The 56,647-nt window shown below is 42.6% G+C and carries 66 protein-coding genes and 2 riboswitches (1 of these 68 cut by a window edge); of the genes, 60 read left to right on the forward strand and 6 right to left on the reverse strand.

The window, feature by feature from the left end:
- Positions 1-68: 68 nt before the first annotated feature.
- A complete protein-coding gene (locus tag LNN34_RS03560; RefSeq protein WP_059336647.1) occupies positions 69-941 on the reverse strand; it encodes a DUF1002 domain-containing protein in 873 nt (290 codons plus the stop codon).
- Between the two features lie 257 nt (positions 942-1,198).
- Here LNN34_RS03560 and LNN34_RS03565 point away from each other — a divergent pair, with 257 nt between their 5' ends.
- From LNN34_RS03565 to ribT, 9 genes are all read left to right on the forward strand, one after another.
- Positions 1,199-1,630, forward strand: a complete 432-nt coding sequence (locus LNN34_RS03565) for a peptidylprolyl isomerase (protein WP_044156728.1) — start codon at positions 1,199-1,201, stop codon at positions 1,628-1,630.
- A 371-nt stretch (positions 1,631-2,001) separates the two neighbouring features.
- Complete coding sequence (locus tag LNN34_RS03570) at positions 2,002-2,208, forward strand: zinc ribbon domain-containing protein (RefSeq protein WP_010334793.1); 207 nt, start codon at positions 2,002-2,004, stop codon at positions 2,206-2,208.
- A gap of 155 nt (positions 2,209-2,363) precedes the next feature.
- A complete protein-coding gene (gene sipS, locus LNN34_RS03575; RefSeq protein ID WP_059336646.1) occupies positions 2,364-2,918 on the forward strand; it encodes a signal peptidase I sipS in 555 nt (184 codons plus the stop codon).
- 236 nt (positions 2,919-3,154) lie between these two features.
- On the forward strand, positions 3,155-3,499 hold the full coding sequence (locus LNN34_RS03580) for a hypothetical protein (protein WP_059336645.1): 345 nt from the start codon (positions 3,155-3,157) through the stop codon (positions 3,497-3,499).
- Positions 3,500-3,618: 119 nt separating this feature from the next.
- Positions 3,619-3,764, forward strand: a riboswitch (FMN riboswitch).
- 131 nt (positions 3,765-3,895) lie between these two features.
- A complete protein-coding gene (ribD, locus tag LNN34_RS03585) occupies positions 3,896-4,981 on the forward strand; it encodes a bifunctional diaminohydroxyphosphoribosylaminopyrimidine deaminase/5-amino-6-(5-phosphoribosylamino)uracil reductase RibD (protein ID WP_059336644.1) in 1,086 nt (361 codons plus the stop codon).
- Positions 4,982-4,991: 10 nt separating this feature from the next.
- Complete coding sequence (gene ribE, locus LNN34_RS03590) at positions 4,992-5,639, forward strand: riboflavin synthase subunit alpha (protein ID WP_044154843.1); 648 nt, start codon at positions 4,992-4,994, stop codon at positions 5,637-5,639.
- Between the two features lie 14 nt (positions 5,640-5,653).
- A complete protein-coding gene (locus LNN34_RS03595; protein ID WP_229042746.1) occupies positions 5,654-6,850 on the forward strand; it encodes a bifunctional 3,4-dihydroxy-2-butanone-4-phosphate synthase/GTP cyclohydrolase II in 1,197 nt (398 codons plus the stop codon).
- A 32-nt stretch (positions 6,851-6,882) separates the two neighbouring features.
- On the forward strand, positions 6,883-7,347 hold the full coding sequence (ribH, locus tag LNN34_RS03600; protein ID WP_024121911.1) for a 6,7-dimethyl-8-ribityllumazine synthase: 465 nt from the start codon (positions 6,883-6,885) through the stop codon (positions 7,345-7,347).
- 111 nt (positions 7,348-7,458) lie between these two features.
- Positions 7,459-7,833, forward strand: coding sequence for a GNAT family N-acetyltransferase RibT (gene ribT, locus LNN34_RS03605; RefSeq protein ID WP_003223910.1), 375 nt, complete (start codon positions 7,459-7,461; stop codon positions 7,831-7,833).
- Positions 7,834-7,846: 13 nt separating this feature from the next.
- Here ribT and LNN34_RS03610 read toward each other — a convergent pair whose 3' ends face one another.
- Positions 7,847-8,371 carry a DUF309 domain-containing protein gene (locus tag LNN34_RS03610; protein ID WP_044154865.1) on the reverse strand — a complete coding sequence of 175 codons (525 nt, stop codon included), beginning with the start codon at positions 8,369-8,371 and terminating at the stop codon, positions 7,847-7,849.
- Between the two features lie 87 nt (positions 8,372-8,458).
- Positions 8,459-8,548 carry a YjcZ family sporulation protein gene (locus tag LNN34_RS03615; RefSeq protein ID WP_024121909.1) on the reverse strand — a complete coding sequence of 30 codons (90 nt, stop codon included), beginning with the start codon at positions 8,546-8,548 and terminating at the stop codon, positions 8,459-8,461.
- A 214-nt stretch (positions 8,549-8,762) separates the two neighbouring features.
- Between LNN34_RS03615 and scpA the strand changes: the two genes are divergently transcribed.
- From scpA to aroD, 15 genes are all read left to right on the forward strand, one after another.
- Positions 8,763-9,518 (forward strand): segregation/condensation protein A, encoded by a 756-nt coding sequence (gene scpA, locus LNN34_RS03620; protein ID WP_024121908.1) that lies wholly within the window; start codon positions 8,763-8,765, stop codon positions 9,516-9,518.
- Positions 9,508-10,101 carry an SMC-Scp complex subunit ScpB gene (scpB, locus tag LNN34_RS03625; RefSeq protein WP_044154877.1) on the forward strand — a complete coding sequence of 198 codons (594 nt, stop codon included), beginning with the start codon at positions 9,508-9,510 and terminating at the stop codon, positions 10,099-10,101. Before scpA ends, scpB begins: the two co-directional genes overlap by 11 nt.
- Before the next feature lie 57 nt (positions 10,102-10,158).
- Positions 10,159-10,698: a YpuI family protein gene (locus LNN34_RS03630; protein WP_059336642.1), complete on the forward strand. Its 540-nt coding sequence runs from the start codon at positions 10,159-10,161 to the stop codon at positions 10,696-10,698.
- A gap of 120 nt (positions 10,699-10,818) precedes the next feature.
- Positions 10,819-11,967: a D-alanyl-D-alanine carboxypeptidase family protein gene (locus LNN34_RS03635; RefSeq protein ID WP_059293674.1), complete on the forward strand. Its 1,149-nt coding sequence runs from the start codon at positions 10,819-10,821 to the stop codon at positions 11,965-11,967.
- The gene (spmA, locus tag LNN34_RS03640; protein ID WP_044154898.1) at positions 11,955-12,545 is read left to right on the forward strand and encodes a spore maturation protein SpmA; all 591 of its coding nucleotides are present in this window, start codon (positions 11,955-11,957) and stop codon (positions 12,543-12,545) included. The genes LNN34_RS03635 and spmA overlap by 13 nt, the downstream gene beginning before the upstream one ends.
- A 4-nt stretch (positions 12,546-12,549) precedes the next feature.
- On the forward strand, positions 12,550-13,086 hold the full coding sequence (gene spmB, locus LNN34_RS03645) for a spore maturation protein SpmB (protein WP_044154903.1): 537 nt from the start codon (positions 12,550-12,552) through the stop codon (positions 13,084-13,086).
- Between the two features lie 92 nt (positions 13,087-13,178).
- Positions 13,179-13,913, forward strand: coding sequence for a 23S rRNA pseudouridine(2605) synthase RluB (gene rluB / locus LNN34_RS03650; protein WP_044154911.1), 735 nt, complete (start codon positions 13,179-13,181; stop codon positions 13,911-13,913).
- A gap of 93 nt (positions 13,914-14,006) precedes the next feature.
- Positions 14,007-14,546: a thiol-disulfide oxidoreductase ResA gene (gene resA / locus LNN34_RS03655; RefSeq protein WP_044154915.1), complete on the forward strand. Its 540-nt coding sequence runs from the start codon at positions 14,007-14,009 to the stop codon at positions 14,544-14,546.
- Complete coding sequence (resB, locus tag LNN34_RS03660; RefSeq protein WP_059336640.1) at positions 14,543-16,171, forward strand: cytochrome c biogenesis protein ResB; 1,629 nt, start codon at positions 14,543-14,545, stop codon at positions 16,169-16,171. The genes resA and resB overlap by 4 nt, the downstream gene beginning before the upstream one ends.
- A 19-nt stretch (positions 16,172-16,190) precedes the next feature.
- The gene (gene ccsB / locus LNN34_RS03665; protein ID WP_059293677.1) at positions 16,191-17,366 is read left to right on the forward strand and encodes a c-type cytochrome biogenesis protein CcsB; all 1,176 of its coding nucleotides are present in this window, start codon (positions 16,191-16,193) and stop codon (positions 17,364-17,366) included.
- A gap of 82 nt (positions 17,367-17,448) precedes the next feature.
- Positions 17,449-18,171, forward strand: coding sequence for a DNA-binding response regulator ResD (gene resD / locus LNN34_RS03670; protein ID WP_010334777.1), 723 nt, complete (start codon positions 17,449-17,451; stop codon positions 18,169-18,171).
- Complete coding sequence (gene resE, locus LNN34_RS03675) at positions 18,168-19,934, forward strand: sensor histidine kinase ResE (protein WP_024121899.1); 1,767 nt, start codon at positions 18,168-18,170, stop codon at positions 19,932-19,934. Before resD ends, resE begins: the two co-directional genes overlap by 4 nt.
- 203 nt (positions 19,935-20,137) lie before the next feature.
- Entirely contained in the window at positions 20,138-20,722 is a 585-nt protein-coding gene (gene sigX / locus LNN34_RS03680) for an RNA polymerase sigma factor SigX (RefSeq protein ID WP_024121898.1), read from the forward strand.
- Positions 20,658-21,767, forward strand: a complete 1,110-nt coding sequence (locus LNN34_RS03685) for a sigma-X negative effector (protein WP_229042752.1) — start codon at positions 20,658-20,660, stop codon at positions 21,765-21,767. Before sigX ends, LNN34_RS03685 begins: the two co-directional genes overlap by 65 nt.
- Before the next feature lie 112 nt (positions 21,768-21,879).
- Positions 21,880-22,641 carry a type I 3-dehydroquinate dehydratase gene (aroD, locus tag LNN34_RS03690; RefSeq protein ID WP_101860352.1) on the forward strand — a complete coding sequence of 254 codons (762 nt, stop codon included), beginning with the start codon at positions 21,880-21,882 and terminating at the stop codon, positions 22,639-22,641.
- Positions 22,642-22,699: 58 nt separating this feature from the next.
- On the opposite strand, the gene serA is transcribed toward aroD, so the two are convergent.
- Positions 22,700-24,277, reverse strand: a complete 1,578-nt coding sequence (serA, locus tag LNN34_RS03695) for a phosphoglycerate dehydrogenase (protein ID WP_101860353.1) — start codon at positions 24,275-24,277, stop codon at positions 22,700-22,702.
- Positions 24,278-24,483: 206 nt separating this feature from the next.
- Positions 24,484-24,618: riboswitch (FMN riboswitch) on the forward strand.
- Positions 24,619-24,774: 156 nt separating this feature from the next.
- Here serA and fmnP point away from each other — a divergent pair.
- Complete coding sequence (fmnP, locus tag LNN34_RS03700) at positions 24,775-25,347, forward strand: riboflavin transporter FmnP (RefSeq protein ID WP_024121894.1); 573 nt, start codon at positions 24,775-24,777, stop codon at positions 25,345-25,347.
- Between the two features lie 39 nt (positions 25,348-25,386).
- On the opposite strand, the gene LNN34_RS03705 is transcribed toward fmnP, so the two are convergent.
- The gene (locus LNN34_RS03705; protein WP_003225461.1) at positions 25,387-25,635 is read right to left on the reverse strand and encodes a ferredoxin; all 249 of its coding nucleotides are present in this window, start codon (positions 25,633-25,635) and stop codon (positions 25,387-25,389) included.
- 265 nt (positions 25,636-25,900) lie between these two features.
- Between LNN34_RS03705 and LNN34_RS03710 the strand changes: the two genes are divergently transcribed.
- From LNN34_RS03710 to fni, 17 genes are all read left to right on the forward strand, one after another.
- A complete protein-coding gene (locus LNN34_RS03710; RefSeq protein WP_213418747.1) occupies positions 25,901-26,959 on the forward strand; it encodes a helix-turn-helix domain-containing protein in 1,059 nt (352 codons plus the stop codon).
- The gene (locus LNN34_RS03715) at positions 26,952-28,442 is read left to right on the forward strand and encodes a RecQ family ATP-dependent DNA helicase (protein WP_095713197.1); all 1,491 of its coding nucleotides are present in this window, start codon (positions 26,952-26,954) and stop codon (positions 28,440-28,442) included. Before LNN34_RS03710 ends, LNN34_RS03715 begins: the two co-directional genes overlap by 8 nt.
- Before the next feature lie 14 nt (positions 28,443-28,456).
- Positions 28,457-29,038, forward strand: coding sequence for a CPBP family intramembrane glutamic endopeptidase (locus LNN34_RS03720; protein ID WP_283912421.1), 582 nt, complete (start codon positions 28,457-28,459; stop codon positions 29,036-29,038).
- Complete coding sequence (locus LNN34_RS03725; RefSeq protein WP_095713196.1) at positions 29,022-29,762, forward strand: LysM peptidoglycan-binding domain-containing protein; 741 nt, start codon at positions 29,022-29,024, stop codon at positions 29,760-29,762. Before LNN34_RS03720 ends, LNN34_RS03725 begins: the two co-directional genes overlap by 17 nt.
- Positions 29,763-29,826: 64 nt before the next feature.
- Positions 29,827-30,270: a YpbF family protein gene (locus LNN34_RS03730; protein ID WP_024121889.1), complete on the forward strand. Its 444-nt coding sequence runs from the start codon at positions 29,827-29,829 to the stop codon at positions 30,268-30,270.
- An 85-nt stretch (positions 30,271-30,355) separates the two neighbouring features.
- The gene (locus tag LNN34_RS03735; protein ID WP_044154977.1) at positions 30,356-31,135 is read left to right on the forward strand and encodes a metallophosphoesterase; all 780 of its coding nucleotides are present in this window, start codon (positions 30,356-30,358) and stop codon (positions 31,133-31,135) included.
- 151 nt (positions 31,136-31,286) lie between these two features.
- Positions 31,287-31,871, forward strand: coding sequence for a genetic competence negative regulator (locus LNN34_RS03740; protein WP_010334765.1), 585 nt, complete (start codon positions 31,287-31,289; stop codon positions 31,869-31,871).
- A 156-nt stretch (positions 31,872-32,027) separates the two neighbouring features.
- Entirely contained in the window at positions 32,028-33,302 is a 1,275-nt protein-coding gene (gene gudB / locus LNN34_RS03745; RefSeq protein ID WP_044154979.1) for an NAD-specific glutamate dehydrogenase, read from the forward strand.
- A gap of 108 nt (positions 33,303-33,410) precedes the next feature.
- Entirely contained in the window at positions 33,411-34,385 is a 975-nt protein-coding gene (locus LNN34_RS03750) for a YpdA family putative bacillithiol disulfide reductase (protein WP_044154980.1), read from the forward strand.
- A gap of 120 nt (positions 34,386-34,505) precedes the next feature.
- Positions 34,506-35,162: a glutamic-type intramembrane protease PrsW gene (prsW, locus tag LNN34_RS03755; protein ID WP_044154984.1), complete on the forward strand. Its 657-nt coding sequence runs from the start codon at positions 34,506-34,508 to the stop codon at positions 35,160-35,162.
- Between the two features lie 143 nt (positions 35,163-35,305).
- Positions 35,306-36,220 carry a spore cortex-lytic enzyme gene (sleB, locus tag LNN34_RS03760; protein ID WP_044154987.1) on the forward strand — a complete coding sequence of 305 codons (915 nt, stop codon included), beginning with the start codon at positions 35,306-35,308 and terminating at the stop codon, positions 36,218-36,220.
- A 36-nt stretch (positions 36,221-36,256) separates the two neighbouring features.
- Positions 36,257-37,609, forward strand: coding sequence for a germination protein YpeB (gene ypeB, locus LNN34_RS03765; RefSeq protein WP_024121883.1), 1,353 nt, complete (start codon positions 36,257-36,259; stop codon positions 37,607-37,609).
- A gap of 92 nt (positions 37,610-37,701) precedes the next feature.
- Positions 37,702-38,358, forward strand: coding sequence for a flagellar brake protein (locus LNN34_RS03770; protein WP_229042754.1), 657 nt, complete (start codon positions 37,702-37,704; stop codon positions 38,356-38,358).
- Positions 38,359-38,402: 44 nt separating this feature from the next.
- Complete coding sequence (locus LNN34_RS03775; RefSeq protein WP_044154999.1) at positions 38,403-38,579, forward strand: YpfB family protein; 177 nt, start codon at positions 38,403-38,405, stop codon at positions 38,577-38,579.
- Positions 38,580-38,657: 78 nt separating this feature from the next.
- Complete coding sequence (cmk, locus tag LNN34_RS03780) at positions 38,658-39,332, forward strand: (d)CMP kinase (RefSeq protein WP_044155003.1); 675 nt, start codon at positions 38,658-38,660, stop codon at positions 39,330-39,332.
- A gap of 236 nt (positions 39,333-39,568) precedes the next feature.
- Positions 39,569-40,717, forward strand: a complete 1,149-nt coding sequence (gene rpsA, locus LNN34_RS03785) for a 30S ribosomal protein S1 (RefSeq protein WP_229042755.1) — start codon at positions 39,569-39,571, stop codon at positions 40,715-40,717.
- 12 nt (positions 40,718-40,729) lie between these two features.
- Positions 40,730-41,779 carry a type 2 isopentenyl-diphosphate Delta-isomerase gene (gene fni, locus LNN34_RS03790; RefSeq protein WP_059293687.1) on the forward strand — a complete coding sequence of 350 codons (1,050 nt, stop codon included), beginning with the start codon at positions 40,730-40,732 and terminating at the stop codon, positions 41,777-41,779.
- Between the two features lie 49 nt (positions 41,780-41,828).
- Here fni and LNN34_RS03795 read toward each other — a convergent pair whose 3' ends face one another.
- Entirely contained in the window at positions 41,829-41,960 is a 132-nt protein-coding gene (locus tag LNN34_RS03795; protein WP_010334754.1) for a YpzI family protein, read from the reverse strand.
- Positions 41,961-42,037: 77 nt separating this feature from the next.
- Here LNN34_RS03795 and LNN34_RS03800 point away from each other — a divergent pair, with 77 nt between their 5' ends.
- The 18 genes from LNN34_RS03800 to aroB all read left to right on the forward strand — a co-directional run.
- Positions 42,038-42,640, forward strand: coding sequence for a hypothetical protein (locus tag LNN34_RS03800; protein ID WP_229042757.1), 603 nt, complete (start codon positions 42,038-42,040; stop codon positions 42,638-42,640).
- Entirely contained in the window at positions 42,637-43,530 is an 894-nt protein-coding gene (locus LNN34_RS03805) for a YIEGIA family protein (RefSeq protein ID WP_044155014.1), read from the forward strand. Before LNN34_RS03800 ends, LNN34_RS03805 begins: the two co-directional genes overlap by 4 nt.
- A complete protein-coding gene (locus tag LNN34_RS03810; protein WP_024121875.1) occupies positions 43,527-43,721 on the forward strand; it encodes a capping complex subunit for YIEGIA in 195 nt (64 codons plus the stop codon). Before LNN34_RS03805 ends, LNN34_RS03810 begins: the two co-directional genes overlap by 4 nt.
- A gap of 153 nt (positions 43,722-43,874) precedes the next feature.
- On the forward strand, positions 43,875-45,185 hold the full coding sequence (gene der, locus LNN34_RS03815; protein WP_010334750.1) for a ribosome biogenesis GTPase Der: 1,311 nt from the start codon (positions 43,875-43,877) through the stop codon (positions 45,183-45,185).
- Between the two features lie 16 nt (positions 45,186-45,201).
- Positions 45,202-46,239 carry an NAD(P)H-dependent glycerol-3-phosphate dehydrogenase gene (locus tag LNN34_RS03820; protein ID WP_229042758.1) on the forward strand — a complete coding sequence of 346 codons (1,038 nt, stop codon included), beginning with the start codon at positions 45,202-45,204 and terminating at the stop codon, positions 46,237-46,239.
- A gap of 336 nt (positions 46,240-46,575) precedes the next feature.
- The gene (locus LNN34_RS03825) at positions 46,576-46,779 is read left to right on the forward strand and encodes a DUF2768 domain-containing protein (RefSeq protein ID WP_024121873.1); all 204 of its coding nucleotides are present in this window, start codon (positions 46,576-46,578) and stop codon (positions 46,777-46,779) included.
- A gap of 21 nt (positions 46,780-46,800) precedes the next feature.
- Positions 46,801-47,535, forward strand: a complete 735-nt coding sequence (locus LNN34_RS03830; RefSeq protein WP_059293690.1) for a hypothetical protein — start codon at positions 46,801-46,803, stop codon at positions 47,533-47,535.
- A gap of 182 nt (positions 47,536-47,717) precedes the next feature.
- Positions 47,718-49,196: a stage IV sporulation protein A gene (spoIVA, locus tag LNN34_RS03835; RefSeq protein WP_010334746.1), complete on the forward strand. Its 1,479-nt coding sequence runs from the start codon at positions 47,718-47,720 to the stop codon at positions 49,194-49,196.
- Between the two features lie 372 nt (positions 49,197-49,568).
- Positions 49,569-49,847, forward strand: a complete 279-nt coding sequence (gene hbs, locus LNN34_RS03840; RefSeq protein ID WP_003153447.1) for a non-specific DNA-binding protein Hbs — start codon at positions 49,569-49,571, stop codon at positions 49,845-49,847.
- 175 nt (positions 49,848-50,022) lie between these two features.
- Positions 50,023-50,595: a GTP cyclohydrolase I FolE gene (gene folE, locus LNN34_RS03845; protein WP_010334745.1), complete on the forward strand. Its 573-nt coding sequence runs from the start codon at positions 50,023-50,025 to the stop codon at positions 50,593-50,595.
- Positions 50,596-50,616: 21 nt separating this feature from the next.
- A complete protein-coding gene (gene mtrB / locus LNN34_RS03850) occupies positions 50,617-50,844 on the forward strand; it encodes a trp RNA-binding attenuation protein MtrB (RefSeq protein WP_024121871.1) in 228 nt (75 codons plus the stop codon).
- A gap of 165 nt (positions 50,845-51,009) precedes the next feature.
- Complete coding sequence (gene hepS, locus LNN34_RS03855; protein ID WP_024121870.1) at positions 51,010-51,765, forward strand: heptaprenyl diphosphate synthase component 1; 756 nt, start codon at positions 51,010-51,012, stop codon at positions 51,763-51,765.
- A 5-nt stretch (positions 51,766-51,770) separates the two neighbouring features.
- Positions 51,771-52,472 carry a demethylmenaquinone methyltransferase gene (gene menG / locus LNN34_RS03860; protein ID WP_024121869.1) on the forward strand — a complete coding sequence of 234 codons (702 nt, stop codon included), beginning with the start codon at positions 51,771-51,773 and terminating at the stop codon, positions 52,470-52,472.
- A gap of 25 nt (positions 52,473-52,497) precedes the next feature.
- Positions 52,498-53,460, forward strand: a complete 963-nt coding sequence (gene hepT, locus LNN34_RS03865; protein ID WP_024121868.1) for a heptaprenyl diphosphate synthase component II — start codon at positions 52,498-52,500, stop codon at positions 53,458-53,460.
- 115 nt (positions 53,461-53,575) lie between these two features.
- Positions 53,576-54,025 carry a nucleoside-diphosphate kinase gene (gene ndk / locus LNN34_RS03870; protein WP_168748134.1) on the forward strand — a complete coding sequence of 150 codons (450 nt, stop codon included), beginning with the start codon at positions 53,576-53,578 and terminating at the stop codon, positions 54,023-54,025.
- A gap of 232 nt (positions 54,026-54,257) precedes the next feature.
- Positions 54,258-55,028, forward strand: coding sequence for a protein-glutamate O-methyltransferase CheR (gene cheR, locus LNN34_RS03875; RefSeq protein ID WP_095713301.1), 771 nt, complete (start codon positions 54,258-54,260; stop codon positions 55,026-55,028).
- Positions 55,029-55,102: 74 nt separating this feature from the next.
- Positions 55,103-56,275 carry a chorismate synthase gene (aroC, locus tag LNN34_RS03880; protein ID WP_229042760.1) on the forward strand — a complete coding sequence of 391 codons (1,173 nt, stop codon included), beginning with the start codon at positions 55,103-55,105 and terminating at the stop codon, positions 56,273-56,275.
- Positions 56,275-56,647, forward strand: the beginning of a protein-coding gene (gene aroB / locus LNN34_RS03885; RefSeq protein WP_101860363.1) for a 3-dehydroquinate synthase. It continues 716 nt past the right edge of the window; 373 of the gene's 1,089 nt are visible here — the first part of the coding sequence; it begins with the start codon at positions 56,275-56,277; the stop codon falls past the right edge of the window. The genes aroC and aroB overlap by 1 nt, the downstream gene beginning before the upstream one ends.

Raw genomic sequence — 56,647 nt, forward strand, 5'->3', positions numbered from 1 at the left:
TTGGCTGTATAAAAGGTGTTTTGATCCCTGTCTCAAAAACGGGGGTCAGTCCCAATTCGGCGCTTTTTTTATTTGAATATAGAAACAATCGCGTTCCAGATGGAAACGAAGAAATCAATGACTTTCTGGATAAAGTTCTTGCCTTCATCTGAGTCTAAAAATTTACTAATCTTATCTTTCGCTTTATCAAGCTGGTCACCGACCTGTCCCCAGTCGATATCAACATTTTTCATCTTATTGAACAAGGATACAAGCTGATCCTTTTGGCTGTCTGTCAGTGTGACGTTTAAATCGGAAGCCGCATCATCCACTTTTTTCTCAATATCGGCTTTATTGTCAGGCACACCGTTTTTAGCAAACTCTTCTTTTATTTTTGCAATCAGCGCAGCCGCATTTTCGTCACCGATTTTGTCACCAAGCTCTGAGGTCGTCACAAGCTCTTGGTTGGCGACTTGCTTAACGTCTTCAGAAATCGCTTCGTCAGAAGAAACTTCATATGCTTTAATCAAGCCTGTCAAAGCCGCAGTACCGGACACTTCAAACGGAGCGGTAACATAAACCTTCGCGTCCTTAACGCCGGCTGTCATCAAGGCATTGAGGTACATTTCATCCGTAATGCCGCTGATATTATGTGTCTCAACATTTAATCCGGAGCCTTTTTTGGCAATGGTAATAGACGATGATGAAATCGCTCTTGAGCCAATTTGCGCGCTTGGTATATATTTTCCTAAATATTCGTGTTCTTCCTTATTGGTAACGGTCACGGTTGTGGCATTATCAGGGACATTCATTTCATCAAGCACTTTTTGCTTATCTGATTCTGACAAATTTGCACCAAGTGTCACGATGACATCTCCGACTGCGGCATCCGCGAGACTGACTTTCGGAATCGTCAGCAGCAAAACGGCCGCTGCCAGCATTCCAATCCATATTTTTTTCAAAGCAGTTGACCTCCTTCATTTCACAAGCAGCAGTTAAAGCTGCTTTGCGAGGACCTGAATCATGATGGAAAATACAGTTCCGATAGGTTAGACGGAGATAGAGAGGTTCAGGTTTCATTTTTATTTTGGAGAAAAGCCGGGAGAGTCGTTTTCCCCAAAAAGGTGTGGTATAATAGCCGCGACAAGGAGAGACAAGCCATAATGATGATACATAAATTTCTCCTTTGAAAATTAAAATAAAGAAAGTGGGCATACAATTGAAAACAGGTTACTTTTTATTAGAAGACGGCAACAAAATTGAATTTGAACTTTATCCGGAAGCAGCACCGGGTACAGTTGCAAACTTTGAAAAGCTTGCAAACGAAGGATTTTACGACGGACTTACATTCCACCGAGTCATTCCAGGCTTCGTCAGCCAAGGCGGATGCCCCCACGGTACTGGCACAGGCGGTCCCGGATACACAATCAAATGTGAAACAGAAGGAAACCCGCACACACATGAAGCAGGCGCACTCTCTATGGCCCACGCAGGAAAAGATACTGGCGGCAGCCAATTTTTCATCGTCCATGAGCCGCAGCCTCATTTAAACGGTGTTCACACTGTATTCGGCAAAGTAACAAGCGGCTTAGAATTGGCGAAAAACATGTCTAACGGTGATGTGATGAAAGAAGTTCGCGTAGAAGGCTAATAGGCAGGCAGAAAGCTCCCCGATATGAGGGAGCTTTTTCTTTTCGCTCACAGCCTGATCTGGCTGTGGCAGTTAACAAACAGACGTTTTCAAGATAGAACGAGGAGGCATAGAGAGATTTGGTATGAATCCTATAGTCCTCTTTATACATATTAGAGACCGTATGAAATAGCTTAAACGAACCAGTAAAAAAACAAAATGAGGTTGTAAAGCTAGCCCGCGTTTGTATGGGTGGAACATTCCTTACAGTCAGATACACTCATCAGGGAAAAATTAAACAAATTTTAAAGTTGACATGTTTCATCCCAAACGGCATTTGTAGTAAAATGAAATCATATCAATGTCATTTTTTTGAAAAGGGGCTGCGTTTGATGAACAACAAGGGCTGTATAAAATGCGGAAGCACTGAAGCTGGCCAAAAAGAAATTGCCACAACCGGAACCGGATTGTCAAAGTTGTTTGATGTGCAGCATAACCGTTTTCTCGTTGTCTACTGTAAGAAATGCGGATATTCGGAGTTTTATAATAAAGAAACTTCAACTGCCGGCAATATACTGGATTTGTTCTTTGGAGGCTGATTGATTCTTCTCCCGATTTCATTAGGAAATGGGAACAAATTGATTCTGGCAGAAGAATAAATAGATGTGAAAATTCGCTTCAATGGTCCTAATGGGATTTCTTATCGATTCGTGATAACATAAATTGAAGACCGTTGTTTATTGGAGGAACTCAGTTGAAATCGGAAACCGTTTCTAAGAAAAAATCAATATTTGAATGGGCCAAAGCGATTATTATCGCAGTTGTTCTGGCATTACTCATCCGCAATTTTATTTTTGCGCCGTATGTCGTTGACGGTGAGTCCATGGAGCCTACCCTTCTTGATCATGAAAGGGTATTTGTCAATATGACAGTTAAGTACATAGGCGAGTTTAAGAGAGGGGATATCATCGTGCTAAACGGGGATGATGTCCACTATGTCAAGCGGCTGATCGGTTTGCCCGGAGACACAGTCGAAATGAAAAACGACCAGCTTTATATCAATGGAAAAAAAGTGGCTGAGCCTTATTTGAAGGCAAATAAAAAGCAAGCAAAAGAAGATGGATATGACCATCTAACTGATGATTTCGGCCCGATCAAAGTGCCTGATAACAAATATTTTGTTATGGGTGATAACCGCCGAAACTCAATGGACAGCCGAAACGGGCTTGGACTCTTTACGAAAAAACAAATTGCGGGTACGTCAAAGTTTGTTTTCTTCCCATTTAACGACATTCGTAAAACCAACTAAGTATAAGCAGTTTCCTGAAAAGGAGCTGCTTTTTTATTCTTTTTCTCATGCATCCCCTAAAACCAGAACATAAATTCGTATATCTATAGAAAAGAAATTTTTGCAGAAATGCGAAACATATTCTCGTTATGCATCGTTATATTAATAATTTACGAGAATTTGCGGTTTTTTATTCATGAAAAAAAGGAATAACTCATATGAATGAATAGATTCATATTGGCTGGAGGTTTTTTTAAATGGGAAGAATAAAAACCAAGATTACCATTCTGTTAGTGCTACTGGTTTTGCTTGCAGGGGGGTATATGTACATAAATGATGTTGAATTGAAGGACGTTCCGACAGCGATTGGACAAACCTTGTCCTCTGAAGAAGAAGAGTATACAATCGAGGAATATCAAGTGACAGAAATTGACGGCACAGAATATCATGGAGAAGCAGAAAACGGCACGAAGATCATCTTCAACGGAAAAAAATTAAATCAAGATTTGTCTGATATAAAAGAAGGCGATAAGATCAAGGCGTACTTCAGCAAATCAAAGCGGATCGACGGTTTAATCAAGGTTGCAAAAGTAAATGATTAACTAAAAAACACCTTTCGGAACGATGGGTGTTTTTTTGATTTCTCAAATTGTAAGTTTATTTCATTGCGTACTTAAGAAAGGATCGCTATAATAGCCATTAAGGACAAATGAATAAAGATTGTATCCTTCGGGGCAGGGTGGAAATCCCGACCGGCGGTAGTAAAGCGATATGCGCTTTAGAGCCCGTGACCCGTGTGCATATGTACGCGGTGGATTCAGTTTAAGCTGAAGCCGACAGTGAAAGTCTGGATGGGAGAAGGATGAAGAACCGCTATGCAAAATGTATCAACATGCATAGTGTTATTTCCTATTGCGTAAAATACCTAAAGCCCCGAATTTTTCTTAAATTCGGGGCTTTTTTGACGGTAAATGAATAAAGAAGGGAGGGGAAAACAGATGGAAGAGTATTATATGAAACTGGCGTTGGATCTTGCGAAGCAGGGTGAAGGACAGACCGAATCGAATCCGCTCGTAGGCGCTGTTGTGGTGAAGGACGGACAGATTGTCGGGATGGGCGCCCATTTAAAATACGGTGAAGCTCACGCGGAAGTCCATGCTATTCATATGGCAGGCGCACATGCGAAAGGCGCTGATATTTATGTCACCCTTGAACCATGCAGCCATTACGGAAAAACACCGCCTTGTGCCGAACTGATTATCAAGTCCGGGATAAAGAGAGTATTTGTCGCAATGAGAGATCCTAACCCGCTTGTGGCCGGACGGGGAATCAGCATGATAGAAGAAGCCGGCATCGAAGTAAAGGAAGGCATTCTGGCAGATCAGGCGGAACAGCTGAATGAAAAATTTCTGCATTTCATGAGGACAGGCCTCCCTTACGTCACAATAAAAGCTGCCGCAAGCCTAGACGGAAAAACAGCGACCAGTACAGGTGACAGCAAATGGATCACATCAGAAGCTGCAAGACAGGATGCTCAGCAATACAGGAAATCACATCAAAGCATTTTGGTCGGAGCAGGCACTGTGAAAGCTGACAATCCAAGCTTAACCTGCAGGCTGCCGAATGTGTCAAAACAGCCGGTCAGAGTGATACTTGATACCGAACTTTCGATTCCCGATGACGCGAATGTGATTTGCGATCAGGCAGCGCCGACTTGGATTTTCACAACAACACGTGCTGATGAGGAAAAGAAAAAACGGTTTTCCGCTTTTGGCGTGAAAATATTTACTCTGGAAACAGATCGTATACCAATTTCTGATGTACTGAAAATCCTTGCGGAAGAAGGCATTATGTCGGTGTATGTGGAAGGCGGATCAGCTGTTCACGGAAGCTTCGTCAAAGCAGGCTGTTTTCAAGAGATCATCTACTATTTTGCCCCTAAATTAATCGGAGGAACGCTTGCTCCCAGCTTAATCTCCGGTGAAGGTTTTCAATCAATGAAAGATGTCCCCTTATTACAATTCACAGATATAACCCAAATTGGCCGTGATATCAGACTGACGGCAAAACCGAAAAACGAGTAGGATGGTGACCATGTTTACAGGAATTATAGAAGAAACAGGCACAATCGAATCCATGAAAAAAGCAGGCCCCTCTATGGCCTTAACAATTAAATGCTCAAAAATATTAGAGGATGTTCATTTGGGCGACAGCATTGCAGTGAATGGCATTTGTCTGACTGTTACTGATTTCACGAAAAGTCACTTTACAGTTGATGTCATGCCTGAAACAGTCAAAGCAACGTCGCTGAACGATTTATCAAAAGGCAGCAAAGTGAACCTGGAAAGAGCCATGGCGGCAAACGGGCGTTTTGGAGGCCATTTCGTTTCAGGCCATGTCGACGGAACCGCAGAAATCACGCGTATTGAAGAAAAAAGCAACGCAGTTTACTATGATTTGAAAATGGATTCGTCATTAACAAAAACGTTGGTTTTAAAGGGATCTATTACCGTGGACGGCGTGAGTTTAACCATCTTCGGGCTGACAGATGATACCGTGACGATTTCTTTAATCCCTCACACCATCAGCGAAACGATTTTTTCAGAAAAAACAATCGGCTCTAAAGTGAATATCGAATGCGATATGATCGGAAAATATATGTATCGATTTTTGCATAAAGCCAATGAAAATAAGAACCAACACACCATAACAAAAGCCTTCTTAAGCGAAAACGGCTTTTAGAGAGGAAGATTTGCATGTTTCATCCGATAGAAGAGGCATTAGACGCTTTAAAAAAAGGCAAAGTCATCATTGTTGTGGATGATGAAGACAGAGAAAACGAAGGAGACTTTGTGGCTCTTGCGGAGCATACGACTCCTGAAGTGATTAACTTTATGGCGACGCACGGAAGAGGGCTGATTTGCACGCCTCTCAGTGAGGAAATCGCTGACAGGCTCGATCTTCATCCTATGGTTGAGCACAATACAGATTCCCACCACACTGCTTTTACAGTAAGCATTGACCACCGTAAGACAAAAACGGGAATCAGCGCACAGGAAAGATCATTTACTGTCAAAGCTTTGCTGGACAGCGATTCAGTGCCGGCAGATTTTCAGCGTCCAGGGCACATTTTTCCGCTGATTGCGAAAAAGGGAGGTGTCCTGAAAAGAGCGGGCCATACAGAAGCGGCAGTTGATCTTGCTGAAGCCTGCGGTTCTCAGGGAGCTGGCGTCATTTGTGAAATTATGAATGAAGACGGAACGATGGCAAGGGTACCGGAGCTCATTGAAATTGCGAAAAAGCATCAATTAAAACTGATCACCATTAAAGATTTAATTGAGTACCGCTACAACTTGACAACACTTGTAGAGCGGGAAGTCGATATTACCTTGCCTACTGATTTTGGCACATTTAAGGTGTACGGATACACAAATGAGATCGATGGAAAAGAGCATGTCGCATTTGTGATGGGAGATGTGCCGTTTAATGAAGAACCAGTATTGGTTCGGGTTCATTCAGAGTGTCTCACAGGTGATGTGTTTGGGTCTCATCGCTGTGACTGCGGCCCGCAGCTTCACGCCGCGCTGACGCAAATTGCCGCAGAAGGCCGGGGAGTGCTTTTGTATCTCCGCCAAGAAGGCCGAGGAATCGGTTTAATCAATAAGTTAAAAGCTTATAAGCTTCAGGAACAAGGCTATGACACCGTAGAAGCCAACGAGGAGCTGGGATTCTTGCCTGATCTTCGCAACTATGGCATCGGTGCGCAAATGTTACGCGACCTCGGTGTGCGGAATATGAAGCTTTTGACGAATAATCCGCGCAAAATCGCCGGTCTTGAGGGCTATGGTCTCAGCATTACAGAAAGAGTGCCGCTTCAAATGGAGGCCAAAGAGCACAACAAAAAATATTTGCAAACAAAGATGAACAAACTAGGTCATTTACTTCATTTCTAATCACAAAAATCACAAAAAAGGATGGGAATCATATGAATATCATACAAGGAAATTTAGTTGGTACAGGTCTTAAAATCGGAATCGTAGTAGGAAGATTTAATGATTTTATTACAAGCAAGCTGCTGAGCGGGGCAGAAGATGCTTTGCTCAGACACGGTGTGGATACAAACGATATTGATGTGGCTTGGGTTCCGGGCGCATTTGAAATTCCTTTCGCTGCTAAAAAAATGGCGGAAACAAAAAAATATGACGCCGTTATTACACTCGGCACTGTCATCAGAGGCGCGACGACTCATTACGATTACGTCTGCAACGAAGCTGCAAAAGGCATCGCGCAAGCAGCGAACACAACAGGCGTACCTGTGATCTTTGGAATTGTCACTACGGAAAACATTGAGCAGGCCATTGAACGGGCTGGAACAAAAGCAGGCAATAAGGGCGTAGATTGTGCTGTTTCTGCCATAGAAATGGCAAATTTAAACCGTTCATTTGAATAATTTGCTGAAAACAGTTTAAAAATATGGCGAAAATGATATAATGTGAGAAAACGGATCACCTATACTTATCCGTTTGATAGAACTGGACATTTAGGATATAGAGGGGTTTTTATGTTAATTCGTTATAAAAAATCGTTTGAAAAGATTGCGATGGGACTTCTTTCATTTATGCCAAATGAAAAAGATCTTAAGCAGCTTCAGCAGACAATTAAGGACTACGAAACGGATACAGACCGCCAGCTCTTTCTTTGGAAAGAGGACGAGGATATCGTCGGAGCAATCGGAGTTGAAAAAAAGGATTCCGAGGTTGAAATCCGGCATATCAGTGTGAATCCTTCTCATCGCCATCAAGGAATCGGAAAACAGATGATGGATGCTTTAAAGCATTTATTCAAAACGCAGGTACTGGTTCCGAATGAATTAACGCAGAGCTTTTTCGAACGCTGTCAAGGTCAGCAGGATCAAGACATTTCATACAATAATTAAGCAGAGGCTGTTATCAGCCTCTGCTTTTTTTTCTTCGTTCAATTTCTTTCTCGCGTTCGCGGATGACATCAGTCCGATCCCGCAAACGATGTTTATGAATTAGAAATCTATCAGTGAGTGTGCTGGGCTGTCCCCACGTGTAAGCTTTTCGTTTGCATTCAATGCGGCATGCTTCCTTCAGCCTCTCATCTTTCATTGGCAGCATGATGCTTTTATAGGAAGATCCCAGTTCAATTTGTTCGTAAACCGACTGCATAAGCTCCAGTAAACGGGTATGATCAAGCCCCAAATCTTCCACCGCTTGTTTTTCCGCTTGAAGAATCCGTATGCTGTTTGCCAGCAATCTTTTGGCCCCGGCTGTATTCTGTCTTCTGTGATGATACAAAGCAACAGCAAGCTGGATAAAGCCGACCCAAAGTATTTTTCGTTTGTTCGGAGGATCTTCCTTCCAATATTCTTCTAGTATTTCATGGCATTCAAAATAATCCCGTGTTGCGTGAAATTCAACGAGATAATCGATATAAGCTTTCGGGTACAAGATGCTTCCTCCTTTTAATCCGCCTTTAGTGTAACACAGGACAGATAAAAGGAAAAAACAGCGCATTGGATTCGCTCTTTTTTAGTTCTAGCAAATCCAAGCGGCACCTACGATAATCAGCAGAATAAACAAAACAACAATTAAAGCGAAACCGCCGCTGAAGCACTTTTCTCCCATGAACATTCAGCCTCCTTTGTTGTGGTCTACGCGAGCATCCTATGTACACCTGCCCTTTTTTGTGTAGGCGGATATCTTGTTATTTGAATATTCAGCACTAATCTCTCGAAATGCAGGAAATGAAATAGTATTGGACGAGAGCTTTTTGGTGGCTTATACTAAAGGGTAGCCAGTTTATCCGGCAATGAGAGTGATACTTGAAAATGGTGAGATGATGGAAGAATATCAAGTGAAAATTGATACGTTTGAAGGCCCATTGGACCTGCTGCTTCATTTAATCAATCGTCTTGAAATTGACATATATGATATACCTGTGGCGAAGATTACTGAACAATATTTATTGTATGTACATACGATGCGTGTGCTTGAGCTTGATATCGCCAGCGAGTATTTGGTGATGGCTGCCACACTGCTCAGTATTAAAAGCAGAATGCTGCTCCCGAAGCAAGAGGAAGAGCTGTTTGAGGATGAATTGCTTGAGGAAGAAGACCCGCGGGAGGAACTGATTGAAAAGCTGATTGAGTATAGAAAATATAAAGACGCGGCGAAAGAATTAAAGGAACGGGAAGAAGAAAGACAAAAATCATTCACGAAACCGCCGAGTGACTTGAGCGAATATGCAAAAGAAGTGAAACAGTCGGAGCAAAAGCTGTCAGTCACAGTCTACGATATGATTGGCGCTTTTCAAAAAGTGCTGAAGCGAAAAAAAATAACAAGGCCGATGGAAACAACAATTACAAGACAGGAAATACCAATCGAAGACAGAATGAATGAAATCGTGCACAGCCTGAAATCAAAAGGGAAAAGAATCAACTTTATGGACCTTTTTTCATATGAGCAAAAAGAACATTTGGTTGTCACCTTCCTGGCTGTTCTAGAACTGATGAAAAATCAGCTGATTTTGATTGAGCAGGAGCAAAATTTTTCAGATATTTACATTATGGGGAGTGAATCCATTCATGGGGCTTGATATCGTGAATTGGAAAGCTATAGTGGAAGCCCTTCTATATGCGGCAGGCGATGAAGGACTGACCAAAAAACAGCTGTTAACAGTGCTTGAAATAGAAGAGCCTGAACTGAACACCATTATGGCGGATGTCGCAGACGATTACCGTCATGATACAAGAGGCATTGAACTTATTGAATATGCAGATACGTACATGCTTTCCACCAAAAAGGACTTTGCGCCGTACTTGAAAAAACTGATCGAAGTACCGTCGAAAGGCCTTTCCCAGGCATCTTTGGAGGTGCTGGCGATTGTTTCATATAAACAGCCGATTACGAGAGCGGAAATTGAAGATATCAGAGGCGTGAAATCAGAAAGAATTTTACACAGCCTTGTCGCCAAGGCGCTGCTGTGTGAAGTCGGACGAGCTGACGGTCCGGGACGGGCCATTTTATACGGCACGACGCCGACTTTTCTTGAGCAATTCGGCTTAAAAACACTGGACGAGCTTCCGCCGCTGCCTGAAAATGCGGAAGATGACGTTCTTCAAGAAGAAGCGGATTTATTCTTTGAGAACTTTAACCAAACCTTTGAAGATATAAAATAGAGATTTAATGAATCGCGCTTTTTCATCAACATAAGATATAAGGAAGAAGTAGCTATCATGAAAGAAGCAAAATGTGAGAGACAAAGACATGAGGGGAAGATACCAAACGAAATGGGACATTCGATTGTGCGAGTGCAGACTCAAAAAACAGGCGAATTCTTATCAATGGTTGTCAATACCGTTAATGATTATTTAAATCAAACCACACTGGCGTCTATGCAGGCTGAATTGCCTGTTGAAGAGACATACTGCTGCGATGTGCTGAGCACGCTGAGAAGAATGACAGTATTTTGTGAAGGAGGCGCTGAAGCATGCCGCCGTCTCCTTATGCAAGAGCCATTTCAGGAAACCAGAGCGGAAAAAACACTTTACAATGTGTATCATCAATGCATTGAAGAGTTCTTTATGCCAAAGAAAGACACCTGGTGTGAAAACAGCCGGGCGTCATATACCGGAGTCAGCGCAATTGAGTTCTACCATGCTGTTCCGCAGTCTCTGGAGCAATTATTATTGCCGCTGAGCGCAGCGTTTCTGAAGATGAGGGAAGAACTGGCTCATTACGAAGCGTCCGGATCTAGCATGGCATCAATCAGATAAGACTTACTCTCCCTTTATGGGAGAGTTTTTTTATGTTTGCAGGCCATGACACAATTGTTATTCATAACTGATGGACATGCGCATAAACTTGTACAAACCACCACAAGGACGTGAACAAACATGCGCATTTTTAAAAAAGCTGTATTAATCGTCATCATTTCTTTTCTATTTGCCAATGTAAATGTGAACACAGCACATGCAGCTATAAATGTCAGTGCGAAGAGCGCCATTGTCATTGACGGCACATCAGGAAGAGTGTTATTTGCCAAGGACGAGCATGAAAAAAGGCGGATTGCCAGTATTACAAAGATCATGACCGCTGTTCTCGCCATTGAATCCGGAAAAATGGAAGAAACCGTGACCGTTTCTGCAAATGCGGTCAGAACAGAGGGTTCGGCCATTTATTTAACCGAAGGGCAAAAAGTAAAATTAAAGGATCTTGTGTATGGCCTGATGCTGAGATCCGGGAACGATGCTGCTGTTGCGATTGCTGAGTATGTCGGGGGAAGCCTCGATGGATTTGTCTATATGATGAACCAAAAAGCAGAACAAATCGGTATGGAAAATACCCGTTTTCAAAACCCGCACGGATTGGATGACCATGAAAATCACTACTCAACAGCTTATGACATGGCTGTTTTAACGAAATACGCCATGAAGCTCAAAGACTATCAAACCATCTCAGGCACAAAAATATACAAAGCAGAAACAATGGAAAGCGTATGGAAAAACAAAAATAAATTGCTGACGATGCTGTATCCATACAGCACAGGGGGGAAAACAGGCTATACCAAGCTTGCAAAACGCACACTCGTTTCAACCGCTTCAAAGGACGGCGTTAATCTGATAGCCGTTACCATTAATGACCCCGACGATTGGGATGATCATATGAATATGTTTAACTATGTATTTGATCATTATCAAACATATTTAATCGCAAAAAAAGGAGATATTCCGAAGCTCAAAGGTACATTTTATGAGTCTAAAGCTTTCATCAAACGGGACATCACCTATTTGCTTACCGAAGAAGAAAAAGAAGATGTCAAAATCAACACTACCCTGCTCAAACCGAAAAAAGCCTGGGAAAAGGATGTCTCAAAAATTCCGGATATTGTAGGACATATGAAAGTCATGTTCAACGATGAAACCATCGCAAAAGTGCCGATCTATTACGAAAACGAACGAAATCAAAAACCGAAAAAAAAGTTTTTTGAAACGTTTCAATCCATTTTTCTGAATGCGGCTGGCGGGGCAAAATGGTCAATATAATCTGGGTCAGCTTAACTGTGATCGGGCTAGTATTTGCGATGTGCAATGGAACGCTGCAGGACGTAAATGAGGCGGTGTTTAAAGGAGCCAAAGAAGCTGTCACAATCTCATTTGGACTTATGAGCGTGCTTGTTTTTTGGCTTGGTTTAATGAAAATAGCTGAACAGTCAGGACTGCTGGATATCTTCAGCCGTCTGTGCAGGCCTTTTATTTCTAAGCTGTTTCCTGACATACCGCCGGATCATCCAGCAATGGGCTACATTTTATCAAATCTCATGGCGAACTTCTTCGGCCTCGGAAACGCGGCCACACCTCTTGGCATTAAAGCAATGGAGCAAATGAAAAAGCTGAATGGAAACCGTTCGGAAGCGAGCCGTTCCATGATCACTTTTTTAGCTGTTAATACTTCGTGCATTACTCTCATCCCGACAACGGTTATCGCCGTGCGAATGGCCTATTCCTCCAAAACACCGACAGATATCGTCGGACCGAGCATTTTGGCGACACTTATTTCTGGAATCGGCGCCATTATTATTGACCGGTATTTTTATTACCGCCGTAAAAAGAAGGGGAGGTAAGCCGATGGAAATTATCAACTGGCTGTCTTTAGCCATGATCCCTATTATTATTGCCGGCATTCTTCTTTATGGAACAATCAAAAAGGTGCCGACATATGAATCCTTTGTTGAAGGCGGAAAAGAAGGAATTGAGATCGCATTTTCGATTATCCCCTACTTAGTCGGGATGCTAGTTGCGATTACTGTTTTCAGATCATCAGGGGCGCTTGATTTTTTTATGGATTTTTTAAAGCCTGTCTTTTCCGCCTTCGGCATACCGGCTGAGGTGGTTCCGCTTGCGCTGATTCGTCCGATCTCCGGTACGGCTGCTCTGGGTATGACCACCGATTTAATTGCAGTGTATGGTCCGGACTCCTTTATTGGCAGGCTGGCTTCGGTGATGCAGGGATCAACGGATACAACACTTTATGTGCTGACGGTGTATTTCGGAGCGGTCGGCATTAAGAAAATGGGTGATGCGTTAAAGGTGGGACTTCTTGCTGATTTAATCGGTGTAGTTGCATCTATCATCATCGTTACGTTATTATTTGGGAGCGCCTGAAAATGGCGTTTTTTTTAGATAAAGCATGCGAAATCTGAAAAAGCTTGTTTGTTCAGGTTGAAAAAAGTAAGATAATACTTGAGGTGAAAGACATGGAAAGACTGCAAAAAGTAATTGCTCACGCCGGAGTTGCATCGCGCAGAAAGGCAGAAGAGCTGATTAAAGAAGGAAAAGTAAAGGTGAACGGCAAAGTAATAACAGAGCTTGGTGTTAAAGTCACCGGTTCTGATCAGATTGAAGTAAACGGCTTGAAGGTGGAACGTGAAGAGCCTGTTTATTTTCTTCTATATAAACCAAGGGGCGTGATTTCCGCAGCGGAAGATGACAAAGGGCGCAAGGTCGTGACGGACTTTTTAAGAGAAGTGCCGCAGCGCATTTATCCGGTCGGACGTCTGGATTACGATACTAGCGGTCTTTTGCTTTTAACCAATGACGGCGAGTTTGCCAACAAACTGATGCACCCTAAATATGAAATAAACAAAACATATGTAGCAAAGGTAAAAGGCATACCGTCTAAAGAGCTGATCAGAAAGCTGGAGCGCGGCATTATGCTGGAGGAAGGCAAAACAGCACCTGCCAAAGCGAAGCTGCTTTCATTGGATAAGAAAAAACAAACAAGCATTATACAGCTGACCATCCATGAAGGACGGAACAGGCAAGTGCGCCGCATGTTTGAAGCAATCGGACATGAAGTCATTAAGCTGAAGCGGGAAGAATACGCATTTTTAAACCTGAGAGGCTTAAATACGGGAGACGCAAGAGAGCTTACGCCGCACGAAGTCAAAAGACTCAGAGCGCTAGCGGAACACGGTAAAAACGCTTTCTAAGTTTCACATAACCTTCAAAAAGTTAGAAATGTGAAATGATTGTGAAATGATATAATTGAATGGATCTGCAATAGGGGAAGGGGGCAGTGGACAATGAAGAAAAAAAGACGTTTATTCATTCGGACCGGCATCCTTCTCGTTTTAATCTGCGCGCTGGCCTATACAATATACAATGCTGTATTTGCCGACAAAGAGAGCATATCCGAAGGGTCCGAGGCACCGAATTTTGTCCTTGAAGATACGAATGGGGAACGTATTGAGCTAAGTGACTTAAAAGGAAAAGGTGTTTTTTTGAATTTCTGGGGCACCTGGTGTGAGCCGTGCAAAAAAGAATTTCCTTATATGGCGAACCAATACAAATATTTTAAAGACCAAGGCGTTGAAATTGTCGCGGTAAATGTTGGGGAGTCAAAGATAGCAGTACATAATTTTATGAAATCCTACGGAGTAAATTTTCCGGTTGTTCTGGATACAGATCGTCAGGTGCTTGATGCCTATGGCGTATCTCCGCTTCCGACAACCTTTTTAATCAATCCGGAAGGAAAAGTTGTCAAGGTGGTGACCGGCACTATGACAGAAAGCATGATCCATGACTATATGAATCTGATAAAACCCGGAGCGACTTCGGGATGAAGCAGGTAAAATGTGAATGCGGACATATCAACCCGGTCGGAACTGTTTTATGTGAATCGTGCGGCAGGGCGCTTCAGGAAACGCAGACCCCGCTTGCTGATATGAGATACGATGGAAGTGCGAGACGTTCACAAACCTATAACAAAACGTTCATTGATAAAATATGGAACTTCTTTTCTTCGGTTAAGGTCGGAATATGGCTTATCGTCATAACCCTTGCAGCATCAGCATTCGGGACGATTTTTCCTCAAGAAGCCTATTTGCCCCCCGGCGCTCAGGCTGATACATATTATAAAGAACAATACGGCACGTTCGGCCAGCTTTATTATTTACTCGGGTTCCATCATTTATATGGATCTTGGTGGTATTTGCTGCTGATTGCCTCAATCGGCATTTCTCTTGTCATCTGCAGCCTTGACCGTGTGATTCCATTGTACAGAGCATTGAAAAATCAGGGGGTCAGGAGAAGCCCTGTTTTCTTAAAAAGACAGCGGCTGTTCAGTGAAACGGAGACCGAGCTCAACCTTGAAGAAAAAGAAAAGATTGTGACTCTCTTAAAGAAAAAGCGTTATAGAATACGAGAACAAGAGGGCAGCATTCTGGCGGAAAAAGGGCGTTTTTCCCGTTGGGGTCCGTATGTCAATCACATAGGATTAATCATTTTCCTGATTGGCGCAATGCTGAGATTTGTGCCGGGCATGTACGTCGATGAAACGCTCTGGGTCAGAGAAGGCGAAACTGCGGCAATTCCAGGCACAGACGGAAGATATTATTTGAAAAACAATCAATTCAGCGTAGAGACTTATAACAGCGAGACAGAAAAAAAGGTGTTCGCTGATGCCATTGACAGAGTCGGAAGCGGAAAGGTCGCGAAAAACTTTCAAACAGATGCGGTACTCTATAAACGGGAAGGCAAAATTGTCTATGGAGAGAAGCCGAAGCTGAAAAAAATAAAAGAAGAAGATATTCGTGTCAACCAGCCGCTGCGCTTTGATTCGTTTTCTGTTTATCAGGTGGATTATAAAGAGAATCAGCTCGATCAGATGGTGTTTCAGCTGATTGACAAAAAATCAAAAAAATCCTTTGGGAGCTTAAAGATTAACCTATTGGACCCAGATTCGGTTTATGATCTTGGCAACGGTTACAAAGTCGAGGTCGCCAGCTACCTTCCTGACTTCTATTTTAATCAGGACGGAGAGCCGAGCACAAAAACAAAAATCCCTAACAATCCGGCGTTTGTTTTTAATATCATAACGCCAGATAAGCCAAAAGGCGAAAAAAGCTTTGTTGCCATTCAAGAAACAATTGAAGGGTCGGGCAGCAATAAATACAAGTTAAAATTTGACCATGTCGAAACGAAAAACATAACCGGCCTGACAGTCAGAAAAGATCTGACGCTTTGGGTGCTTGCCATCGGCGGAGCCATTTTTATGATTGGCGTCATTCAAGGAATGTACTGGCAGCACCGCAGAATCTGGCTGCATACACAGGAAGGTGCAGTCATGGTTGCCGGCCATACCAATAAAAACTGGTACGGACTGAAGCGGGATTTAGAATTTGTTTTAGCCGATACGGGGCTGACTGAACCAGCAGACCAAAAAGAATTAATGAAAACACAGAAATAGGCGAAAAGGGAGTGGTGTCATGGCGGAGCTGAGCGGAAATTTTCTTTATGCGGCCTTTCTCGTGTATTTAATCGCGGTCCCGATTTTCGGCGGGGCCATACGAGGAAGGAAAATTAAAAAAGACAGGGCAAACCGGTGGGCGACGATCGGGATTACCCTTTCGATTATCGGTTTTCTCTGCCACCTGGGCTATTTTATTACAAGGTGGGCTGCCAGCGGCCATGCGCCTGTCAGCAATATGTTTGAATTTACAACAGCCTTTGGCATGATGCTTGTGCTTGCGTTTATTATCCTTTATTTTATCTATCAATTGCCTTCATTAGGTCTGTTTACATTATCGATCGCTTTATTGCTGATTGCATACGCCAGCATGTTTCCGACGGACATTTCGCCTTTAATTCCGTCATTGCAGAGCAATTGGCTGTATATCCACGTAACCACGGCCGCGCTGGGGCAAGCTATACTCGCCATCAGTTTTGTCGCAGGTGTCATTTTTCTTTTGAAGCATGTTGACCAGACCAAACCAAGTAAAAAAACCTTTTGGCTTGAAGCTATCATGTTTATTATGGTGACGGCAGTTGCCTTTATTGTGATAACATCTGTGTTTCGTTTTGCCGGCTATGAAGCTGAGTTTAACTGGGTGGATAAGAATAAGGAAAAAAGCGTGATGGTCTATGAAATGCCCGCACTTGTAGGTCCGCATGAGGGTGAGCTTATCACCGAGGGGAAAATGCAGCCCATTGCAGAGCTTCCGGCCCTTTTCTCAGGCAGAAAGGTAAACACAGTGATTTGGTCGTTTGGAGCTGGACTCCTATTGTACGGAGCGCTTCGCCTGATCGTCAGAAAAAGAATCAGTGCCTGTTTACATCCTCTGGTGAAAAACGTGAATCTTGATCTGGTAGATGAGGTTGGCTACAGAGCCGTTTCCATCGGTTTTCCGATTTTTACACTCGGCGCGCTGATCTTTGCAATGATTTGGGCTCAGCTCGCTTGGACGAGATTTTGGGGCTGGGACCCGAAGGAAGTATGGGCGCTGATCACGTTTTTGTTTTACGCCGCATATTTGCATTTAAGGCTGTCAAGAGGATGGCACGGTGAGAAATCAGCATGGCTGGCCGTAATCGGTTTTGCTATCATTATGTTCAATTTAATATTCGTAAATCTTGTGCTTGCCGGACTTCATTCTTATGCATAGTCCAGAACAAAGCGATACAGTTCTCAAACTTTCTCACGATTTGATAAAATGAAAGTAACAGAAGGAAAGCAGGGGGAAAACGATGGACCAAACCAATGAAACCAAAATATTAGTAGTTGATGACGAAGCCAGAATTCGCCGCCTTTTAAAAATGTATCTTGAACGTGAAAATTATGTGATTGAAGAAGCGGAAAATGGTGATGAAGCCATTGCCAAAGGCCTCGAAACCAATTATGACTTAATTTTGCTTGACCTAATGATGCCTGGCACAGACGGAATTGAGGTCTGCCGACAAATTCGCGAAAAAAAAGCTACACCAATTATCATGCTGACCGCAAAAGGAGAAGAAGCAAACCGGGTGCAGGGGTTTGAATCGGGAACAGATGATTACATTGTCAAACCGTTTAGTCCGAGAGAAGTTGTGCTGCGGGTAAAAGCGCTTCTGAGAAGGGCATCTCAAAACTCTTATTTCAATGCGAATACGCCGACGAAAAACGTATTGGTGTTTTCTCATCTGTCAATCGATCATGATGCCCATCGGGTAACTGCTGACGGAACTGAAGTGAGCTTAACACCGAAAGAGTATGAGCTCCTTTACTTCTTAGCGAAAACACCTGACAAAGTGTATGATCGGGAAAAGCTTCTCAAGGAAGTGTGGCAGTATGAATTTTTTGGCGATCTGCGTACAGTAGACACACACGTCAAACGTCTCCGGGAAAAGCTCAATAAAGTATCACCGGGAGCTGCAAAAAAAATCGTCACCGTATGGGGCGTCGGTTATAAATTCGAGGTAGGCGCTGAATGAAATTTTGGAAAAGCGTAGTAGGCAAGCTGTGGGCTACGATCCTTTCTCTTGTCCTGATCGTATTATTTATTTTAACGGTGCTTTTACTCGAGTTTATCGAAAATTATCATGTGGAAGAAGCCGAAAATGATTTAACCCAGCTTGCAAATAAAGTCGCAGTCATCTTAGAAAAACACGAGGATCAGGCGCTGGCAAGGTCGATCACCTGGGAGCTCGCTGATAACTTAACAAGCATTGCGATCATACAGGATGAGAAAAAATACTGGTATTCGCCGAATGATAAAAATCGGCTCTCATCTATCACGCTTGAGCAAATACAGCGGGACAAGGATTTACATCAGGCTCTGGACAACCATAAAAAAGTCAGTAAACGTACGGGCCTGAGCGGCAGAGACACGGATAATGAACGCCTGATTGTGGGTGTTCCGTATGAAAAAGACGGAAAAAAAGGCATGGTCTTTTTATCTCAGTCTCTGCTTGCTGTCAAAGACACAACAAAACACACGACCCGTTATATATTCCTTGCCGCAGGCATTGCGATTGTGCTGACCACATTTTTTGCTTTCTTTTTATCAAGCAGGGTCACGTATCCGCTTCGAAAAATGAGAGAGGGCGCACAGGATTTGGCAAAGGGCAAGTTTGACACGAAAATCCCGATTTTAACCCAGGATGAAATCGGTGAGCTGGCAACCGCCTTTAATCAAATGGGACGGCAGCTTAACTTTCATATCAATGCGCTCAACCAAGAAAAAGAACAGCTTTCAAACATATTAAGCAGTATGGCTGACGGAGTGATTACCATCAATATCGACGGCACGATTCTCGTGACAAACCCGCCGGCCGAACGTTTTCTGCAGGCTTGGTATTATGAGCAGAATATGAATATTAAAGAAGGCGACAATCTTCCGCCAGAAGCAAAAGAACTGTTCCAAAATGCTGTCAGCACAGAAAAAGAACAAATGATTGAAATGACGCTGCAGGGCAGATCGTGGGTGCTGCTGATGTCGCCGCTGTATGCGGAATCGCATGTCAGAGGCGCGGTTGCCGTTCTTCGAGATATGACTGAAGAACGCCGCCTTGATAAATTGCGCGAAGACTTTATCGCAAATGTCAGCCATGAATTAAGAACGCCGATCTCCATGCTTCAAGGGTACAGTGAAGCCATTGTCGATGACATTGCGAGCTCCGAAGAAGACCGAAAAGAGATTGCTCAAATTATATATGACGAGTCGCTGCGAATGGGCCGCCTTGTCAACGATTTGCTTGATTTAGCGCGAATGGAATCAGGCCATACTGGATTGCATTATGAACAAATCAATCTTAATGAATTTATAGAAAAGATCATGCGCAAATTTTCCGGCGTTGCCAAAGAAAAAAATATTTCTTTGCATCAGGACATTTCTCTCACTGAAGAGGAATTTATGTTTGATGAAGATAAGATGGAGCAGGTGTTTACCAATTTAATTGATAACGCGCTGCGTCATACTCAATCAGGCGGCAATGTCTCCATCTCCGTTCATACGGTTAAGGATGGAATAAAAATAGACGTCAAAGATTCCGGCTCCGGGATACCGGAAGAGGATCTGCCGTTTATTTTTGAGCGATTCTATAAAGCAGATAAAGCACGGACAAGAGGCAGAGCAGGAACCGGACTGGGACTGGCTATTGTTAAAAATATTGTGGAAGCTCACAACGGTACCATTACGGTGCACAGCCGGATGGACAAAGGAACGACGTTTACGTTTTATATTCCGACAAAATGATCAAGTCGAGTCTGAATTTGCCGAAGAATCTTGTTCCATAAGAAACACCCGCTGATCCAAGCGGGTGTTTTTTAAAAGGTTTTTCTTAATAAAATTTAAGGATATGTTAATATAAATTCCCTTCCAAATTCCAGTTTCTCGTAATATAGTTGTAATGTAACTTTTAAGCTATTATTACGACTAAAGGAACGGAGGGGTTTCCTATGGAAGAAACCTTTCAAGCGTTATATAAAACTTACCATCAAGATTTATATCAATTTTTATTTTATATGGTAAAGGATAAAAGCCAGGCTGAAGACCTTCTTCAGGAGGTTTATATTCGTGTATTAAATTCATATCATACGTTTGAAGGAAGAAGCAGTGAAAAAACATGGCTTTTGTCGATTGCACGCCATGTGGCGATAGACTGGTTCCGTAAGCAGCAGACGATCAGACAGCGTGTACTCGGGACATTTGATTGGGACACACAGGATGTCAGAGATCAGCAATTGCTTCCGGACGAACTCGCGGTTCAACATGAAAATGTCCGGGAAATTTATGCTGCGCTCGATCAATGTACGATCGATCAAAGAGCTGTGATTATCTTACGGTTTATTCAGGGATATTCAATACAGGAAACAGCCAATGCTCTGCGCTTCTCGGAAAGCAAAGTGAAAACGACCCAACACAGAGGGCTCAAAGTACTTCGGAAACATATGGAGCTTTTGAGGGAGGAGCTAATGGATGATGAAGTCAGATTGGAACGAAGAACAGATAAAGGAGTTGTTAAGTCAACTGCCGGCAGTTAAAGACCATCGTTCTCCGCAAGACATATACAAGCGGCTTTCGATGGCAAAAAGCAAAAAAAAGTCCGCTGTTAGGTGGATTGGCCCCGCATGTGCCACTGCGGTTGCGGTTTATATCGCCTTCATTATTTCTCCTCATTTCTTTGATCAGGCACAGCCTCAACAAAAAGAAGCGTCCCAAGAAAACGCTATAACGAAAACTGAGATAGCAGACAGCAAAAAAGCTGCATTATCCCTGGATCAGTCATCGTTAGTTGTTCCTGAAAAGGAGCAGAACAACTATACGACTGTAGCAATTGCCGATGCCGAAACATCCACAATTATACCCGTCAGCATTAAAAAAACGAAATCAAACCAAACCATACAGGAGGTGCTGTTTGAAAGTGATCAATTGGATATCCTTGATCACGCCATCACGATTCCCTCCTTCATGGATGAAGTGGAGGTAAAGGAAAACCAAAATCATAAGGAATTAAATATACAAGTCGATCAGCCCATTGAGGCTTTTTCTGTAAAAGACGACGCAATACTAAAAAAATTGCTGAAAGAATCATTAAAATGGAGTCCTTATGAAAAAATCAAAATTTTTTCATCGGAGCAGAAAAAGGACGGCGCCAGTATTGGCTCAAATGGTACTTTTACTGAAATTCCTATTCCTAAACAGTCGAACAGAGCCTACTCCTTGTACCAAAATGAACAAGGACAAGACTTTCTCGTTCCAACAGAAAGAACATTTAATACTGTAAAAGAAGCTATTAAGGAAATGGAATCGAGCAATCAAACAAATACTGCACCTCTTATTCAAGCGGGTGCCGTCAAATCTGTAACGGAGAAACAGAATCACTTATATATCCATTTCTCAAAACACTCGGGGGTTGAGGATTCTATTGCCGGCATCTTAATGCTGGAGGGACTTCTTTTAACAGCAAAGGAGTTTGGCTTTACAGAAGTGACCTTTGCGGAAACGGGAACAAAAAAAATCGGCAGATACGATGTATCAGAAGCTATTCCGGTTCCTGCTGCTCCAAATCCGATTTCCTTACATTAAAAGAGCCTTTTTTCAGGCTCTTTTTTCGTTGCTTTTCATATAATAGAAATTTTCAAAAAAAACTTGTCCGTGTATAATAAAACAAGGTAAAGATTGAAAGGATTTGAGACGAGTGAACGTGTTAACAATCAAAGGAGTTTCCATCGGTGAAGGGATGCCGAAAATCATCGTTCCGCTGATGGGGAAAACAGAAAAGCAAATTTTAAAAGAAGCAGAAGCTGTGAAATTACTGGATCCGGATATTGTCGAGTGGCGAGCCGATGTATTTGAAAAAGCAGACGACAATGAAGCAGTCATAAAGATGATCTCAAAGCTGCGAGAGTCTTTGAGAGACAAGCTGTTTCTATTTACATTCAGATCGCTTAAAGAAGGCGGGAGCAAAGAAATGGATGTAAGTTCCTACATCGCTTTGCTGGAAACGGCTATCCGCACAAAAGATATAGACTTTATCGATATTGAATTATTTTCAGGAGAGGCAAACGTTGAAGCGTTAGTATCTTTAGCAGGAGAAAATGGTGTCTACGTGATTATGTCTAATCATGACTTTCAGAAAACACCTGCAAAGGACGAGATCATTTCTCGGCTTCGTAAAATGCAGGAGTTAGGAGCGCATATTCCGAAAATAGCCGTAATGCCGAAGGATGCAGGAGATCTTTTAACCTTGCTTGATGCGACGTATACGATGAAGACAAAATATGCGGACCGACCGATGATCACAATGTCAATGGCGGGAACGGGATTAGTCAGCAGGCTGAGCGGTGAGGTATTTGGATCAGATTGCACATTCGGCGCAGGAGAAGAGGCTTCAGCACCTGGGCAAATACCTGTATCCGAACTGAGAAACGTGTTAGAAGTACTGCACAAACATACATAAACAGGAAACCGTTAAAAAGCAGAAAAAAACTCAAGCTGCAGAGCTTGAGTTTTTTTCATTATGGAAGATCAATAAGCTTCACAGACACGATATCAGGAACATCTGTTAGTTCTTTCACAATTTTATCTTCTAAATGTCTGTCAAAAGAAAGCATCATGATGGCTTCTCCGCCTTTTTCTTTACGACCAACCTGCATGGTTGCAATGTTAATATCGTTATCTCCGATAATACGTCCCACTCGGCCGATGACCCCCGTCGTATCCTGATGCTGGATGTAAACCAGATGGCCTGTTGGATAAAAGTCGATATTAAACCCGTTGATTTCGACAATGCGTTCTCCGAAATGAGGGATATAGGTAGCTGTAACGGTAAAGGTGCTGCGGTCTCCTGTCACTTTTACGCTAATGCAATTATCGTATCCAGATTCAGAAGTGGAAATCTTTTCACTAAAGCTAATGCCGCGTTCTTTTGCGACACCGCCCGCATTTACTTCGTTAACTGTTGAGTCAACGCGTGGTTTTAAGAAGCCTGACAGAAGGCTTTTTGTAATAAACGATGTTTCAAGTTTAGCAATTGTGCCTTCATATTGAATCGCGACATCCTGTACCGGCTCTTTCATGCATTGTGATACGAGGCTGCCGATTTTTCCTGCGATTTGGTGGTACGGCTTAATCTTAGCGAATTCATCTTTTGTCATGGCAGGCAGGTTAATGGCTGACATAACAGGAAGACCTTTTGCGAACTGCAGAACTTCTTCTGATACTTGCGCTGCAACATTCAGCTGCGCTTCTTTTGTCGATGCCCCTAGGTGAGGAGTGGCAATCACTAACGGGTGGTCAACGAGTTTATTATCAACTGGCGGTTCAACTTCAAAAACGTCAAGAGCCGCACCGGCAACATGGCCGCTTTCTAAAGCTTCAAGAAGAGCTGCCTCATCGATAATGCCGCCTCGTGCACAGTTAATTAAGCGAACACCTTTTTTCGTTTTTGCAATCGTTTCTTTGTTTAATAAGCCTTTTGTTTCTTTTGTTAACGGTGTATGCACAGTGATGATATCTGCGCTTTCCAAGACTTCTTCGAACGTACGGCTGTTAACACCGATTTTTTTCGCTCTTTCTTCTGTTAAGAAAGGATCAAAAACGTGCACGGTCATACCGAAGGCTCTCGCACGCTGTGCAATTTCGCTTCCGATTCTGCCTAATCCTACAATTCCAAGTGTTTTGCCGTAAAGTTCCGAACCGACATATGCTGTGCGGTTCCATTCTCTGGATTTTACAGAGATATTGGCCTGAGGGATGTGTCTCATTAAAGATGAGATCATCGCGAATGTGTGCTCAGCTGTGGAAATTGTGTTTCCGTTTGGCGCATTAATAACAATTACCCCATGTTTCGTCGCTTCGTCAATGTCGATATTATCAACACCGACACCGGCTCTTCCGACGATTTTTAAAGAAGTCATTTTTTGAAAAAGGTCTTCTGTTACTTTTGTCGCGCTTCGCACCAATAGAGCATCAAAGGTATGTAATTCATCCTCTGCATCTGCTACGTTTTTTTGGACGATTTCAATAAAGTCTGATTCAATAAGTGGTTGTAAGCCGTCGTTGCTCATTTTGTCTGAGACCAATACTCGAAACATCGTAAGATTTCCTCCTAAATTGACAAACTAAATATCTGATAATTTAACATATTCTCAATAGAGTGTCAATGTGTATTGACGCAGTAAAGGATAAAAGGAAAGCGAGGAATTGACCAGTTTTAGAGACTTTTGGCGTTATATTTAATTTGAAGCAATTATCTATACAACCAACCGTTTATCGTTTATAATGGAACCAAATTCATATGATCAATCTTCGGGGCAGGGTGAAATTCCCTACCGGCGGTGATGAGCAATGGCTCTAAGCCCGCGAGCTGTTTTTGACAGCAGGATTCGGTGCGATTCCGAAGCCGACAGTATAGTCTGGATGGGAGAAGATGGAGGTTCAGCAGCGTTTTGAAAGAAAGGTTTTCAAACGTTTCTTTACCAAGCCAAATTTTTGAAACCCCGCTTTTATATCATAGAGCGGTTTTTTTATTGGCTGGAAAAAGAACCTTTCCGCTTTTCGAGTAAGATGTGATCGAAAAGGAGAGAGCAAATTGAAAGTAAAAAAATTAGTCGTGATCAGCATGCTGAGCAGCATCGCATTTGTTTTGATGCTGTTAAATTTTCCGTTTCCGGGGCTTCCTGATTATTTAAAAATTGATTTCAGTGATGTCCCTGCCATTATTGCGATTCTTATATACGGACCTTTAGCGGGTATTGCCGTTGAAGCGATAAAAAACGTTCTTCAATATATCATTCAGGGGAGCATGGCTGGAGTGCCTGTAGGACAAATTGCAAATTTCATTGCCGGAACACTCTTTATTTTGCCGACTGCTTTCTTATTTAAAAAGCTGAACTCAGCAAAAGGCCTGGCAGTAAGTCTTCTGCTTGGAACTGCAGCAATGACGGTGCTGATGAGCATTCTGAATTATGTTCTGATTCTTCCGGCCTACACATGGTTTTTACACTCCCCGGCATTATCCGACAGTGCGCTGAAAACAGCGGTAGTCGCTGGTATCCTGCCATTTAACGTCATAAAAGGCATTGTCATTACGATTGTGTTCACACTTATCTTTATCAAGCTTAAACCGTGGATTGAACAGCAAAGAAGCGCGCATATTCATTAAATAAAAAAAGCTCCCGCAGGGGAGCTTTTTCGATTACTTCTATTCAAATTTAAGCGGGTCGCCCTCAAACGGCTCATCCGCCACTTTGATGGAATCAGTAGGGCATCCTTCAAATGCGTCAATCATATCTTCTTCCAGTACTTCAGGAACTTCGACAACGCCTTTGTTTTCGTCAAGCGTTACGAACGCGATGCCTTCATCATCGTAATCGTAAATGTCTGGTGCAGCCGCTCCGCAAGCGCCGCATGCAATGCATGTATCTTTGTCTACGATTGTGTACTTTGCCATGAATAAAACCTCCCAGATTGTTCTTGGTGGAACAAATGGATCAATCTTTATATTTAATCAATTTAACACCTATTCCTCTTACTTATTGTAATGATGTTGATGCCACATTTCAACAGAAAAATGATTGAGAATGCTTATCACATAAGGGGTTATCTACATAACATCCCCCCTAATGATGACTTTAAACGTCGATTTCTGTTTAAAATCTGTTAAAATAAAAAGAACAAACCAGCGAATTTTGTCAGGAAGAATGTGGGTGGATAGGTTGTCATTAAATTACTTTGATATCATGGTTCTCGATTGCCTTTCTAAAATAAACGGGGAACGGACAGGAAGTGCCGTTTTTCACTTATTCAAAGGAAAAAGATCGTCACAAACCATTCAAGATGCCGGCTTATTTCAGACTGCAAGATATTTTGGAATGGCTCCGCAATGTTCAAGAAGCGACATTTCAGCCTCACTCCGCAAGCTTGAACAGCAGTCATTTCTGGAACCGATGTCAGAAACAGATACATACAGAGTGACTATTAGAGGCGAAAGCATGTTGAGGCAGGCGCTGAGTGAACGGCCTTGGCCAGCCCATTGCCACGGTGCTTATTTTCAGCAGGCCGCAAGCGTGCTCTGGAAAAGACTTTCCCTTCTCGTACAGGTATTATCAAATAAGCAGCACAGCAGCAGACAGTATATTCCCGTCACAAAAGATTATAAGACGCTTCACTGGGTCAAGCGATACATGCACAAGCAAAAGGACCATGAAAAACTGGCAAGAGGCTTGCAGGATATGCTGGAGAATCATTTGCAAAAGCTTGACGAGAAAGCAGCTCTTATCTTTGTCTACTCATTAACTTCATATAATAGGATCGGTTATACGAGCAGGCAGCTTGCTGACAATCTGAAAGAAGACGAGTGGTACGTTTATGTCTTGTTTTGGGCTGCGGTACATTATTTTATTCATTCCTTGCCGCAATGTGAAGATTCTATATTAAAGGATTTTCTTTCTGATGTGCATTTGGAGAACGCACTGACTGAGTCTACGAGAAAAACATGGCAGATGGTCAGACAAGGGATTCCGATTCAGCGAATTGCTGAAATCAGAAAGCTGAAAACCGCCACAATTGAAGACCATATCGTCGAAATTTCTCTTCATGAGCCGGCTTTTGTGATTGATGGATATATTTCGGCTGAAGATCAGCTCCAAATTGCTGAGTTCGCCAAACGCATGCGGACAAACAAGATCAAACAAATTCGAGAAGGCCTAGAGCAGCGGTTCAGCTACTTTCAAATCAGGCTGGCATTGGCAAAGCAGGTGAAACAGTATGACTAAATTACAGCAAGCGTTATATCAGTTTTTTGGTTTTCATTCCTTTAAAAAAGGGCAGGAGGACATCATCAGAAGCGTACTCAGCGGAAAGGATACCATTGCAATGCTTCCCACAGGGGGAGGAAAGTCTCTTTGCTACCAGTTGCCCGGTTATATGCTTGACGGTATGATATTAATCGTTTCTCCTTTGCTTTCTTTAATGGAGGACCAGGTGCAGCAGCTGAAAGCGCGGGGAGAAAAACGAGCTGCCGCATTGAATAGCATGCTCGGCAGGCAGGAAAGACATTTCGTTTTGGAGCATATCCACCGCTACAAATTTTTGTATCTGTCGCCCGAAGCTTTGCAGTCGTCATATGTCCTGGAAAAATTAAAGAGCGTTCCGATCAGTCTTTTTGTTATTGATGAAGCGCATTGTATATCGGAATGGGGACATGATTTCAGGCCTGATTATTCAAAGCTTGGACAGCTGAGAAAAAAACTAGGGCATCCGCCGGTGCTTGCTCTGACGGCTACGGCGACGAAGGATACGCTGCATGATGTCATGAATTTGCTTGATCTGCAGCATGCCGAACAGCATCTTAACTCAGTTAACCGGCCGAATATTGCGCTCAAAGTTGAAAATACCGCGGATACTGCCGAAAAAATAGATAGGGTCGTTCAGCTGGTTGAAAACCTGCAAGGACCGGGAATTGTCTATTGTCCGACAAGGAAATGGGCAGAGGAATTAGCGGAGGAAATTAAAAATAAAACAAGCAGCAGGGTTGATTATTACCATGGCGGCATGGATTCTGGTGACAGAATGTTAATTCAGCAGCAATTTATCAATAATCAGCTTGATGTCATTTGCTGTACAAATGCGTTCGGCATGGGTGTTGATAAATCTGATATCAAATATGTCATCCATTTTTATCTCCCGCAGACGGCTGAAGCTTTTATGCAGGAAATCGGCAGAGCAGGGCGTGACGGAAAACCGAGTGTCAGCATTTTGCTCAGAGCGCCTGGAGATTTCGAATTGCAGGAGCAGATTATCCAAATGGAGAGCCTTGCGGATGGAGAAATCGCCAATGTTATTCGCGTGCTGGAAGAAACGGAAGAACAGGACGAAAGAAAACTGCGCGAATTATTCATGCAATATGGTATCACAGAGACGCAGTCGCGCATGATCATCCATCTCTTTATGCAGGGGAAAACATCAATTGATCTGATCAAGCGGGAAATCACGTATCGCATGGAGCTGAAACTTGAAAAAATGCGTCACGTGGCAGCTTTACTTCATCGCGATGGCTGTTTAAGACAATCGCTGTTAGCCTATTTTGATGAAACATACGAGCCCGATAAAGGAAGCATGCCATGCTGTTCACATTGCGGTTTTGATCTTTCGCTGTATGAACAAAAAGAGGAGCGCGTCCAAAAAGCGCCATTAGACGGCTGGAGATCGGAATTGCACCGTATATTCAGTCTAGAGACTGTAGGTGAGCCGAACTGAAACAGCAAAAGGATTTGATCCAGCATCTGTCTGACCGTGATATACTGAAGCAGCTATACATGACACAGCTTCTGATCATCATGGTGTCCGCTGCTGCCGTTTTGTTCTTTTTTCAGGATATAAGTGATTTTTTCAGCCTCTGGCATATTAGAGATACAAGAATCATTTGGTATGGTGTTTCTTTGGCGGTTATTGTCATTTTAGCCGACATGGCAATCATGAAATGGTGTCCGCCTCATTTATATGATGACGGCGGAATCAATAAAAAGTTATTCAGTAAAAGGCCAATCCCTCATATTATATTTTTAACGCTTCTGATTTCTTTTGCTGAAGAAATGTTATTCAGGGGAGTGCTGCAGACCCATATTGGTTTATGGGCGGCCAGTCTTGTATTTGCTGTTCTTCATTTTCGGTATTTGACAAAATGGCTGCTATTTATCATGGTGACGGCAATCAGCTTTTTGCTTGGACTGATTTATGAATGGACCGGCAATCTATTTGTTCCGGTAACGGCGCATTTTATTATTGATGCCGTGTTTGCCTGTCAGATTCGTTTTGAACATGTTAGGAGGGATACACATGACGAACATGTCTAGAGTAGAGAGAAGAAAAGCCCAGAATCTTTATGAAGACCATAAAACCTCATTGGCGGACGACCTTTTCGAAGATGATGAAGAAAGCCTTCCGACAAGACAATCTGTAAAAAATCAAAGAGAGAAGAAAAAAAAGCAAGGCAAAACAAGAACGCCGTTATTTACCACTCTCGCAGTACTGTTTGTATTTGTGCCGGTTATCGTCTTTGTCACCTTGTTTTATCTAATGAAAAGCCATCCGGGAAATCCCGATGATTATGAAGATGTTTTTATAAACAGCAGCCAGAGTAAATACGAGGTGGTCCAAAAACCAGAGGCCAAAAAAGAAACGGCAGAGACAGTTCTGCGCGAAGAGTCAAAAAAAAAATCTGAAGGCAAAAAGACAGAGAAACAAACAGAAGCAACAACTGATAAGAAGCAGCCTGCTGTAGCGGAAAAAGAGAACACAGCAAACAAACAGGAAGCAAAAAGCGCGGCTGCTTCCCCTTTCCCGGAAAAAACAGTCCAAAAAGAGCAGGAACAGGTACAGCAGCAGTCTGAACCAGTTCAAGATACGGAGGCAAAACGTATCGTTCAGCACACCGTTCAAAAGAAAGAAACGCTGTACCGAATTTCCATGAAATATTATAAAAGCAGATCAGGAGAAGAAAAGATCCGTGCCTATAACCATTTGAACGGAAATGACGTTTATACCGGGCAAATTTTGGACATCCCTTTGACTTATTAGCGGGCATCTTTTTGATCGCAGGCTCATATATTGTAGCAATGAAAAGGGACAAGGTGTGAAGCGTATGGAATCCTTATGGAACCAGCTGGACCGATTTACGGACGCGCCGACCAAACAGATGCTACAGGCGTTGGTGAAACGAAAACAAAAATACGAAAACTATGCTGCGCAATGCCGCAGGTGGCGGTGGACCTCACTCATTTGCCTGGGCTTATTATGTCTTTTAATGATGATCAAAAGTCCGGCGCCTCAGCTCATTCTTCAAGAAATGCTCAGCCATACCTTTTATTTATTTTGGATGATGGCAACTGCTTTTGCATACTGCACTTCATATTATTTTAAGAAAAAAGAAGAAAAAGCCGAGGGTGATTTCCATAAACTGAGATGTGAAATTATTCAGAAAAGCACTGATCTTTGGCCGCAGCCTGATAAATGGAAGGCGAGAGAATCTGTTTTTCAATTGATGAAGCACCAATACGATATTAATCTATATTTTGAAAGTAAATAAAATGGGGCGTTTTCTCAAACGATAGAAACGTCTTTTTTTTATTGTCCGTCTTATTGATAAGTTCTAAAAGAATGGAGAGTTTTTAATGAAGCGATCAATGAAAATTGCCGGTGCATTGGCTATTGCAGCAGCGGCAATGACGGCAAAAATGTATTCAGTGGCAAAAGGCAATCACCTAAAAATCCATACATTTACGTTATCAAAAATGAAGGGGAAGCCGCCTCTTACGATCTTTTTTATATCTGACATTCATAAACGTATGGTTGATCACGGTCTTTTAGAGGAAGCGCAGGGCCATCAGCCGGATCTGATTATAATCGGGGGTGATTTAGCTGAGGGCGGAGTGCCCTGCTCGAGAATTGAGGAAAACGTCAGAAGGCTTGCGGGTTTGGGAGTCCCTGTCATGTTTGTCTGGGGAAACAATGATTATGAAATCAGTCAGCGGGAACTGTATGCTATATTTAAAACGCACCGCATTATTACGCTGCGAAATGAATCGGTTCCTTTTACGTATAACGGACATACCATCACCATAGCCGGAGTGGATGACATCAGGATGGAGATGGATGATTATGAAGAAGCGATTAAAGAAATTGACGGGAACCAGGTGAACGTTCTGGTTTGCCATAACCCTGAGATCCATCAACAAATCAATGAAACTGACGGTATTGATGTGATATTCAGCGGGCATACCCATGGCGGGCAGATTCGATTCGGGAAATTTGGCCCTTATGAGCTTGGGACAACCGGTTTTGTTAAAAATGCTGCGTACCTCATCAGCAATGGGTACGGCACAACAAAAGTGCCCCTTCGCTTAGGGGCGGAGCCTGAGGCACACATCGTGACACTTGCAGCACCTGAATGACTTCCCTAAAGAGTGTGTCAATAAAAAACTGCATTGTGCTTGTCTTACTAGTGAACTCAGTGTAAACTGATAACAATTAAGAACCTATGACTCATCATCTCATATAATGTGTTATATGATTTGTGTGCAAGTAGAGGCAGGAGGGAACGTTATGCGGCTTGAGCGTCTGAATTATAATAAGATCAAAATCTTCTTGACCCTCGATGATTTAACTGATCGTGGATTAACAAAAGAAGACCTCTGGAAGGACTCATTTAAAGTCCACCAGTTATTTAAAGATATGATGAATGAAGCAAATACAGAGCTCGGCTTTGAAGCGAATGGACCGATTGCAGTGGAAGTGTATTCTCTCCAAGCACAAGGGATGGTTGTGATCGTAACAAAGAACCAAGAAGCGGATTCAGAAGAAGATGAGTATGATGATGATTACATCGAAATGCAAGTCAAGCTTGACGAAAGCGCGGACATCATATATCAATTCCATTCCTTTGAAGATATCATTCAGCTTTCTGAAAGCTTACAGCGGATCGGTATCACAGGAGGAACTGTCTACCACTATGAAGGACAGTACTTCCTGAGCCTTGAAGACTTGGGATCACAGACTGCCGAGGGTGTTGTGGCGGTCCTGGCTGAATACGGCAATCCGACAACATTAACGATTTATCGCTTACAAGAGTATGGTAAGCTCATTATGGACGGAAATGCTGTAGAGACAATCCAAACTCATTTTTCATAAGAATGGAAGAAAAACTGCTGTTTTTTACAGCGGTTTTTTTTGTTAAAAAACATGGAAAAACATAACGTTTATCCTATGCATAGATCATATGAAGGTGTATACTATTCTCTGAAAGGGAGCATGTGAGAAACAGAAGATTCTAGGAGGTTAACTCAAATGGCAGCCGATCGAAACACCGGTCATACAGAAGAGGACAAACTTGATGTATTAAAATCAACCCAAACCGTAATACATAAGGCTCTGGAAAAATTGGGATATCCTGAAGAAGTATACGAACTGTTAAAAGAGCCGATGAGATTATTAACGGTAAAAATACCAGTTCGTATGGACGACGGTTCAGTCAAGATTTTTACGGGTTATCGTGCCCAACACAATGACTCTGTCGGTCCGACAAAAGGCGGGATACGTTTTCACCCGAACGTAACTGAAAAAGAGGTGAAGGCACTTTCCATTTGGATGAGTTTAAAATGCGGTATCATTGATCTTCCATATGGCGGTGGTAAAGGCGGAATTGTTTGTGATCCAAGGGATATGTCGTTTAGAGAGCTGGAGCGTCTTAGCAGGGGTTATGTCAGAGCTATCAGCCAAATTGTCGGTCCGACGAAAGACGTGCCGGCACCGGATGTATTTACAAACTCACAAATCATGGCTTGGATGATGGATGAGTATTCAAGAATTGATGAATTTAATTCACCTGGGTTCATTACAGGCAAACCGCTTGTGCTTGGCGGATCTCACGGGAGAGAATCAGCGACAGCAAAAGGTGTAACCATCTGCATAAAAGAAGCGGCGAAGAAAAAAGGCATCGATATTAAAGGTGCACGAGTTGTCGTTCAAGGCTTCGGAAATGCCGGAAGCTATTTGGCAAAATTTATGCATGATGCAGGGGCAAAGGTTGTCGGCATATCCGATGCATACGGCGGACTGTATGACCCTGAAGGCCTGGATATTGATTATTTACTCGACCGCCGCGACAGTTTTGGCACAGTGACAAAGCTTTTCAACGATACCATTACGAACCAAGAGCTGCTGGAACTGGATTGTGATATTTTAGTTCCTGCCGCGATTGAAAACCAAATTACAGAAGAAAATGCCCATAACATTCAGGCGAAAATCGTCGTTGAAGCAGCAAACGGGCCAACTACGCTTGAAGGAACAAAAATTCTTTCAGACCGTGACATTCTGCTTGTTCCGGATGTACTGGCAAGCGCGGGAGGCGTAACGGTTTCTTATTTTGAATGGGTTCAGAATAATCAGGGCTTCTACTGGGGCGAGGAAGAAGTAGAAGAGAAATTAGAAAAAATGATGGTAAAATCATTCAACAATATTTATGAAATGGCCAACAACCGAAGAATCGACATGAGACTTGCCGCATATATGGTAGGCGTGCGTAAAATGGCGGAGGCTTCGCGCTTTAGAGGCTGGATATAAGTTGATGATTTGCATAAAAAATAAAAATCTCCTATGATAAAATAGGAGATTTTTTTATTTGGAAATAGAAAAATGTGAATCGAATGCCAATCGCAGGAGTTGACGGAAATGATTGAAGAAAAAGCAATAATTATTGGCGGAGGTCCTTGCGGGTTATCTGCGGCCATTCACCTAAAACAAATTGGCATTGATGCCCTCGTCATTGAAAAAGGCAATGTCGTTAACAGTATTTACAATTATCCGACGCATCAAACCTTTTTCAGCTCAAGTGAAAAGCTTGAAATCGGTGACGTGGCATTTATTACCGAAAACAGAAAGCCTGTCAGAATTCAGGCTTTGTCGTACTACAGAGAAGTCGTGAAGCGGAAAAAGATCCGTGTGAATGCATTTGAAATGGTGCAAAAAGTGACAAAAGCAGAAAACAATTCATTTGTTATCGAAACGTCAAAAGAGACGTATTCAACACCATACTGCATTATTGCCACAGGCTATTATGATCATCCAAACTATATGAACGTACCTGGTGAGGATTTGCCGAAGGTATTCCATTATTTTAAGGAAGGACATCCGTATTTCGATAAAGACGTCGTCGTTATCGGCGGAAAAAATTCAAGTGTAGATGCTGCGCTTGAACTCGTCAAATCAGGAGCGCGTGTCACCGTTTTATATAGGGGCAATGAATATTCTACAAGCATTAAGCCATGGATTCTGCCAGAATTCGAATCTTTAGTAAGAAACGGTACAATCCGAATGGAATTTGGCGCTTGTGTAGAAAAAATCACTGAAGATGAAGTCGTTTTCCGCTCCGGCCAGCAGGAACTGATTACCATTAAAAACGACTTTGTATTTGCCATGACGGGTTATCATCCTGATCATCAATTTTTGAAAAAAATCGGTGTGAAAATCGATGAGGAATCAGGACGTCCGTTTTTTAATGAAGAAACGATGGAAACCAATGTGGAGGGCGTTTTTATTGCAGGGGTCATCGCTGCCGGAAACAATGCAAATGAAATATTTATTGAAAACGGAAGATTTCACGGCGGCCACATCGCAAATGAAATCGCAAAAAGAGAAGATAAGTGAAAAGAGGAGAGCATATGAAGGATTCATATGCTCTTTTTGTTTTTTTAAGGGCAGACAGATGTAAATTCATACACAACATGATAGGATAGACATAGGAATATAAAGGAAAGAGGTTGCCTGATGTTTGCAATCATCTCTGCAGGAATTGCTCCCGGCATCGCGCTGTTAAGTTATTTTTATTTAAAAGATCAGTATGATAATGAACCTGTACATATGGTGCTTCGGTCATTTTTTCTTGGGGTTGTTCTTGTATTTCCCACCATGTTTATCCAGTATGTGCTTGAAAAAGAGAATGTGGGAGGCGGAAGCTTTTTTGTTTCTTTTTTGTCTTCTGGCTTTTTGGAGGAATCATTAAAATGGTTTATTTTAATGATCAGTGTTTACCCGCACGCCCACTTTGATGAACATTATGACGGAATTGTATACGGCGCAAGTGTATCGCTCGGTTTTGCGACACTCGAAAATATTCTTTATTTAATCGGACATGGCGTGGAGCATGCGTTTGTCAGAGCGCTGCTGCCCGTTTCATGCCATGCCTTAATTGGCGTGATTATGGGGTTTTATCTAGGGAAAGCGCGTTTTTCCGCTGAAAAAGCACGTGCAAAATGGCTTTTCCTTTCGTTGGCCGTACCTTCACTTTTACATGGGTCGTATGACTTTATCCTGACAGCCCTCAGTAATTGGATCTATTACATGCTTCCATTTATGTTATTTTTATGGTGGTTTGGTTTGCGAAAAGCAAAAAAAGCCCGTTCCGTCAATATGATGCAGATATAGAAGAGCCGCACAGCGATAGTGCGGCTTTTTGATTTGCTGAAATTTTTAAGCTGTGAGGGATAAGAAGGAAAGAGTGTATAAAAATAACCTTGTTACAGAAAATACGATTACACTCAAAAATTTGCTGTAGGAGGCTTGAAAAAATGAAGTCCAAAGGATCGATTATGGCATGTCTCATCTTATTTTCCTTTATCATTACGACGTTTATTAATACTGAAACCATTTCAGCCTTTTCTAATCAAGTCATTCAAAGAGGGGCAACAGGGGACGATGTGATCGAGCTGCAGGCGCGTCTTCAATATAACGGATATTATAATGGGAAAATTGACGGGGTTTATGGATGGGGGACATACTGGGCAGTACGGAACTTTCAGGATCAATTCGGCTTAAAAGAGGTAGACGGTCTGGTCGGAGCCCAAACCAAAAAGACCTTGATATGTAAGTCTAAATATTACCGTGAATATGTCATGGAGCAGCTTCAAAAAGGAAATAAATTCACGCATTACGGAAAAATACCGCTGAAATACCAAACAAAACCGTCAAAAACAGCGACTCAAAAAGCAAGGCAGCAAGCAGAGACGCGGCAGAAACAGCCTGCTGAAAAAATAACACAGCAGCCGCAAGCGAATAAACAGCAAAACAATAACACGCCTGCAAAAACCAAAAAACAGGATGCGGTTGCAGCTAACATGCCGGGCGGTTTTTCCAATAATGATATTCGGCTGCTTTCTCAAGCGGTTTACGGGGAAGCGCGTGGGGAGCCGTACGAGGGACAGGTTGCTATTGCAGCAGTTATCTTGAACCGTTTAAACAGTCCGTTATTTCCAAATTCAATAGCAGGTGTTATTTTTGAACCGCTTGCCTTTACAGCGGTGGCTGACGGACAAATTTATATGCAGCCGAACGAAACAGCAAAAGAAGCAGTATTAGACGCCATTAATGGCTGGGACCCTTCCGAGGAAGCGCTATATTACTTTAATCCGGATACAGCTACCAGCGCGTGGATTTGGGGGCGCCCGCAGATTAAGAGAATCGGTAAACACATTTTCTGTGAGTAGCAGGACATAAGAAAGCATAAAAATGAGGTGTGATAAATGATCAGAGCTATTTTAATCGCAGTGCTCGGTATTGCAATTGTCGGTACTAGTTACTGGGGATACAAAGAGCACCAGGAAAAAGACGCTGTCCTTCTTCATGCTGAAAATAACTATCAGCGGGCGTTTCATGAGCTGACCTATCAGGTAGACCAGCTGCATGATAAAATTGGTGCAACGCTTGCCATGAACAGCAAAAAATCACTGTCCCCCGCATTGATAGATGTTTGGAGAATTACATCAGAAGCCCATAACAGTGTCAGTCAGCTGCCGCTTACATTAATGCCGTTTAACAAAACGGAAGAGCTGTTATCTAAGATCGGTGATTTCAGCTATAAAACGTCAATCAGAGATTTGGATCAAAAACCGCTCGATGAAAAAGAGTATACTTCGTTAAATAAGCTTTATCAGCAATCAGAAGATATACAAAATGAACTGCGCCACGTTCAGCACCTTGTTATGAGCAAGAACTTGCGCTGGATGGATGTAGAGATGGCGCTGGCCTCTGATGAAAAACAGAGTGATAACACGATCATCAATAGCTTTAAAACGGTTGAAAAAAATGTCGGATCCTTTGCCTCAGGAACAGATCTTGGGCCAAGTTTCACCAGCACCAAAAAAGAAGAGAAGGGTTTTGCCCATCTGAAGGGAAAAGAAATTTCTGCACAGGAAGCCAAACAAATTGCCCAACGCTTTGCACCTGATGACAATTATGCAATCAAAGTGATAAAGAGCGGAAAAAAAACAAACCGTGACGTCTACAGTATCAGTATGAAAGATCCTGATCATAAAGCAGCGATATATATGGATATTACAAAAAAAGGCGGACACCCGGTTTATTTAATCCAAAACAGAGAAGTGAAAGATCAGAAAATCAGCTTGAATGATGGATCGAATCGAGCCCTTGCTTTTCTAAAGAAAAACGGATATGAAACAAAAGATCTGGAAATCGATGAAAGTGCGCAATACGATAAAATCGGTGTATTCTCATATGTTCCAATAGAAAATAATGTCCGGATGTATCCAGAAGCCATCCGTATGAAAGTTGCCTTGGATGACGGCGAGGTTGTCGGCTTTTCAGCGCGAGATTTCTTAACATCCCACAGAAAAAGAGACATACCAAAGCCGGCTATCTCTGAACAAGATGCGAAAGCAAAATTAAACAAAAGTGTAGAAGTGAGAGAAACAAGGCTTGCTGTGATCACAAATGAATTAGGACAGGAAGTATTATGCTATGAAATGCTGGGTACGATTGAAAATGATACATTCAGAATGTATATAAATGCTAATGACGGAACGGAAGAGAAAGTTGAAAAACTAAAAAATGCTGAACCTATATATAAAGACCTATAAAAACCAGGAGGAAAGGACTAAAAGTCTTTTCCTTTTTTTCATTACATGCTTTAATAAAAAGTGAGTATATTGAATGCGAAAGAGTGAAGTCAATGATAGAGATTGGGGAAACTGTACACTTAGAATACATAGAAGAAAATGATTTAAAAATAGCAAAGAGCAAAGCCGTGAGTATAGAAAACGGAGAGCTCCTGATCGCATATCCGGTTGATGTAAACACAGGAAGAACCGTGATTTTACATCAAAATATTGAAGTAACGGTAGAGTTTGTCGGTAAAGACGAAGTGCCTTACCGCTTCTCAAGCCGCATTAAGGGAAAAGTGAAGGACAAGCTTCAAATGATCTGCCTTGAAATGCCTCCCCGTGAAAAAATGAAGCGAATTCAGCGCCGCCAATATGTAAGAACTGACGCGGTATTGGATGTGCTGGTCGAGCCGGCAGATGAAAAAGACGGGTTTCATACACTCTCGTACAATATCAGCGCCGGCGGTATTGCTTTGATTGTGACAGATGGCTATTCTTTTCAGCACGGGGATACGATGCGCCTGTTCATCAGCCTTCAGGATGGGGAGAAAACGAATCAAATAGAGGCTGACGCGGTTGTCAGGCGTGTTTATAATGATTCAAAATCAGGCAAACGTAAAATGACCTTGGAGTATTCGGAGATTTCAGCCAGTGATCAGCAGCTCCTTCTTCAGTATTGCATACGCCGCCAGTTAAACAAGAGAAGAAAGGGACGATTGGAATAAACATCGGCAAACACTTCCATACTATTTGTGATGGAGGTGGGCTGATGAAGACCTTTGAACGGCTGCTGCTCAAATTATTGTTCATTCAGGCAGTGATTTTACTTGGTATCCAGTTTCTTTTTCACTATCAGCATATTGAACCTTATGTCTCAAAAGTGATTCAATATGAAGGGGTGGATAAAATGGAAGTTAATGATTGGGTGGAAACCTTCAATCATTAATTATTCATGAATTTTTCACCCTTTTTCATAAAGTTCATGATACAATCCATAGAGGAGAAAAGAGCAAGGAGAGGAATTATGGAAAAGAAATTATCGATTGCGATCGACGGCCCGGCTGCTGCGGGGAAAAGCACCGTTGCCAAAATTGTGGCTGAGAAAAAATCGTACATATATATTGATACAGGAGCGATGTATCGGGCCATTACATATGTGGCTTTACAAGAAAAAGTTGATTTGACAGATGAAGCAAAATTAGCTGAGCTGTTAAAGCAAACCGATATTGAGCTGATTACAACAAAAGAAGGACAAAAGGTGCTTGTCAACGGCACAGATGTGACTGAGGACATCAGAAAAGACGAGGTCAGCAATCAAGTCTCAATTGCTGCCAAGCACAGAAGCGTCAGGGAAGAAATGGTGAAACGCCAGCAGCAGCTCGGGGAAAAAGGCGGTGTTGTCATGGACGGACGTGATATCGGAACTCATGTGCTTCCAAACGCCGAAGTGAAGATCTTTCTTTTGGCATCTGTTGAAGAGAGAGCGAAACGCCGTTATGAAGAAAACGTAAAAAAAGGCTACGATGCCAACTACGAAACATTAATTGAGGAAATTGCAAGAAGAGATAAGCTCGATTCAGAGCGCGAAGTTTCTCCGCTTCGAAAAGCAGATGACGCGCTTGAAATCGACACGACTTCTCTCTCCATTCAGGAAGTTGCTGAAAAAATCCTTGATGTAGTGGAGCAAAAGTCCCGCTGATACCGGCGGAGGCCACTTTTTTTGAATTTTTCAACAAAGAAAGAATGTTATTGCTTGACAAACCTGTCCTTTTATTAGAAGTTAATACTAATAAAACTTTTTATTGATCATTCAAAATCTTTTTTGGATGATTCTTTAATACATATTCGGCTAAAAGCGGACATGCATGATACGTGTTCAGCTTTCAAACCGTTTTTAATTAAGCTGTGTAGGTTTGGACCAAGGAGGTTATTCAAATGACAGAGGAAATGAATCAAATTGATGTTCAAGTACCAGAGGTTGGAGATGTAGTAAAAGGGATTGTGACAAAGGTAGAGGACAAGCATGTGGATGTTGAAATTATCAATGTCAAACAGTCCGGTATTATTCCAATCAGTGAATTATCAAGTCTTCATGTAGAGAAAGCATCGGATGTCGTAAAAGTAGACGACGAGCTTGACCTGAAAGTAACAAAAGTGGAAGACGATGCTTTGATTTTATCTAAACGTGCTGTTGATGCAGACCGCGCTTGGGAAGACCTTGAGAAAAAATTTGAAACAAAAGAAGTGTTTGAAGCTGAAGTGAAAGATGTCGTAAAAGGCGGTCTAGTGGTTGATATCGGCGTTCGAGGCTTTATTCCGGCATCACTTGTAGAAGCGCATTTTGTAGAAGATTTTACCGACTATAAAGGAAAAACACTGTCTCTGCTCGTAGTAGAGCTTGACCGTGATAAAAACCGCGTCATCCTTTCACACCGTGCGGTTGTTGAAAGTGAGCAGGCGAATAAAAAACAAGACCTTCTTCAGTCTCTAGAAGTCGGAAGTGTGCTCGATGGTAAAGTGCAGCGCCTGACTGACTTTGGTGCGTTTGTTGATATCGGCGGTATCGACGGGCTTGTGCACATTTCACAGCTTTCCCACTCCCACGTTGAAAAGCCGTCTGATGTTGTGGAAGAGGGACAGGAAGTGAAAGTGAAAGTATTATCGGTTGACCGGGATAATGAGCGTATTTCTTTATCTATTAAAGAAACGCTGCCTGGGCCTTGGAGCCAAATTGGCGAGAAAGTCAAACCGGGTGATGTGCTTGAAGGAAAGGTTCAGCGTCTCGTGAGCTTCGGTGCGTTTGTTGAAATTCTTCCTGGCGTAGAAGGTCTCGTTCATATTTCTCAAATTTCTAATAAACACATCGGCACGCCGCATGAAGTCCTTGAAGAAGGACAGACTGTAAAAGTGAAGGTTCTTGATGTGAATGAAAATGAAGAGCGCATTTCATTAAGCATGCGTGAGCTTGAAGAAACTCCTAAAGCCGATCAAGAGGATTACCGCCAATATCAGGCGAAGGAAGAAACAAGCACTGGCTTCCAGCTTGGAGATCTGATCGGAGATAAGCTTAATAAACTAAAATAATTGGTGATAAACGTGACTCGAGCAGAACGGAAAAGAGAACACATCAATCATGCCCTGTCTACCGGCCAAAAGCGGGAGACGGGTCTTGATGATATTACGTTTGTTCATGTCAGTCTGCCCGATCTTGCATTAGAACAAGTAGATATTTCCACAAAAATCGGCGAACTTTCAAGCAGTTCGCCGATTTTTATCAATGCAATGACTGGCGGCGGCGGACAACTTACATATGAAATTAATAAGGCGCTTGCTAGAGCAGCTCGTATAGCTGATATTCCTCTCGCTGTCGGCTCACAAATGTCGGCGTTAAAAGACCCGTCTGAACGCTATTCGTATGAAATCGTCCGAAAAGAAAATCCGAATGGGCTGATTTTTGCCAACTTGGGCAGTGAGGCGACAGCTCGTCAGGCGAAGGAAGCTGTCGAAATGATTGAGGCGGATGCGCTGCAGATTCACCTGAATGTGATTCAGGAAATTGTCATGCCTGAAGGCGACAGAAGCTTTAGCGGCGCTCTTTCCCGTATTGAACAGATCTGCAGCGAAATCAAAGTGCCTGTCATAATAAAAGAAGTAGGCTTCGGAATGAGCAAAGAATCAGCAAGAAAGCTGTATGAAGCTGGTGCGGCAGCTGTTGATATCGGCGGTTACGGAGGAACAAATTTCTCGAAAATAGAAAATCTCCGAAGACAGCGGAAGATCACTTTTTTCAACTCATGGGGGATTTCAACAGCAGCGAGCTTGGCGGAAATCCGCTCTGAGTTTCCCGGTAAAACTACGATTGCGTCAGGCGGCCTTCAAAATGCGCTTGATGTCGCGAAGGCGATAGCTCTTGGGGCTTCCTGTACTGGAATGGCAGGGCACTTCTTAAAAGCGCTGACTGAAAAAGGCGAAGAAGGGCTGCTTGAAGAGATTCAGCTGATCCTAGAGGAATTAAAAATGATTATGACTGTGCTTGGCACCAGTACGATTTCTGATTTGCAAAAGGCTCCTCTTGTCATAAAAGGTGAGACTCATCACTGGCTTACAGAGAGAGGCATTCATACTTCCAATTACAATGTGCGTTGACAGCTGTATAAGAAAAGCCCAAAACGGTGTGAGTTTTGGGCTTTTTGTATTATGATTTACGCTTTTTAAATTTGCCGTTTTGTTCAAGGCTGGTGGCTCCGTCATAGTGAATCGATTGGTCTCGGTCTGATTCCACTCTGCCCGAAGCCTTGAGTTTTTTCTCCTGTCTGTCTTTTCCCATGATCATTCTCCTTTACGTGAAGCGGTTTGTTTAAAAAAAGTGTTTAGACTCCATACTGGGAGTATGGAGGAAGCGATATGGAACAATTTTATTATTATTGGTCAATGTGGTTTTTGTGGGTGCTGACAACCTTTATTCTTGGAAAGACGAAAAGGCGCTTTGCCGTCTCAGTATTTATTTTGACTAATATCATCTTAAGCATACATCACTTTACTTTATATTTTTCTCTGAATGCGGCGTACATGATGTTTCTCGTTTGCGGGTGCGTCTATGCCGGATATTTAGGGATGTATAAACGATTTCGCTATATCATGGTGCACCTGACGCTTGTTTCCGGGTATGCGTTTGTTTATCTTTTTGCATTATATGATCCGGTTTGGTTCATCATAAAACCTGAGTGGACCGCTGTTGTATTATGTGTGCTTTTGACTGCTTCTGTTGAAAGGGATTTTCAGATGCAGCTTGCCTTATATGTTCTAGGAATGTGCCAAGGCGAACTGGTGTATTCTTTTGTCATTCAACAATTGGCAGGGCATACGGCTGTCGGAGGTTTTCAATGGCTTAACGCGTGCTCTGCGGGAACGATATTGCTGTTTGGCATATCAAAATATGAACAGCTCGCCAGTCAAATTGGCCAGAGAGGCAAAAGATCAAACAAAGGAGCTACTAAAATGTCATGAGTGATTACATCTATCCGATTATTGCGGGGGTCGTAGCAGGAGTCGCCACAAGGCTGTATATGCTGAAAACAGATTACCGTCAGTATCCGACCTATATTCACGGAAAAGTCATTCATATTGCACTTGGGCTTATTGCGGCAGGGTTAGGGGCAATTATTATGCCTGCGCTATTACAGGAGGAGTTTACGGCCATCACGTTTTTGACACTTGCAGCCACTCAATTCAGAGATGTCAGAAATATGGAGCGGAATACACTGACACAAATGGATTCGTACGAACTTGTCTCAAGAGGAAGCACTTACATTGAAGGAATCGCCATTGCGTTTGAAAGCAGAAATTATATCGTAATTTTTACTGCTCTTTTGACAACATCGGCGTACGTGTTTTTCTCAATCTGGGCTGCTGTCATCACCGCTGTTGTTTGTTTTTTGTTAGCGATGAAATTTATGTCCGGCAGTGTATTGAAAGATATTGTCGATATTGAGTACATAGAGCCTCACTTCGAAGGGCCGGGTCTGTTTGTAGATAATATTTATATGATGAACATCGGACTTCCGGAGAAACAGGAGCTGATTTTAAAGCATGGCATGGGGTTTATTTTAACGCCTAAAAATTTTAATTCAGCTGCAACCATTGCCAACCTGGGTCAGCGCCAGGCCATTTTATTTGATGTCTCCAATGTGCTGGGGGTGTATCGGGACTCAGGGGAGCCGTCCCTGACGCCAATCGCGAAACGGGATCTTAATGACGGAAGAGTGGGCGTTTTTGTCCTGCCCCAAATTCATCACCCGGAAACAGCTGTTCAGATTATCAGCAATGTTCCGACTTTGGAAAACGCGATCAGAATGCCTACGGAATTTATCAAAAAACAGGATAAGGTGATAGGATGAGTGAATCGCTGACGAAAGTGATTTTGTCTGTTATCACGACAAACCGGAACCGTGCTTCAGGAGGAACGCCCATCTTTTTTTGTAATGACCAAAAAGAGATGGAGCTTTTCGCTAAAAACCTTGAGGCAATCCTTGACGGAATTGCTCATAGAATTGGGGAAGATGTTTATTTGATCGTGAAACATTTTTAAGAATAGTTGTGATCCCAGTAAAAACTGATATAATAAATGAGTTAAGCCCTTCCTCTGAAGGGTTTCTTTTCATAAAAGTGAATGAGATGATTTAAATAACCGGTTGAGAATTTATGTAAAAATGAAAGCGGCTGGATCGAAAGGAAGGGTACTATGGGTAAACCTGTCGTAGCCATTGTCGGGAGACCGAATGTAGGAAAATCCACAATCTTTAATCGGATTGCGGGTGAAAGAATTTCAATAGTAGAAGACACCCCTGGTGTGACAAGGGATCGGATATACAGCTCGGCTGAATGGCTGAATTATGATTTTAATTTGATTGATACGGGCGGTATTGATATCGGTGATGAGCCGTTTCTAACACAGATACGCGAGCAGGCCGAAATCGCCATGGATGAAGCGGATGTCATTATTTTTATGGTGAATGGCCGTGAAGGTGTGACTGCTGCTGATGAAGAAGTAGCGAAAATTTTGTACCGCACGAAAAAGCCTGTTGTTTTAGCGGTAAACAAACTGGATAACACAGAAATGAGAGCGAATATTTATGATTTTTATTCGCTGGGATTTGGTGAACCGTATCCGGTTTCAGGAACACACGGGCTGGGACTCGGAGATTTACTGGATGCCGCAGCGGAGCATTTCAAAAATATCCCTGAAACAAAATACGATGATGAAGTCGTTCAATTTTGCCTGATCGGACGCCCGAATGTAGGAAAGTCTTCTCTGGTAAACGCGATACTTGGCGAAGATCGTGTCATTGTGAGTAATGTGGCAGGAACAACAAGAGATGCCGTTGATACAACTTTTACTTATAACCAGCAGGATTTTGTCATTGTAGACACTGCCGGCATGAGAAAAAAAGGTAAAGTGTATGAAACGACTGAAAAGTACAGCGTGCTGCGGGCGCTGAAAGCCATCGACCGCTCTGAAGTTGTTGCGGTGGTGCTTGACGGCGAGGAAGGCATTATCGAACAGGACAAGCGAATCGCGGGCTATGCACATGAAGCAGGCAAGGCTGTCGTGATCGTAGTGAATAAATGGGATGCTGTTGACAAAGATGAAAGCACGATGAAAGAATTTGAACAAAATATCCGCGACCATTTTCAATTTCTTGACTATGCACCGATTCTGTTCATGTCAGCATTAACGACAAAACGGATTCATACGCTCATGCCTGCAATCATTAAAGCAAGTGAAAATCACTCACTTCGTGTCCAGACGAATGTCTTAAATGACATCATTATGGATGCGGTGGCAATGAACCCGACACCGACTCATAACGGGTCACGCTTGAAAATTTATTATGCGACTCAAGTTGCGGTGAAGCCGCCGAGTTTTGTTGTGTTTGTAAACGATCCCGAACTGATGCATTTTTCATACGAACGATTTTTAGAAAACCGAATCAGAGACGCGTTCGGTTTTGAGGGGACACCAATCAAAATATTTGCAAGAGCTAGAAAATAAAAAGGTGTGAATCAAAATGAAAAAAGTAACAATGCTTGGAGCAGGGAGCTGGGGAACCGCGCTGGCTTTGGTTTTAACCGATAACGGAAATGAAGTATGCGTTTGGGCTCACCGTGCAGAGTTAATACATCAAATCAATGAGCTGCATGAGAATAAAGACTATTTGCCAAATGTTAAGCTGCCTACAACTATGAAAGGGACAACAGATATGAAAGAAGCTGTGTCAGACGCAGATTTCATCATAGTTGCTGTTCCGACCAAAGCGATTCGGGAAGTGTTGAGACAGGCAGTGCCTTTTATGACGAAAAAAGCAGTTTTTGTTCATGTGAGTAAGGGGATAGAGCCGGATTCGCTCCTGCGTATTTCTGAAATTATGGAATTTGAGCTCCCGAGTGATGTCAGAAAGGACATTGTCGTGCTCTCCGGGCCGAGCCATGCTGAAGAAGTAGGACTCCGGCATCCGACAACCGTCACTTCCTCTTCAAAGAGCATGCAGGCTGCAGAAGAGGTGCAGGATCTGTTTATAAACCACAATTTTCGGGTGTACACAAATCCTGACGTTATCGGTGTAGAAATCGGAGGCGCTTTGAAAAATATTATCGCCCTTGCTGCTGGCATCACAGACGGCTTAGGATACGGCGATAATGCCAAAGCTGCTTTGATTACACGGGGTCTTGCTGAAATTGCGAGACTCGGCACAAAAATGGGCGGGAATCCGCTAACGTTTTCCGGATTGACAGGTGTCGGAGACCTGATTGTTACGTGCACAAGTGTTCACTCCAGAAACTGGCGTGCCGGCAATTTACTCGGAAAAGGGTACAAGCTTGAGGACGTTCTCGAAGAAATGGGAATGGTCGTTGAGGGAGTGCGCACGACAAAAGCGGCTTACCAGCTTTCAGAAAAATATCAGGTGCAAATGCCGATTACAGAAGCCCTTCATCAAGTTCTGTTTAATGGACAAAAGGTAGTAACCGCTGTTGAATCCTTAATGGCGAGAGGGAAAACCCACGAGATGGAGGACTTGGTGAATACATTTGATAACCAAGTTAAATAAAAGTGTCAACGGAATAGAATTCCGCATATTCTAATTGCACGAAAGCCCGAAACACAGAAGAATACCCATGCCTTGGGATCTCCTGAAACATTTTGCCGATTTAGGCAAGAGAGGATGCATCTGTATGCAAAGTCGCATACTATAGCATCGAAGTCCAAGAGAGTGTTTCTTAAACGTAGGTGAATATAGTCAATTTGACTGAAGCAAAGTCCCCCTCTTTGCTTCAGTTTTTTTATTCTATCAAAGGATGGAAAATCTGGTTGATCTTTTCAAGCGCTGTATATTAAAATAAAATGTAACGCTTACAAAACAAATGTCGGAGGGGGCGCGGGTCATTTGAGTCTGGCATTGATCAAAATGTGGTTTGCCCTTGGTTCCATGGGGCTGATGTTTCTGGCCGTAGCATGTATCTATTTAAGCCGTTTTAAATGCAGAAACCGTTTTCTGAAGATTGCGGTTTCATCGTTTGCTTACATGTGTGTATTGATTTCAGGAATTATTGTATTTGTGGTGGTATTCAGCGGCCCTGTTAATGAATAAAGCTGTAAAAGGAAGTGCTGTATGGGTAAACTGAAGTGCGCTATGATTTTTGTAGCAGTGATTTTCTTATCTGGATGTTTATATCCGCATGAGCGGAAAAGCAGTGTACAAGCCACTCCATATCAGGACCAATTAAAGCTGGTTCAATCAGCCGTTGATGAATTTCAAAAGGCAAACGGAGGACTGCTTCCGATTCAAACAAAAGATATGTCAACACCGCTTTATCAAAAATATCCGATAGATTTTAACCGTTTAGCGCCGAGATATATGGCTGAACCTCCAAGCACGGCATATGAAAGCGGCGGAGACTATCAATACGTGCTTGTCGATGTAGAGAACAATCCGACTGTTAAACTGATTGATGTAAAGATGGCGGAAAAAATACGTGATATCAAATTACGCGTTCAAATGTACCGCCAAGAACACAAATATCCGCCATATCAGGATGTATTAGCGCGGGACTTGTTTACGCTTGATGGGAAAAAACTAGGGGAGGCTGACTCTCTTTCTGTCACAAGCCCAATCTCAGGAAACTCCCTGCCGCTTATGATTGACGGAGACGGAGACATTTATGCCGACTATCGGACAGAGCTCGTTTCCTGTCTCAAAAAAAGCAAAAAAACTTTTAAACCCGGCACGGAAATACAGGACATAATATGGGAAGAGACGCCTTTCGTCCCCGCATTTTCAGTGAAATATACCGTTAATGACAAACAAGAACCTGTTTTTTTAGAAAATGATATAAAAAAGGAATGAACCTTTCTCCCTTGCATACAAATAGGGAGAAAGGTTTTTTTATACTTTAATAGATTAAGGATGGAAAATTTTCTGAAGATGTCATATTGAAATAGGACAACGTCATACACATATAGTGTCCTGTGTTTGATTGAAAAAGGTTAATAAAATTGATAAGGATAGGAAGTCCGGGAGGGGATCACTTGGAAAAGGTCGATATTTTCAAGGATATCGCTGAACGAACAGGAGGCGATATATACTTAGGAGTCGTTGGTGCTGTCCGTACAGGGAAATCTACGTTTATTAAGAAATTTATGGAGCTTGTGGTGCTCCCGAATATCAGTAATGAAGCAGACCGGGCACGTGCGCAGGATGAACTGCCTCAAAGCGCAGCCGGAAAAACGATTATGACTACAGAGCCTAAATTTGTTCCGAATCAGGCGATGTCTGTTCATGTATCAGACGGACTCGATGTCAATATAAGATTAGTAGATTGTGTAGGCTATACAGTGCCGGGTGCAAAAGGATACGAGGATGAAAACGGCCCGCGGATGATTAATACACCTTGGTACGAAGAACCGATCCCATTTCATGAGGCTGCTGAAATCGGAACGCGGAAGGTGATTCAAGAACATTCGACCATCGGAGTGGTTATTACGACAGACGGCACGATTGGTGATATCGCCAGAAGTGACTATATAGAGGCAGAAGAAAGAGTCATTGAAGAGCTGAAAGAAGTCGGAAAACCCTTTATTATGGTCATTAACTCAGTAAAACCTTATCACCCGGAGACAGAGGCGATGCGCCAGGATTTAAGCGAGAAATACGATATCCCTGTTTTGGCAATGAGCGTAGAAAGTATGCGGGAAAACGATGTGCTGAATGTTCTCAGAGAGGCTCTTTATGAGTTTCCTGTGCTTGAAGTAAATGTAAATCTTCCAAGCTGGGTCATGGTGCTGAAAGAAAACCATTGGCTGCGCGAGAGCTATCAGGAATCAGTGAAGGAAACTGTTAAGGATATTAAACGGCTCCGTGATGTCGACAGGGTTGTCGGTCAATTCAGCGAGTTTGAGTTTATTGAAAGTGCCGGATTAGCCGGGATTGAGCTCGGCCAAGGGGTTGCAGAAATTGATTTGTATGCGCCCGACCATTTATATGATCAAATCCTAAAAGAAGTGGTAGGCGTTGAAATCAGGGGCAGAGACCACCTGCTTGAGCTGATGCAGGATTTTGCCCATGCGAAAACGGAATATGACCAGGTGTCCGACGCTTTAAAAATGGTCAAACAGACGGGATACGGCATTGCAGCGCCTGCTTTAACTGACATGAGTCTGGATGAGCCGGAAATTATACGGCAAGGCTCCAGATTCGGCGTAAGATTGAAAGCTGTCGCACCGTCAATCCATATGATCAAAGTGGATGTCGAAAGCGAATTTGCGCCGATTATCGGAACTGAAAAACAAAGCGAGGAACTGGTGCGTTACTTAATGCAGGACTTTGAGGATGATCCGCTTTCAATTTGGAACTCTGACATTTTTGGAAGATCGCTCAGCTCTATCGTGAGAGAAGGGATTCAGGCTAAGCTGTCACTGATGCCTGAAAACGCACGATATAAATTAAAAGAAACATTAGAAAGAATCATAAACGAAGGATCAGGCGGCTTAATCGCCATTATCCTGTAATGCGGGGAGACCTCTTTATAGAATAGGAGGTCTTTTTTCTTTGCTCTTAATATTGGAAAAGGATCAAGGAATAGGATGAAAAAAGGAAAAAAAGGAATATTTGTTCGATAAATCACGTTAAATCCTTGACGAGCAAGGGATTGACGCTTTAAAATGCTTGATATGGCTTTTTATATGTGTTACTCTACATACAGAAATTCTTCACTCTGATGGACAAACATTCCTTGGAGTGCAGTTTTTCTTAAAAGCCGTTTAATTGTCTTTCTCTTGCTTGTCTGATTTTTTTCTCAGGCAGGTTTAGAATCAGACTGAACTGTGAAGAAATGATAATAAACGAACTGAGCTTATTCCTTTTGGGAGGAGGTGAAAGGCATGAACAAAACAGAACTTATTAATGCGGTTGCGGAAGCAAGCGAATTGTCTAAAAAAGACGCGACAAAAGCAGTTGACTCTGTTTTTGATACGATCTTAGATGCACTTAAAAACGGTGATAAAATCCAACTGATCGGTTTTGGTAACTTCGAGGTGCGTGAACGTTCTGCACGTAAAGGACGCAACCCTCAAACAGGTGAAGAAATCGAAATTCCAGCAAGCAAAGTACCTGCTTTCAAACCAGGTAAAGCGCTTAAAGACGCAGTTGCCGGAAAATAATTGTGAATATAGATCGTGTATGCATCTAGATTACATACACTTTATTTCTTCACAGAAAAGCCCCTTCTTAAGGGGCTTTTCATTTTTTTAGGAGCGTGTGCATTCACTTTGCTTTTAGCGGGGCATGTGTGCTAGAATCGAAATTAAATGTATTCATTGGTGGAGGACACAGAACATGAAAGAAGTTAATAAAGAACAAATCGAACAAGCTGTTCGTCAAATTTTAGAAGCGATCGGAGAGGACCCAAACAGAGAAGGGCTTCTTGATACTCCGAAACGAGTCGCAAAGATGTATGCCGAAGTATTCTCCGGCTTGAATGAAGATCCAAAAGAACATTTCCAGACTATCTTCGGTGAAGACCATGAGGAGCTTGTTCTAGTAAAAGATATCGCGTTTCATTCTATGTGTGAGCATCACCTTGTTCCTTTTTACGGAAAAGCACATGTTGCATATATACCGCGGGGCGGAAAAGTCACAGGGCTCAGCAAATTGGCGCGTGCTGTTGAGGCAGTTGCAAAGCGTCCGCAGCTTCAGGAGCGCATCACTTCTACAATTGCAGAAAGCATCGTAGAAACGCTTGATCCGCATGGCGTAATGGTTGTTGTTGAAGCAGAGCATATGTGCATGACAATGCGGGGCGTAAGAAAGCCGGGCGCCAAAACAGTCACTTCAGCTGTCAGAGGCATTTTCAAAGATGATGCTGCTGCACGTTCAGAAGTATTGGAACATATTAAACGTCAGGACTAATAAAGATAGAGGGTGCTATAAATGAACGAAAAGCATTCAAGCGATTTTGTCGTCATTAAAGCAATTGAGGATGGAGTGAATGTGATCGGCCTGACAAGGGGAACGGACACAAAGTTTCACCATTCCGAAAAACTCGACAAGGGAGAAGTGATCATTGCTCAGTTTACAGAGCATACTTCTGCCATTAAAGTCAGAGGAGAGGCGCTCATTCAAACCGCATACGGAGAAATGAAAAGCGAAAAAAAATAAGCTGGCTGTCCCCGCTGTTTTAAAGCAAATGCTCGCAAACAGCGGGAGGATACAGCCAATTTGTTTTTTTTATGCTATAATGATACCTGCGTAATCTTATGACAAAATAAAACTCATACATATGATTTAGAAATAAATGTGAATTTGGGGACAAGGGTGATATTTTTGCAAGACATCTACGGAACTTTAGCCAATCTGAACACGAAAATAAAACAAAAGCTGTCTCATCCTTATTTAGCGAAGCATATTTCTGCGCCTAAGATTGATGAGGATAAGCTTCTTCTTTTTCATGCATTATTTGAGGAAGCCGACATAAAAAACAATGACAGAGAAAATTATATTGTAACAGCGATGCTTGTACAAAGCGCCCTTGATACCCATGATGAAGTAACGACAGCCAGAGTCATAAAACGAGACGAAAACAAGAACCGTCAATTGACTGTTCTTGCAGGCGATTATTTCAGCGGACTGTACTATTCATTACTATCTGAAATGAAGGATATCTACATGATTAGAACGCTCGCTACAGCAATTAAAGAAATCAATGAACATAAAATTCGTCTGTATGACCGATCTGTAAAGGACGAACACCATTTTTTCGAAAGTGTCGGCATCGTTGAATCAGCTCTATTCCATCGGGTGTCTGAACATTTCAATCTCCCGCGCTGGAAGAAGCTATCGAGTGATTTTTTTGTATATAAGCGGCTTATGACCGGAAATGATACATTTTTAGATGTGATCGGCAGTGTTATACAGCTGGGGAAAACAAAAGAAGAGATGCTGGAAGAGTGTTTTAAGAAAGCAAAGAACAGCATTGAGTCACTTCTGCCTCTAAGCTCACCTATTCAGCAAATTTTATTAAACCGCCTGAAGACAATCAGCCAAGACCAAACTTATCATCAGAAAGTGGAAGAAGGGTAACCATTATGCAGGACTCAAAAGAACAGCGCGTACACGGAGTATTTGAAAAAATATATAAAAACTACGACCAAATGAACTCTGTCATCAGTTTTCAGCAGCACAAAAAATGGCGTGATAAAACGATGCGCATCATGGGTGTAAAAGAAGGCGCCAAAGCTCTTGATGTTTGCTGCGGAACAGCTGACTGGACGATTGCTCTTGCAAAAGCAGCCGGTAAAACCGGTGAAATAAAGGGTTTGGATTTCAGCGAAAACATGCTGAGCGTCGGCAAACAGAAAGTAAAAGACGGCGGTTTCAGTCAAATCGAACTGCTGCACGGAAATGCAATGGAGCTCCCTTTTGATGATAATACATTTGATTTTGTAACAATTGGCTTCGGACTGCGTAATGTGCCGGATTATTTGACCGTACTGAAAGAAATGAGACGTGTGGTGAAGCCTGGCGGACAAGTAGTATGCCTGGAAACCTCACAGCCTGAAATGTTTGGATTTAGACAGGCTTATTTTATGTACTTTAAGTATATTATGCCGTTTTTCGGGAAGCTGTTTGCGAAAAGCTATAAAGAATACTCGTGGCTCCAAGAGTCAGCCAGAGAATTCCCTGGTATGAAGGAACTGGCAGGCCTGTTTGAAGAGGCGGGTCTGAAAAATGTCAAATATCATTCGTTTACTGGCGGAGTTGCTGCCACGCATATCGGATGGAAATGAAAACACAGATGTTTGGGTGAATGATATGAAATTTAAAATGGCCTACTCTTTTTTAAATGACGATATTGATGTAATTGAAAGGGAGCTTGAACAAACCGTACGCTCCGATTATCCGCTTTTGAGCGAGGCGGGTCTTCATCTATTGCAGGCAGGAGGCAAACGGATTCGGCCTGTCTTCGTTCTGCTTTCCGGCATGTTTGGCGATTACGATATCAATAAGATTAAATATGTCGCTGTCACTCTGGAAATGATTCATATGGCATCGTTGGTTCATGATGATGTCATTGACGATGCGGAGCTTCGCCGGGGAAAGCCGACGATCAAGGCCAAATGGGATAACCGAATTGCGATGTATACAGGCGATTATATGCTTGCCGGATCTCTTGAAATGATGACGAGAATTAATGAACCGAAAGCTCATCGGATCTTGTCGCAGACCATTGTTGAAGTGTGTCTTGGAGAGATTGAACAAATCAAAGACAAATACAACATGGAACAGAATCTCAGAACGTACCTGCGGCGCATAAAGAGAAAAACGGCGCTTCTTATCGCTGTCAGCTGCCAGCTGGGGGCTATTGCTTCCGGAGCTGAAGAAAAGATTCATAAGGCGCTCTACTGGTTTGGATATTATGTCGGCATGTCTTATCAAATCATTGATGATATTCTTGATTTTACTTCAACTGAAGAAGAACTGGGTAAACCGGTTGGAGGCGATTTGCTTCAAGGAAATGTTACATTGCCTGTCCTATATGCATTAAAAAATCCAGCTTTAAAGAATCAGCTTAAATTAATTAACAGCGAGACGACACAAGAACAGCTTGCGCCCATTATTGAAGAAATCAAAAAGACAGATGCAATTGAAGCATCGATGGCAGTGAGCGAGATGTATCTGCAAAAAGCTTTCCAAAAACTTAACACGCTTCCGAGAGGGCGTGCGCGTTCTTCTCTTGCAGCCATCGCAAAATATATCGGCAAAAGAAAATTTTAATTTTTTGTAGATATTAAGAAATTTCTCCGCCCCGGATTGATTAATTATGTGAAAGATGTTACGATTTCGGTGTGCAATGTGAAAGCCTATACATACATATGATGGGGTGGAGAATGTGATGGAAAAGACTTTTATCATGGTGAAACCGGACGGTGTCCAACGGCAGCTGATCGGGGAAATTTTATCTAGATTCGAACGTAAGGGCTTACAATTAGCTGGCGCAAAGCTGATGAGAGTAACTGAACAAATGGCTGAGAAACACTATGCCGAACATCAAGGAAAGCCTTTCTTTGGAGAACTTGTTGAGTTTATTACTTCCGGACCAGTTTTTGCGATGGTGTGGGAAGGCGAAAATGTCGTTGAAGTGACCAGGCAGCTGATTGGAAAAACAAACCCTAAAGAAGCATTGCCAGGCACCATTCGCGGGGATTTCGGCATGTTTGTCGGAAAAAATATTATCCACGGCTCTGATTCTCTGGAAAGCGCTGAGCGTGAGATTCATATTTTCTTTAAGGATGAAGAGTTAGTATCATATCAACAACTCATGACAGGCTGGATCTATTAATCATTGTTGAAAAAGCCGAGAGAAGAGCCGGCATCTGCACTCCGCCGGTTCCGGCTTTTTTGTAAAGGTTTACATTGACTTGAATATATGGCTAAACGGCAGGGGATCCACCACTGTCTTTACCAATCATCTGAAATCAGCTGAAAAGCTGATTTTTTTATTTGAAACAATACAATTTCCTGATAAAACAAGCTATACTAGGACAAAAGACAGCGAGACTGGGAGAGAAGAGATGGATACATACAGCGTATTTACAACCAAATGGAAGCAATTAACCGGAGTTGATTTAACTTTATACAAAGAAGCGCAAATGAAGAGAAGGCTGACATCTCTTTATGAGAAAAAAGGTTTTCAAAGCTTTAAGGATTTTGCAGCGGCACTAGAAAAGGATCAGGCGCTTTTAAATGAAACTTTGGACAGAATGACGATTAATGTTTCAGAATTTTATCGAAATTACAAAAGATGGGAAGTTCTTGAAACAGCTATTTTGCCTTTAATCAAACATTCAAAGCCTTTAAAAATATGGAGCGCGGCATGCTCTACAGGGGAGGAGCCTTATACGCTCGCAATGATTTTAGATCAGCAGAAAGGGCTCCCAGGCTATCAGATTTTGGCGACTGATATAGATGATAAGGCACTGGAAAAAGCGAAAAAAGGCGTGTATCAGGAGCGGTCTTTGCAAGAAGTGCCGTCTTCTGTGAAGGATCGTTATTTTACTCAAAACGCTGATAAGAGCTATGAAGTGAAACATGGCATAAAGAAGAACATTAGGTTTCAAAAACATAATCTGCTTGCGGATCGCTACGAGCAAGACTTTGATTTGATTGTGTGCCGCAATGTTTTTATTTATTTTACAGAAAACGCAAAGGAAGAGCTGTACTTAAAAATGGCTCATAGCTTAAAAAAGAATGGGGTTCTCTTTGTCGGCAGCACAGAGCAGATCTTCAATCCGGAGAAATTCGGCCTTTCTCCTGCGGATACATTCTTTTATCAAAAAAGATAGACTGACTTTTTGCTGAAAAATATGTTATAGTAGTTTTACTTAAAAGCGTTAATGCGATGAAGGGAGAAGAAGTCATGAGATATTTAACAGCCGGTGAATCACACGGCCCCCAATTGACAACCATTATTGAAGGTGTGCCTGCGGGGCTTTACATAACTGAGGAAGATATCAACTTTGAGCTTGGCAGACGCCAGAAAGGCCATGGCCGCGGGCGCCGCATGCAGATCGAAAAGGATCAGGCGAAAATTATGAGCGGGGTGCGCCATGCCCGCACTCTCGGTTCACCAATCGCTCTTGTCGTAGAAAATAACGATTGGAAACACTGGACTAAAATTATGGGTGCGGCTCCGATTACTGAAGAAGAAGAAAAGGAAATGAAACGCCAAATTTCCAGACCGAGACCGGGACACGCAGATTTAAACGGTGCGATTAAATATAACCACCGCGATATGAGAAATGTGCTTGAGCGCTCTTCAGCACGTGAAACGACCGTAAGAGTGGCGGCAGGCGCTGTCGCTAAAAAGATCCTTTCTGAGCTTGGCATTAAGGTAGCGGGCCACGTATTACAGATCGGGGCAGTTAAGGCTGAAAAAACGGATTATACTTCAATTAATGACTTGAAGCGTGTGACTGAAGAGTCTCCGGTCAGATGCTACGATGAAGAAGCAGGCAAAAAAATGATGGATGCCATTGACGAAGCGAAGGCAAACGGAGATTCCATCGGCGGAATTGTGGAAGTGATTGTTGAAGGAATGCCGGTGGGCGTGGGCAGCTACGTTCATTATGACCGTAAACTGGACAGCAAGCTTGCTGCGGCAGTACTGTCTATTAATGCATTTAAAGGTGTGGAATTCGGCATCGGTTTTGAAGCGGCCGGGAGAAACGGCAGCGAGGTTCATGACGAAATCATTTGGGACGAAGAAAAAGGATATACGCGTGCTACGAACAGACTTGGCGGATTGGAAGGCGGCATGACGACAGGAATGCCAATCGTTGTCCGCGGAGTCATGAAGCCGATTCCGACATTATATAAACCGCTGAAAAGTGTGGATATTGAAACGAAAGAACCGTTTTCTGCCAGCATTGAACGTTCAGACAGCTGCGCAGTGCCAGCAGCAAGTGTAGTGGCGGAAGCTGCTGTTGCATGGGAAATTGCGAACGCTGTTGTTGAACAATTCGGCTTAGACCAAATTGACCGCATTAGAGAAAACGTGGAGAATATGAGAAAACTGTCGAGGGAATTTTAATGAGAACACTGCATGTTCAAACCGCTTCCTCTTCGTATCCTGTATTTATCGGACAAGGAATCAGAAAAAAGGCTTGTGAACTATTAACCTCGCTAAACAGGCCATTAACACGCATTATGCTTGTTACCGATGAAGAAGTGGATCGCCTGTACGGTGATGAAATGCTTCACCTGCTGGAAGAAAAATGGCCTGTGAAAAAAGTGACGGTGCCGAGCGGAGAGCAGGCGAAATCAATGGATATGTACACGAAGCTGCAGAGTGAAGCGATTCGATTTCATATGGATCGCTCCTCATGCATCATCGCTTTTGGAGGCGGTGTTGTAGGAGATCTTGCTGGATTTGTGGCTGCCACTTTTATGCGCGGCATTGATT

Source organism: Bacillus sp. AF23, from assembly GCF_020861455.1.
GTDB lineage: Bacteria > Bacillota > Bacilli > Bacillales > Bacillaceae > Bacillus > Bacillus halotolerans.

Bases quoted from the DNA above. Each gene is read 5' to 3' on its own strand.
- LNN34_RS03570 (WP_010334793.1), top strand. From the start codon at position 2,002: ATGAACAACAAGGGCTGTATAAAATGCGGAAGCACTGAAGCTGGCCAA.
- LNN34_RS03580 (WP_059336645.1), top strand. From the start codon at position 3,155: ATGGGAAGAATAAAAACCAAGATTACCATTCTGTTAGTGCTACTGGTT.
- ribD (WP_059336644.1), top strand. From the start codon at position 3,896: ATGGAAGAGTATTATATGAAACTGGCGTTGGATCTTGCGAAGCAGGGT.
- ribE (WP_044154843.1), top strand. From the start codon at position 4,992: ATGTTTACAGGAATTATAGAAGAAACAGGCACAATCGAATCCATGAAA.
- LNN34_RS03595 (WP_229042746.1), top strand. From the start codon at position 5,654: ATGTTTCATCCGATAGAAGAGGCATTAGACGCTTTAAAAAAAGGCAAA.
- ribH (WP_024121911.1), top strand. From the start codon at position 6,883: ATGAATATCATACAAGGAAATTTAGTTGGTACAGGTCTTAAAATCGGA.
- ribT (WP_003223910.1), top strand. From the start codon at position 7,459: ATGTTAATTCGTTATAAAAAATCGTTTGAAAAGATTGCGATGGGACTT.
- LNN34_RS03615 (WP_024121909.1), bottom strand. From the start codon at position 8,548: ATGGGAGAAAAGTGCTTCAGCGGCGGTTTCGCTTTAATTGTTGTTTTG.
- scpA (WP_024121908.1), top strand. From the start codon at position 8,763: ATGGAAGAATATCAAGTGAAAATTGATACGTTTGAAGGCCCATTGGAC.
- scpB (WP_044154877.1), top strand. From the start codon at position 9,508: ATGGGGCTTGATATCGTGAATTGGAAAGCTATAGTGGAAGCCCTTCTA.
- LNN34_RS03630 (WP_059336642.1), top strand. From the start codon at position 10,159: ATGAAAGAAGCAAAATGTGAGAGACAAAGACATGAGGGGAAGATACCA.
- LNN34_RS03635 (WP_059293674.1), top strand. From the start codon at position 10,819: ATGCGCATTTTTAAAAAAGCTGTATTAATCGTCATCATTTCTTTTCTA.
- spmA (WP_044154898.1), top strand. From the start codon at position 11,955: ATGGTCAATATAATCTGGGTCAGCTTAACTGTGATCGGGCTAGTATTT.
- spmB (WP_044154903.1), top strand. From the start codon at position 12,550: ATGGAAATTATCAACTGGCTGTCTTTAGCCATGATCCCTATTATTATT.
- rluB (WP_044154911.1), top strand. From the start codon at position 13,179: ATGGAAAGACTGCAAAAAGTAATTGCTCACGCCGGAGTTGCATCGCGC.
- resA (WP_044154915.1), top strand. From the start codon at position 14,007: ATGAAGAAAAAAAGACGTTTATTCATTCGGACCGGCATCCTTCTCGTT.
- resB (WP_059336640.1), top strand. From the start codon at position 14,543: ATGAAGCAGGTAAAATGTGAATGCGGACATATCAACCCGGTCGGAACT.
- ccsB (WP_059293677.1), top strand. From the start codon at position 16,191: ATGGCGGAGCTGAGCGGAAATTTTCTTTATGCGGCCTTTCTCGTGTAT.
- resD (WP_010334777.1), top strand. From the start codon at position 17,449: ATGGACCAAACCAATGAAACCAAAATATTAGTAGTTGATGACGAAGCC.
- resE (WP_024121899.1), top strand. From the start codon at position 18,168: ATGAAATTTTGGAAAAGCGTAGTAGGCAAGCTGTGGGCTACGATCCTT.
- sigX (WP_024121898.1), top strand. From the start codon at position 20,138: ATGGAAGAAACCTTTCAAGCGTTATATAAAACTTACCATCAAGATTTA.
- LNN34_RS03685 (WP_229042752.1), top strand. From the start codon at position 20,658: ATGATGAAGTCAGATTGGAACGAAGAACAGATAAAGGAGTTGTTAAGT.
- serA (WP_101860353.1), bottom strand. From the start codon at position 24,277: ATGTTTCGAGTATTGGTCTCAGACAAAATGAGCAACGACGGCTTACAA.
- LNN34_RS03705 (WP_003225461.1), bottom strand. From the start codon at position 25,635: ATGGCAAAGTACACAATCGTAGACAAAGATACATGCATTGCATGCGGC.
- LNN34_RS03715 (WP_095713197.1), top strand. From the start codon at position 26,952: ATGACTAAATTACAGCAAGCGTTATATCAGTTTTTTGGTTTTCATTCC.
- LNN34_RS03725 (WP_095713196.1), top strand. From the start codon at position 29,022: ATGACGAACATGTCTAGAGTAGAGAGAAGAAAAGCCCAGAATCTTTAT.
- LNN34_RS03730 (WP_024121889.1), top strand. From the start codon at position 29,827: ATGGAATCCTTATGGAACCAGCTGGACCGATTTACGGACGCGCCGACC.
- LNN34_RS03735 (WP_044154977.1), top strand. From the start codon at position 30,356: ATGAAGCGATCAATGAAAATTGCCGGTGCATTGGCTATTGCAGCAGCG.
- LNN34_RS03740 (WP_010334765.1), top strand. From the start codon at position 31,287: ATGCGGCTTGAGCGTCTGAATTATAATAAGATCAAAATCTTCTTGACC.
- gudB (WP_044154979.1), top strand. From the start codon at position 32,028: ATGGCAGCCGATCGAAACACCGGTCATACAGAAGAGGACAAACTTGAT.
- LNN34_RS03750 (WP_044154980.1), top strand. From the start codon at position 33,411: ATGATTGAAGAAAAAGCAATAATTATTGGCGGAGGTCCTTGCGGGTTA.
- prsW (WP_044154984.1), top strand. From the start codon at position 34,506: ATGTTTGCAATCATCTCTGCAGGAATTGCTCCCGGCATCGCGCTGTTA.
- sleB (WP_044154987.1), top strand. From the start codon at position 35,306: ATGAAGTCCAAAGGATCGATTATGGCATGTCTCATCTTATTTTCCTTT.
- ypeB (WP_024121883.1), top strand. From the start codon at position 36,257: ATGATCAGAGCTATTTTAATCGCAGTGCTCGGTATTGCAATTGTCGGT.
- LNN34_RS03770 (WP_229042754.1), top strand. From the start codon at position 37,702: ATGATAGAGATTGGGGAAACTGTACACTTAGAATACATAGAAGAAAAT.
- LNN34_RS03775 (WP_044154999.1), top strand. From the start codon at position 38,403: ATGAAGACCTTTGAACGGCTGCTGCTCAAATTATTGTTCATTCAGGCA.
- cmk (WP_044155003.1), top strand. From the start codon at position 38,658: ATGGAAAAGAAATTATCGATTGCGATCGACGGCCCGGCTGCTGCGGGG.
- rpsA (WP_229042755.1), top strand. From the start codon at position 39,569: ATGACAGAGGAAATGAATCAAATTGATGTTCAAGTACCAGAGGTTGGA.
- LNN34_RS03795 (WP_010334754.1), bottom strand. From the start codon at position 41,960: ATGGGAAAAGACAGACAGGAGAAAAAACTCAAGGCTTCGGGCAGAGTG.
- LNN34_RS03800 (WP_229042757.1), top strand. From the start codon at position 42,038: ATGGAACAATTTTATTATTATTGGTCAATGTGGTTTTTGTGGGTGCTG.
- LNN34_RS03805 (WP_044155014.1), top strand. From the start codon at position 42,637: ATGAGTGATTACATCTATCCGATTATTGCGGGGGTCGTAGCAGGAGTC.
- LNN34_RS03810 (WP_024121875.1), top strand. From the start codon at position 43,527: ATGAGTGAATCGCTGACGAAAGTGATTTTGTCTGTTATCACGACAAAC.
- der (WP_010334750.1), top strand. From the start codon at position 43,875: ATGGGTAAACCTGTCGTAGCCATTGTCGGGAGACCGAATGTAGGAAAA.
- LNN34_RS03820 (WP_229042758.1), top strand. From the start codon at position 45,202: ATGAAAAAAGTAACAATGCTTGGAGCAGGGAGCTGGGGAACCGCGCTG.
- LNN34_RS03830 (WP_059293690.1), top strand. From the start codon at position 46,801: ATGGGTAAACTGAAGTGCGCTATGATTTTTGTAGCAGTGATTTTCTTA.
- hbs (WP_003153447.1), top strand. From the start codon at position 49,569: ATGAACAAAACAGAACTTATTAATGCGGTTGCGGAAGCAAGCGAATTG.
- folE (WP_010334745.1), top strand. From the start codon at position 50,023: ATGAAAGAAGTTAATAAAGAACAAATCGAACAAGCTGTTCGTCAAATT.
- mtrB (WP_024121871.1), top strand. From the start codon at position 50,617: ATGAACGAAAAGCATTCAAGCGATTTTGTCGTCATTAAAGCAATTGAG.
- menG (WP_024121869.1), top strand. From the start codon at position 51,771: ATGCAGGACTCAAAAGAACAGCGCGTACACGGAGTATTTGAAAAAATA.
- hepT (WP_024121868.1), top strand. From the start codon at position 52,498: ATGAAATTTAAAATGGCCTACTCTTTTTTAAATGACGATATTGATGTA.
- cheR (WP_095713301.1), top strand. From the start codon at position 54,258: ATGGATACATACAGCGTATTTACAACCAAATGGAAGCAATTAACCGGA.
- aroC (WP_229042760.1), top strand. From the start codon at position 55,103: ATGAGATATTTAACAGCCGGTGAATCACACGGCCCCCAATTGACAACC.